We start from the raw sequence: 57,024 nt of genomic DNA on the forward strand, positions 1-57,024 counted from the left end.
GCAGGGGATGCTTACTTTCGCTGCCATGAATTTGAAGAAGATGGCTAACTGGACATGGCGAGGTTCAGAAATGGCATAATAAAGTGAGCTAAGAGAGGTCTATCCTCATTCATTTGAGGTGAATTTCAAAAAAAATCGCAAAAGAGGTTCGGAATGAAACCATTCCGAACCCCTTTTGTCGACAATCTGAGACGAAGAGAATTAATCTCTTCGTCTTATTTTTGTTTAGGAGCTTATAAAATTCTTGTATTGGGGATAAGCGCACGACAACCAATTGCAACGCTTTTGTTCTTATCATCTAAGACTTTACATCGTTTCTTTTTCTTCAAATTGAATCCTCGTCTACCAACTTTCTTTTCCTGAAATAGTTAATAAAAGAGATAAACTGAATAAAAGGGATCCATTTAGTTAAAAATATCATTTACGAGACATATATTATTTGTACGCACATAGGGTTAATCTTCAAAATATTAGTAGCATTAGTCATATTTTGAAAATCGAATTTCATAGGATAATTTATGTAAGTAAAATTTTTTATATGAAATGAAGAAGGGTGGTTCGTAATCATGTATGAGGATCAGCAATTTCAACTAATTTCAAAGGCGTTAATTTCAACACAAAAATCATTAGAAGAACAAATTGGTATAGAATCTCCTGCTGCTCTTCAAATTAGCCATGCAAGGGAAGATTTGAAAAAGGCGTTAGCACACGCAACATCTATTGATCATCAGTTAATCACGGATACATTATTTGACCGATGACAAAATAGAAAACGTTTAACGATCGCAAAGTCCTTGTGGTAACAACTTGATTTTTTCATTTCCTATAGTAAGTAGAATTTATATTAAAATGGAGAAGTCGTTTGCTGACTTACTCTTTTTTTATTACTTCAAAGTAAATGATAAAAATCTGTTTCTCTTGCTATACTCTTTGCACCGGACTTCGAAGCAAATGGTATGATGACATAGTTACACGTGAGGAATATTATGAAAAGCAAACGGGTATACAAGGAGCTTGTGCGTCCGTTCATGGGTACTAATACATTGACAACTAAACTTATTAATAAGATAATATTTTATTGTGGATAAATTTGATTTTGGAAATATTGGAGGAAACGTACATGGTGACGTCCCGTTTGCCTTTTGCTATATCAAAAGATGAAAGCTTTTACCAAGCGTTAAATAATTGGATAGGGGATGTATTTTACGATATCCTTCCGGAAAAAGGCTTTGAGTTAAGAGATGAACAAATTTTTATGGCCTTTCAATTAGAAAGAGCATATCAAGAAAAAAAGGTTATGTTTGCTGAAGCAGGTGTTGGTACAGGGAAAACAATTGTGTATTTGCTATATGCATTATCGTATGCGAGATATACAGGAAAACCAGCAATTGTTGCATGTGCAGATGAAACGTTAATTGAACAGCTTGTTAAACAAGAAGGCGACATTGCAAAGTTGTCCGAATTTCTAGATTTAAAAATGGATGTTCGTTTAAGTAAAACACATAGTCAATATCTGTGTTTAAGTAAACTTGATGAAGTGCTTCAAAAAACGGGTGATGAAATGTACTTAGATGTTTATCAATCATTACCTGATTTTGTCCATGAGAAGGCTGGTATGCAGCAATTTTCAGCCTACGGAGATCGTAAGGAATTTAGCCATCTTTCTGATGAAGAATGGGGCAAGATTGGTTGGGATTCTTTTCAAGATTGCTTTACCTGTACACAGCGGCATCGTTGTGGTTTGACGTTGTCACGCGAGCACTACCGAAAAGCAACTGATATTATTGTCTGTTCACATGATTATTATATGGAGCATGTATGGACATATGAATCTAGAAAACGTGAAGGACAAATGCCACTTCTACCTGAGTATAGTAGTGTTGTATTTGACGAAGGGCATCTATTGGAGTTTGCTGCGCAAAAAGCACTTACCTATCGTGTCAAGCAAGGTTCACTACAAATCTTTTTAGAGAGATTACTGCAAAACGAGATTAGGGAAGAACTAGCGTATTTAGTTGAAGATGGACTTGCCATTAATGATGAATTTTTTGATGATTTACAGGAATTGACGTCATCTGTTGAAGGTTCAGATCGATTGAAAATCAATGACAAAGCAAAGCTTCAAAAGACGGCAACATCACTTCAACGCAAATTATCTGAAATTAGTGAAGCGCTCGTTTTTGAGGGTGAGCTATTTACGATAAATGATTATGAGTTGAAAATTGTTGAAGAATACATTGATCAAATGGAGTATTCACTCTCATTGTTTAATCAAAAAAATAACGCGGTGAGCTGGGTTGAAGTAAAAGATAATGATATTAGCCTTGTTATTATGCCGAGAAAAGTAGAAGAAGTATTAAAAGAGAGCGTATTTTCAAAGCAAATTCCATTTGTTTTCTCTTCTGCGACTCTTTCTGAAAATAGTTCATTTGAGTATATTGCGCAAAGTTTAGGTATAAACGACTATTTATCACTTACCGTTGCTTCACCATTTGATTATGATGAGCAAATGAACCTTCAGCTCGTCCATGAGGAAGCTTTTGAAAAAAAATTCGCCAAAGCACTTGGTGAATTAAAAAAATCTGGAGGCAGAGGACTAATTTTATTTTCATCTCAACATGAATTAAAATCGTTCAAAGAAAGACTGTCGCAAGTGGATTTGGAATATCCTGTCCTTTTTGAAGGCGATAAAGAAATCAGCTCACTTGTTAAGGAATTTCAGCAAAATGAGGAATCGGTGCTTTGTGCTGTTCATTTATGGGAAGGTCTTGACATTCCAGGCCCGTCGTTAACAAATGTGATTATATGGTCTCTGCCATATCCACCAGAGGATCCTGTGTTTGAGGCTAAAAAATCTGATAAGATGGATCCCTTCAAAGAAGTGGATTTACCTTATATGCTCTTGCGTTTAAGACAAGGAATGGGAAGATTGATTAGAACAAGTGAAGATAAGGGCTCTATCACGATTTTCCTTACAGAACACGATCAATCTATCCTTGATGAAGTCCATTCAATTTTACCTGTAAATCCAATTGTTGGATAGGAGGAAGCAATTGCTTCTTTTCCTATCTTTTTTTGTGATACTTCAACCTCAGGATTTAGAGAAAAATGAAAAAGAGAGCTGTAGGATAACTGCCCGTAAAGAGTAAGAGTAGTTTCGCTTTCTCATTACCACTGACCAATGTTCAATTATTCTTCCTTTCATACAGATTGACAAGAAAGATTATGGAAGATACGCTAAAATTGATTTGACAAAGGAGTGAAATAAATGAAACAGATAGAAATTGACTTTTTAGCCTACATAAAGAAAATGCAAGCATATGATGAAGCGATTAATGTTATGTATTGGGATATGCGAACAGGAGCCCCTAAAAAGGGGATTGAACAACGTTCTGAAGTCATTGGTATGCTTTCTACAGAAGCTTTCCAAATGCTTGTATCGAAGCAAATGAACGATTATTTAACTAGCTTATCAAAAGAAGAGATATACAAAAAGCTTAACCCAGTTACACAAAAGGCTGTTGAGCTACTTAAAAAGGAATATCATAAAAACAAGGTAATTCCTCCAAAAGAGTATCAGGAATACGTCATTCTTTGCTCAAAAGCTGAATCAGTTTGGGAAGAAGCAAAAGCAAAATCTGATTTTAATCTTTTCGCTCCATATTTGAAAAAGATTGTTGATTATAATAAAAAACTCATTATATATTGGGGTTACGAAGGAAATAAATATAATACTCTGTTGAACGAATATGAACCTGGGGTTACGGTTGCAGTGTTAGATAAGGTTTTTGCACAAGTTCGTGAAACGATTGTCCCGCTTGTAAAAAAGATTGCCGAGTCATCACATAAGCCCAAAACAGATTTCTTATTTCACCATTTTCCAAAAATAAATCAACGAAGACTTAGTGAATTTTTATTAAATGAAATCGGATACGATTTTGATGCGGGCAGATTAGATGAAACAGTTCATCCATTTGAAATTACACTTAATCGTGGTGATGTAAGGATAACGACCAAATATGATGAGGGAGATTTTAGAACTGCGATATTTGGTACAATTCATGAATGTGGTCATGCAATTTATGAACAAAACATTTCAGAAAAGCTTGAAGGTACACTTTTGTGTAGTGGAACATCGATGGGAATCCATGAATCACAATCCCTATTTTATGAGAATTTTATTGGCAGAAATATAAGATTTTGGAAACGTTACTATGATAAGCTAAAGGAGTTTTCACCAGAACAATTTGTGGGAATTAGTCTTCAAGATTTTTATTCAGCCATCAATGAGTCTAAGCCTTCCTTAATTAGAATTGAAGCGGATGAGTTGACCTATTCATTGCATGTGATGATCCGTTATGAAATTGAGAAGGCACTGTTCAACGATGAAATTAAAGTTGAAGAGCTGCCTCGCATTTGGAATGAAAAGTATGAAGAATACTTCGGGATTATCCCACCAGATGATGCAAAAGGAGTGCTGCAAGATGTGCATTGGGCAGGTGGAAGCTTTGGTTATTTCCCATCCTATGCCTTAGGATATATGTATGCAGCACAATTTAAACATGCAATGTTAAAAGATTTACCAGATTATGATGAGCTTATTGAAACAGGACAATTTGAAAAAATCAAGAATTGGTTAACGGAACATATTCATCAATTTGGTAAAACAAAACAACCATTGGAAATAATGGAAGATGTAACAGGTGAAGGCCTCAATGCAAAATATTTAATCAATTATCTTGATGAAAAATATAGAAGAATCTATCATATTTAAATCTAAGAAGATGGGATACCATCTTCTTTTTCTTGTAATTTTATGAATATTCATAATGGTTTTAATAAATAAAGTTCGTGTTTTTAGTGGAAAATCATAGGAAAATCATTTATTTATTGATATAATTCTTCTTAATTAAATAATCACTCATATAATCATGGAGATATGGTCCATAAGTTTCTACCGAATAACCGTAAAGTATTTGACTATGAGTGAGGTTATATGTGCGCTATTATTTTAATGATTATGTTCATTTTTGGATTTGAGCGGCATTGCTTCACTTATAGATGAAGCAATGCCGTTTTTTGTCGTTTAGGAATTTATTAAATTCTTGTACTGTGGATAAGTGCACGGCATTCAGTTCCAGTGCCGTAGCTTTCAGATCGCACAGGACGTGCAATTGAAGTCATGGTGATTGACGTCGCGTTTTTAACGACCTTTTGGATCTACATCCATTCATAAATTGAAGGTAAAGAACAACCTTCTATTTCATGAGCGTCTTATGCTATGCCTGAGGCTAATCAAGGCGCTTGAGCTTTTGTTTTTTATAATTATTAATCACTACTAGGGGGAAGAAAATGAAGCTGCTAAGAGAAAAAATACAAGATGAAGGTATTGTTCTTACCGATGGTGTATTAAAGGTTGACTCATTTTTAAATCATCAAATTGATCCAAAACTAATGAAGGCGATCGGTTGTGAGTTTGCAAGACGTTTTAAGGAAAATGGTATTACAAAGATAGTCACAATCGAATCATCGGGTATTGCGCCAGCTGTAATGGCGGGTCTTGAGCTTGGTGTGAAAGTTATTTTTGCAAGAAAGAGAAAATCTCTTACATTAACGAACAACTTACTTGTTTCTTCTGTTTATTCATTTACGAAACAAGAAGAAAATACAATTGCTGTTTCCTCACAATTTTTAAACGCTTCTGATAAAGTCCTTATTATTGATGACTTTTTGGCAAATGGAGAGGCTGCTAAAGGGTTAATCGATATTGTGAAAAAATCGGGTGCATCTGTTGAAGGCATTGGGATCGTGATCGAAAAATCATTCCAAAAGGGTGCGAATGAATTAAAAGAGTTAGGGGTTAGAGTAGAATCCTTAGCAAGAATTCAATCGTTAAAAGAAGGACAGGTAAGTTTTGTTGAAGATCATGAGGATGTACAGGTATGAACCAGTCATTAAAAAATGTTTCTTTAGGTATTCAGCATTTATTAGCTATGTATGCAGGGGCTGTTCTTGTGCCATTAATTGTAGGGGGTGCAATTGGATTAACGGGTAAACAACTAACTTATTTAGTAGCAATTGATATATTAATGTCCGGTATTGCAACTTTATTACAAGTTTGGAAAAATAAATTTTTCGGAATTGGATTACCTATCGTGTTAGGTTGTACATTTACAGCAGTTGGTCCAATGATAAGTATTGGACATGAGTATGGAGTTTCATCTATTTATGGATCGATTCTTGCATCAGGCATAATCGTGATTCTTATATCATCTGTTTTTGGTAAGTTAGTTCGATTTTTCCCACCTGTAGTAACAGGTTCTGTTGTAACAATTATTGGTCTAACTTTAATTCCTGTTGCCATGAATAATATGGCAGGAGGACAAGGGAGTCCAGATTTTGGATCACCAGAAAATCTTATCCTTGCATTTGGCGTATTGCTTATCATTATTTTGCTTCATCGATTTTTCACAGGATTTATTCGATCTATTTCGATTTTAATTGGGATTATAGTAGGAACGGTTGTTGCGAGTTATATGGGGATGGTTAATCTTCAACCAGTTTATGAAGCATCTTGGTTTCAAGTTGCACAACCTTTTTATTTTGGTACGCCAACATTTGATTTAGTACCAATCTTAACGATGACGATTGTTGCCATTGTGAGTATGGTTGAATCAACAGGTGTATATTTAGCATTGAGTGATATTACGAATAAAAAAATCACTGCAAAGGATTTAGCTAGAGGGTACCGCGCTGAAGGTCTTGCTTACTCATTAGGAGCAATCTTTAATTCGTTTCCTTATACTGCGTTTTCGCAAAATGTTGGTCTTGTTCAAATGTCAGGTATCAAAACGAATCGTGTTATTTATATTACTGCTAGCCTATTAATTACCTTAGGTTTTATACCTAAAATCGCAGCGTTAGCTACTATTATTCCTTCTTCCGTTTTAGGGGGAGCGATGCTAGCTATGTTCGGAATGGTTGTTGCATATGGAATCAAAATGCTTAGTCAAGTTGATTTCACATCACAGGAAAATTTACTGATTGTTGGATGTTCTGTTGGGTTAGGGCTTGGTGTTACGGTTGTACCAGATATTTTTGCAGGTCTTCCTGAATCAGTTAAAATTTTAACGAATAGTGGAATCGTTGGAGGAAGTGTTACTGCGATATTACTAAACATTATTTTTAATGTAATTCCATCTGGCAAAAAAGTAGGAAGACGTAGTGAGGTTGTTTTTGAAAGGCAAGCATCTTAATGTGATTTAAGCGGTTTAACGTAGATTTATGGGGAATAAAACGCCCAATGAAGGAAATAATTGTTGTTAGTATATGAAAAGTTAACCCCGCTAGAATCATCTAGCGGGGTTTTTTGATTCTAACTAATTCTCTTAGCTCTCTAAAATTCGTTCTTTTTGTTCTAAATATTCTTCTTCAGATAAAATTTCCAAGTCAGCTAACTCTTTTAACTTTTTTAATTTATCAAAGTTGTCAATTGCTGAATCAACTCTTTGTCCTTTTATCTCTTCAATTTTATTTTCAATTGTTTGTTGTAGCTCGAGTGCAAGCTCTTTTTCATTTCTAGAGAATTCAATTGTGTTTTCATGTTTATTTTTTTTGTCAGTGTTTTCGCAGTCCAGCACAAGCTTCCCGTTTGAAGTAACACGAGGATTTTTAACAATTACGTTAGAGATATTTTTAAACGGGATCAGTTTTACTTTATTAAATTTACCTAAAAATCCATGGTGGATAATTTCGATGCTGCTTTGGTACAAGTAGACAGTTGTTTTGCTTCCTTTTGTAAATATATATTCCTTAAATGCTAACTCAGCCATTGTAATCCCCATTTCTAATTATGCAAGTAGATTAAACAATTCCTATTTTACATAAATTTCATTCAAAAGTTAAGATCAAGTTTTAAAAAAAATTAACTACTATGGGACAATATTCATTTTTTCAAAAAGGAACCGAAAAGCCTCGATTTTTCCATATAAAAAAGGAGAGGTAAATTCACTCTCCTGAAACTTTCCAATCATATAACTCTTCAATTGTACAATTCAGTTCTTTTGAAATTGTCATCGCATTATTCAAATTCATGACTTTGCTATCTAAATAGCTGGTGAGTTGTTCTATTGAAATATCAGTGTTAGTAGCCAGGATGTCAAGATCGGTGTTGTTTTTTAATAAAAGTTCTTGAAAATTACTTTTTTTAGCTTTATATGTAGCCATTTTTAACACCTCTCTTCTATAGATAGGATATCATAGTAACTGGTTAAAAGAAAGTAGCTGAAATTAAGATCATATCAATTGAGTTGTGTTGGTATGCTGATATTTGCTTGATCTTTTAGCAGAATGTATCAATACAAAGCTCAGTGCAGTCAGAAGTTAGGATCTGATGGAGATAGTGACGTGAGAAAATTAGAATATGTGAGTGACTAGAAAAGTTGAATTTAGGTGAAGATATTTCAACTATTCAATAACAACTCATTTGTTATGACATATAGTAATGTAAGTGTTTGAAGAGGGTGGTTAAAATTGAAGCCTATTCAAAGCGTATTTAATTTTAACAACATAAAGATTTTAAATATGTCAGGAAATTCATCATTTAACATTGGCGAAATAAGCAACAGTGGTTTTTCTTCAAAAAATAATATTAAAGGGATAAACTCTTCAATTGGTGATCACGCTGAATCTCAATCAATAATAAAAATTTCATCTTTTGATGAGGCAAAAGAAGAACACGCAAAAAGTAATAATGAAATTGTAGGATCGATAAATAAAATTTGAAAGGAGGATTATTTTGTCATCCTCAAATTTATTTAACCTCCAAGGTATTAAAATCGTAAATATTTCTGGGAATGCATCGATAAATCCAGGATCATCTAATATATCAGGCAATGGGATTACAGCTAAAGTCGTAGGACTAAGTTTTGGAATTGGTGATGCTTCTGTTACAAATGCCATGAATTTTAACACATATATTGATCCAGATCTTGTCGATCAAAATGAAGGGGCAAGTCCATCAAACTCTTCGCAACTTTAGTTTTTTAATCACCCTTTACAAAATATTAGAAGTGAAATAACAAAGTTAATTTAGCTAGTGGTACCGTAGAGCCAACCTTTATATACAGAGATCTTAAATGATTTCTTGAAAAAATCGTTCAAGCCCAGACTCAGTTGTGTAATTATGGATATTTTTTCTATTTTCTTTTTAAGCCACGTTTAATATTTCACTTCATGATACATATTAAGGTAAAAAGAGGTGATCATGTTGGGATTTTTAAATGCTATTTCTGAATGGAAACAAGAGAGATATGAAAAGGTAAAAACAGAAATGGAATCCTTAGGAAGATGTCCTGATTGTAGGGGAAGAGGCTTTACATCATCATTAACGAGTGTGTATACACCTACTTATGATGCGTTTTTTGATTGTCCAGGATGTAGTGGTAGCGGGCTTTATTCTGATTGGAATACAAACAATGATCAGAATCTAATATAAAGAAGACTTCCATCAGTAGGGGGGCTTTCATTCCCGACTGATGGTTCGCACTTATCGGACCTTTACTGCCCGTTAAGAGTGGGATAAATGCGATCGCATCCTTAATAGGAGGTAAAACCGCTACAACAAGATTCGTCACGGCTAATCTTTTCATTCCTACATAGAAATGACTGCTAATTCATTGTGGATAAGAAAGTGAAGTTTGCATAAAATAGATTTGCTGCATGCAAAAGTGAGGGGAGTTGTTTCAATGAGATGGCAAAAATTATTGCTGTCAAAGTTGCAAGGACGAGTAGATAAAAAAATTGCCCTAGCTGTGGATACATCGACTAATCAAACGAATACAATACTTATTCAAAATATCGTAAAGTTGTTTGCTGAAGTGTGTCCTGAATCATTTTTAGTGCAAGCTGATTTTAAAATAAGGTCGATAACTTCAATCAATGATGCGCAAATAAAATACTACACACATGGTAAATCGTCTTACACAGAAGTGTTAGAATGGGTAGAAAAGGAAGAAATTGATACCTTGTTTTATATTACAGATGTAACTGGATATTTTTATGAAGAATTAAAAATTAAGAAAGAGGTATTTTGGTTAGTCCCAGATACATTTGTCCCCAAAGTACCTTTTGGCAAAGCGATTCGTATTGCGTAGCCACTGTAGCTGAATGCTGAGAGCTAATCTATAGGATAAAAGGGTTAAAAAGGCTGACGATTTATGTCAGTCTTTTGGCTTTACAGGTTCGACAATATTAGTAATAAGGAAGATATTATCGAAAAGAAGAGGTATTTGATGACGAGTTCATTTGGGGTAATTTCTTCAATTAGTGTCTGAGAAGTTTCGCTAACCATCAGTAGGTGGTAATGAACCCCTCACTGATGGAAATTTGGCTTTATATTATGTTTACCAAAATTTTTTAATGATTATCCGAAGAAATTGAGATATAATAAGAGTGCACAACAACAACTTCTTTAAAACGTCTAGCTTTTCCCCTATTGGGAAAAGCTTTTTTCTTGAAGAAAAACTCCCCTACGAGTTATAACCTCATCCAATTCAAACGAAAACACCTTGAAGAACGCAACATAATAATAATTGTATAACTTCCCTTAACTTCATAAAAATGGATAAATCTGTGTTGAAATGGATATAGTAATCCTAATGATATTGAGGTGAATATACGGTGGCATATATTTTATCAGTTGGAAAATCGCTTCCGCAGAATGAGATGAGCCAGGAAACGACAGTAGAGTTTGCAAAAGAGATATTTCAGGAATCATTCAAAGATATTGAACGATTATTACCCGTTTTTAAGAATGGATATATTCAAAAAAGGCGATTCGTTGAACAGCTTGATTGGTATAAAATTAATCATACGTTTGAAGAAAAAAATCAAAAGTATATCGAAAAAGCCGTTCCATTAAGTGTAGAAGCAATACAGAAGTGCTTAACAAACACAAAACTGTTACATAATATGATTGCTTATGAAGAAATTGACGCAATTTTCTTTGTAAGTAGTACAGGTATTTCAACACCAAGTATTGATGCGAAAATTATGAATCAGTTACCCTTTAATGAAACAACGAAAAGAATCCCTATTTGGGGATTAGGCTGTGCAGGGGGAGCGGCAGGGATGTCACGTGCCTATGAGTATTGTATGGCTTATCCACATTCACTCGTTCTTGTTATTACTGTTGAACTTTGTAGTTTGACCTTCCAACATGACGATTTTTCAAAAAGTAATTTGATTGGAACCTCATTGTTTGCTGATGGCGTTGCTTGTACATGCCTAGTGGGTGAGTCATTTGATTGGCAAAGACGTTCAAAGCTAAATGTACTTCCACGTATTCTTGGTACTAGGTCAACATTTATGAGAGATTCAGAAGATATAATGGGTTGGGAGATTAAAAATAACGGGTTTTATGTTTTGTTTTCACGAGATATTCCAACAATTATTAAAAAATGGCTTTATCCACATGTCATCCATTTTCTTGAAGAATATGGAATTACCTTAGATGAAATTGCACACTTTATTGCACATCCGGGAGGTAAAAAGGTGCTTGATGCATATATGGACGGCCTCGGTTTAACGGACGAACATATACATATATCCAAAGAAGTGTTAAGTCATCATGGAAATATGTCATCTGCAACTGTTTTGTATGTTCTTCAAGAATATCTAGAACAGGAACTTGGTCAGGCAAATGAATACGGATTAATCGCTGCACTCGGTCCCGGGTTTAGTTCTGAAATGCTACTCGTTAAATGGGAAGGTGAATAATCAAATGTTTTATATTTTGTTTTCGCTTCTTATTATCCAACGCATATCTGAGCTGTTTATTGCGAAACGGAATGAAAAATGGATGTTAAAAAGGGGTGGAGTGGAGTATGGAAGTGAACATTATCCATACATCGTTGCACTCCATATTTTGTTTTTACTTTCGCTATTTTTAGAAGTTATCTCCTTTCATAAAGAATTGACAAATTCATGGTATTTGCTTTTTCCCATCCTTGCTTTAACACAGCTACTCCGTTATTGGTCTGTCTTCTCTCTAGGTTATTTCTGGAATACAAAAATTATTATTGTTCCAGATGAAAAAGTCGTGTCTAAAGGTCCTTATCAATATTTAAAGCATCCTAACTATGTGGTGGTAGCTATAGAAATCTTCCTCATACCTTTATTATTTCAAGCATATTTGACAGCGTTGTTGTTTACTATACTTAATCTCGTTATGATGACCATTCGTATACCTATAGAGGAAAAGGCCCTGAAAATGCATACAAATTATCAAAAAGCGTTTCAAGGGAGATCAAGATTTGCTCCAAAAAGGTAAGTCGTTAGAGCTTCCTCATCAAAAGAGTTTTTAATGTATCAAAGTAGTAAAGTTAAGGTGGGGAGAACCGCTCTCAACTGTAATGATAATTCTCGCAAATCATTAGTTGGGGATAAAGAAGATTACCACGAAGACTCGCTTTATAGATGGAGGAATCTTTTTCTGAAAAATGCGAAATATATATATTGAAAATGATTATCATTGATGATACAATGATTTTGTAATGAAAAACATTCTCAATATAAAGGTTGGAGGTCTGCTGCGAATATGACAATGCTATTTGTAGGTTGTACCGTTGTTGCATATAGTGTATTAATTGGTTACATATTAAAAAATATAGATACTGCCAAGAAGGCATAATATTTTGCCCACTTAATGTGAGCTTTTATTTTTGAAAAAATATCCTCAGGATATAATAAATAAGAACAAATAATGTACTTTTGAGGAAACAGGAGCTAGCCAAAGGCGTTAGCTCCTGTTTTCATATGGAAAAAAGTAAAAGAATTCTGTAAAATAAAATTAAATAAATGCGCCATAAAGTCAAAGGGGATAAAAATGATAGCTACGTTAAAAACGGATCAATTCATGCAAAGGTTAATTCAGCTTCATCAGACTATGGAAAACGATGATCATGAACGTGCACAAAAGCTTGTAGAGTTAGTGAATAAACTTTATAATGATAAGCTTTATGTTGCATTTGCAGGACACTTTTCTGCAGGTAAATCATCCATGATTAATAAGCTACTAAATGAACAAGTGTTACCTACTAGTCCAATACCTACTAGTGCAAATCTTGTTTTATTAGAGAATGGGCAAGAACAAGTTACATTATATTCAAAAGCAAAAGAAAAAATTGAACTAACAGGAGATTACTCAATCGAACAAATAAAGGAATATTGTAAACATGGTGATGAGGTTGAGAGAGTATACATTAAACGTCCTTACCGCAATCTTAGTGCAAATGTTGTCATAATGGATACACCAGGGATCGATTCAACGGATGCAGCACATAAACTCTCAACAGAATCGATGCTACACATTGCGGATGTTATATTTTATGTAACAGATTATAATCATGTTCAATCGGAAGAAAATCTTTCATTTGTAAAGGAAATGAAAAATAAAGATAAAAAGATCTTTCTGATTGTTAATCAAATTGATAAGCATAGAGAAAATGAAGTACCATTTTCAGAGTTTAAACAACAAATCGAAACTTCTTTTGCAAAAATAGGACTTCATCAACAGGACGTTTTCTTTACAACGTTAATGAATGATCAACATAAGCATAATCAATTGAATGAGATAAAAGAGATTATTCGTGTGATTGTAGATCAAAAAGTAGAGTTCATGAATAAGAATGTGAGAACCGCTGTCAATCACCTAATAACTGAACATTTGGAAAAATATAAAGATCAATTAAATTTAACAGATGTTGACAAATCACAGACTTTAACTTTAATGAAGGGTTTTCAAGAAAAGAAAATTTCATTAATTGATCAACTAACAGAAGAGAAAAGAAAATTAAAGAACATCGAAACTGAAATGAATGAACAAGTTTCAACGATATTAAAAAGTGCCAATCTTATTCCGTATGAAACGAGAGAAAAAGCAGCTGCATTTATTGAAGCAGTGGATCCTTCTTTTAAAGTAGGTATTATTTTCACAAAATCTAAAACGGAACAAGAACGAAACAAACGAAAAAAAGAATTGTTTGCAGACTTAAAGAAAAACGTTGAAACACAAATCACATGGCACTTTACACCCTTATTTAAAGAGTTTATACAGAAATACAAGCTACATGACGTTAATTTGCATCATCAAATACAAGCGTTTTCAATTGTAATAATGGAAAAAATCATTGTTGATGCCCTAAAGCCTGGCGCATCTTATAACAATCAATATATTTTGACTTATTCTTCAGATGTTAGTGATTTAATTAAGAAGCAAAGTAAACATGAAGTTATGAAAATTGTTGATCAAATGATGAATGAACTTGCGTGTAATCACCAAGATGACATTGATCTATTTACTCAGGAACTTAATAAATGTGAAAGCAGAATCAGTTATTATGAAGGAATCATTTTAAAGTTTGATGAACTTCTTAGCTATGAAAAAGCTTTACTTAAAATAATTGATAGTAAAATTGAAAATGACTTAGATTGCAAACGATGGCTTCTTGAACACCAAGTTTATCAGCATCGAGTGCAGCGCTCATTAAAAATAGAAAAATCATCTAAAAATGAAACAGAGAAAATGGGTTCAGTATTAGAATCAAAGAAATTGACAAAAAATATGGATAATAAAGAACAATTTATTAACGAAACGAAAGAGGCAATCAAGCGTCTGAAAGTAATTCGTGGGTTTAAGCAATTTACTGATTCATTAGAGAATAAAGTAAATAGTTATAACAATCGTGAATTTACAGTAGCACTATTTGGAGCATTTAGTGCTGGAAAATCATCATTTGCGAATGCGATGATCGGTGAGCGACTTCTGCCTTCTTCACCAACTCCGACAACAGCAACAATTAATAAAATTGCGCCAACAACAGCACATAAGAAACATGGGTTGGTGGAAGTAAAATTAAAAACCAAAGAAGTATTAATGAAAGAAGTTTTTGAAAGTGTCCCTTCGATTGTTAATAAGGATATGTCCTTCGCAGATCTTATTGATGAACTTAAAAATGTAGATGGTAAAAATCAAGCTGAAAAAGATAGCATAAAAAAATACAAAAAAGCACTACCAGACTATCTCACTCTTACAAGCAATGGTTTGCATATCATATCAACGAAAGAAACGTTTCAGGATTTTGTTGCGAACGAAGAAAAGGCATGTTTAGTTGAAGAAGTAATTATTTATTATGATTGCCCAATTACAAAAGCGGGGATTACTCTAGTTGATACACCTGGTGCGGATTCATTGCACAAAAGGCATACAGATGTTGCCTTTCAATATATTAAAAATGCAGATGCGATTCTTTATGTAACATATTATAACCATCCTTTCTCAAAAGGTGATAGAGAATTTCTACGTCAATTAGGACGTGTAAAGGATTCGTTTACATTAGACAAAATGTTTTTTATTATTAATGCGATTGATTTAGCAAAGGATGAACAAGAAGTAGAACTTGTAAAAGACTTTATCCGCGATCAACTTTTACAACAACAAATTAGAAACATCCGCTTATATGGCGTATCAAGCATGAATATCCTTTCGAACAAAGATCATAGCGACTCTGATTATCTTCAGTTTAAAGAACGTTTTGATTATTTTATTAAACAAGAATTGACAAATACATCAATTGTTTCAATAAATGAGGATTTGAAACGCACGAATGAACGATTACAGTCACTTATTCAAGCAGCTTTAAAGGATGAAGCTGAAAAGGAAAAAATAAAACAGGTATTAATTGAAGAAAAACAGCAAGTAAATCAGCAATTGAGAGATCTGACAAATACACACCTGCTTAAAAATACTAGTCAGGAAATAGAAGAGCTGATTTTTTATGTGAAACAAAGACTACAATTACGTTTTAATGATTTCTTTAGAGAATCGTTTCATCCAGGGGTTTTTAACCAGACGAATAATAGTCAACAAGCATTGCTGACTTGTTTAAATGAGTTAATTCGTACAATCGAATTTGAATTAGTGCAGGAGCTACAAGCGACAACTTTACGAGTGGAAAGCTTTATCAAAAAGGTATTAGCTGATGAATTCTCGAGAATCTCACAGTTGATAAAGAAACGATCTGAATCAGTGACATTGACAAAGATTGATCCACAGGAAATTCAAACGCCGAATATTGTGGTGGAATTTTCGTTGGAAATGGTAGAAAATTTAAAACCAGCGTTAAAGTTGTTTAAAAATCCAAAGTCCTTCTTTGAAAGAAACGAGAAAAAGATCATGAGTGATGATTTACTTAATCGTTTTGATGGACCAGTTTCGGTCATGTTAGAACATTACACAAAGGAATTTCGCCAATATTATGAAGGTGTGGTTAACAGTATCCATTTAAGCCTAGTGGAAACGATACAAGTTCAATCAGATGAGGGGTTTGAAGCACTTCTTGATATCCAGGCTGATGATACTAAAAACTTAAAGCAGGAACAGGTTAAACTCAATGCAATCATAAATCTTTTAAATGATTGAAACGAAACAGCAATCTTATGGTAAAATGAAAAATATTAATTAATTATTTGCATGTAAGGATGGAACTAGGATGGACTCAAAAACGTATCGGGTTTGTGCTACATGTATTCATTTTCAAGCAGTACGATTAGATGGGAAAATGAGCTATCTATGTAGTCGGCTAAATTATGAAACAAAGCCATCCTATTCGTTTCAATGCTGGGATCCTAAGAAACATGTTAGCAGGCTTATGGAAAAAAGAGGTGACGTAAATGAGTAATGTACATGATGCAATAACAAAGCACAGTAAAAATCAGCATAACCATATCCAATCATTTTTAAAGCTAGAGGCTATGCGAGAGTCCTTAATAGACGAAGCAATCCAATTATGTGTAAGTTCTCTCCCATTTGAGGTAGACAAAATTAATCAAATAACAGGGGAAATGAACCGATTAGCTTCTAAAGGAATCGTTCCTACACGTAAAATGGTAACAAAGCAAATGGTTCAAGATTTTGTCCAAAAAAAATCCGGAAAGTAATTATTCCTTTCTTTGCCAATCGCATTATTCACTTTTTTAGATTTAAATTGAGCTGTTGGTGGTAAGCTAAGCTCGATTAACCTTGAAAGGTGTGGATGATATGGGAAGAACAAAGCCTGGAAATGCGAATGCACAACGAAACAATAATGCAAAGAAAAAGAATGGATTTAACACAGAATTTGCATCATATGCACAAAATGAAGCCCAAAAATTAAGCAGTCAAAATAAAGACTAAGCCATTGGCTTGGTTTTTATTTTTGCCCTTTCTTAACTTTCTGTAAATCCACACATCAAAGCTTTAGTAAATTAAAGTAGAGATGGTTTTGCGATAAATATTTGTAAGAGCTTAGAAAAGGCTTGCAGTGTGAGCACTATATTTTTCGAATACCAAAAAATACTCTTGTGCCTACTCTTGGATTGAAGTTCCAATCCATTGGTAGTCATTATATGTTATGATACTACTAGTATTTAAGGGAGAGGGGAATTAGATGAAGAAAGAAAACCATTTGTTAATCGTTGACGGGATGGCTTTATTATTTCGGTCTTTTTTTGCGACGTCAGTTTACGGACAGTTTATGATTAATAGTAAAGGGATTCCAACAAATGCGGTAACTGGGCTTTTGAAACATCTTATTGCGGCGATTGACTATGCAAAACCATCTCATGTGATCTGTTGTTGGGATATGGGAAGTAAGACGTATCGGAATGAACTATTTGATGGTTATAAAGCAAATCGACCAGAAGCACCTGTTGAATTAATTCCACAATTTGACCTTGCGAAAGAAGTTGTGGCGGCTTTAGATATTCCGAACATTGGGATTGAAGGGTATGAAGCGGACGATTGTATAGGGACACTAACGAAAAAATTCGAAAATGAAATGAAAATCTCTATTTTAACTGGTGATAGAGACATTCTTCAACTGCTAAATGATGATGTAAATGTCCTAATTTTCCAAAAAGGAATTGGTAATTACAAACATTACACGAAACAATTGTTTATTGAAGAATTTGAAATCGAACCACATATGCTTATTGATGTAAAAGCATTAATGGGCGATTCAAGTGATAATTACCCCGGAGTTAAAGGAATCGGGGAAAAAACTGCTTATAAGCTAATCATTCAATATAAATCGATTGATCGAATTCTTGAAAATATAAATGAGTTGACGAAAGGTCAAAAAACGAAAATTGAAAATGATTTGGACATGCTCCATCTTTCAAGAGAACTTGCAGAAATTAACTGTCACGTCCCTTTAGATTGTATATTTGAAGAAACACTATTAAATGTTAACGAAGAAAAAGCATACGCAATGATAAAGAATCATGAGCTTAGAGGTGTTCAAACATTAGTAAAGAACATAACTGAGGTGAGAGAGGCAATGTAGGGCCTCTCTGTTTTACTTTGTGTTTTTCTTCTTAGCGGCATTTTCAAGCTTACTTTGTGGTTCGGATGAGAATTCTACATCTTTTCCATGTCCTTGTGGATTGACACTTGCTGCTTTCTTACCACGGTTATTCCCTCTTTTGGCACTGCCCATGAATTTTGACACCTCCACTGGTATTATGACCATTTATAATGAAAAAAATTAAGCTTTTGATGAAAGAATGAGTAACTTATTCAAATAGTGATAGAATTCATCGACAGATTTCGCTATTATTGAATATATACTAATGGAATAAGGATGGTACATAGTGGGGAAGAAGGTTAATAAGGTATCAGATTATGTGGATTTTCTTACAAGTAAAGGATTTACATTAGGAGATGATGTAACCGGTTTTATTCAGTTTGGTAAACAATATACTGATACACAGGATGAAATGGTCATCATTGCGATAGAGCTTACTTTAAAAATACAAAAAGAATTTGATGGTTCCTTTTTCATATCTTTGTTAGAAATGTTTAAAGAAGAAAAGATAAATAACAGAAAACAGGCCATTAGCTATGTTCAATCGTTAAATTTAATTTAAAAAGCCCGGTTAAACCGAGCCTTTACATACCATGCTTTTGTTTTAGATTAAACCATTTGCTTTGTCTAATGTCTGGCAGTTCAGTAACAATCATTGCGGTAAAGATGAAGAAACAGCCAATTAGTCCATTTCCGCTTAATCGTTCATTAATAAAGATAAAAGCTGTAAGTGCAGCAAATACTGGCTCCATTGCAAAAATCAAAGCCACCCTAGCAGCAGTTGTAAACTGTTGGAATTTTGTCTGGATAAGAAAGGCAAGGGCTGTTGCAAAAACAGATGTAATAGCTAATGCAATCAATACATCTTTATTAATAAAGCTCTCAAATGAAATAGATGATTGTTCGAAGATGATTGAACTAAAAAAGCTTAAAAGAGAAACAGTTAGTAATTGAACGATTGTTAAAGGTAAAGCATCATGATTTTTAGAAAACTTACTAGTAAATATGATATGAAGTGCAAAGGCAATGGCACAGAAAAAAACGAGTAGATCTCCAAGATTTAAACCTGACATATCTCCAACAGTAAGGAAATAAAGGCCGATAGCTCCTATAATCGCACCTGAAAAGATAATAGAACGAGGCTTTTCTTTTAAAATCCAGACGGATAATAATGGAACAATCATTACACTAAGACCAGTAATAAATCCAGCCTTTGATGAAGTTGTATAAAGTAAACCAATTGTTTGAAAAGCATAGCCAAGAAACAAAAAGAAACCTAAAAACATACCCGATTTTACCGATTCAATAGTGAAACTTATTTTTGTTTTTTTCTTTAAAAATAATGATAACAAAAGCGCGGCTAATAAAAATCTAGTACCATTAAATAAGTGCGGTGGGAGAAATTGAATTGCTTTCTGTACAATGACAAATGTAGCTCCCCAAATGAAGGCTACAAATAATAAGCTACCATCAGCTAAAAATGTTTTTTTCATGTTCTTCACAACTTTCTACTTTTTCTTCGTTTATCAAGGATTAACAGGTAGTAACCCCCGATAAATCCCGCTAACCATCAGTGAAGGATAAAGAAAACCCACACTGATGGAAGTCGTGCTTTATTGTTTTAAAATTGCTTGTCTTGCAAGTTGATCTGCTACTTTATTTTCTTTGCTAGGAATCCACTTTATAAAGAAAAGTTCAAATTGATTAGCTAGCTCCAAAACTCGATCTAGCAAAGGGATGAAAGACTGATTTTTCACAAATTTCTTTTCTATAGCGCGGTCGACGAGCTGCGAGTCTGTTCGAAAGGATACAATTTGATAGCCTTTCTCGATGCAAATTTCCATGCCTTTAATGAGTGCATGATATTCAGCTTCATGATTAGTCATCATCCCAAGTGGGAATGAATATTGTTCGGCACTTCCGTGGCCTTTAATAAAAACTCCAGCACCAGACACTCCAGGGTCTCCAGCACTGGCACCATCTACATATATCTCGATCATTACGCTTGATTGCCTCCTAATAATGTAAAATGTTTAACAAAAAACAAAACGATGTTAAAATAAGTAGCATTAGCTAATAAAAAAAGAATAAATTGAAATAATGAAAAGAAGCACTCCGAACTAAGGCTCTCTGGCTGATAATCAATGCAATCATATTATGGGTGATATTAAGGACATATGCATTCATTCAGAGAAGATTTTGAATCATAAAAACTGTAAATCGAATACGATTATAGCATAGTGAAAATATTAGTAAATATAAAGAGTTTTCTTTCATCAAAATTAATCTAAATCCTAATGAGGATTTAATTATTCAGGAGTGAAGCTTTTGAAGTATAGTATTGAATGGACCTATCAAACGAAAAAAAAAATACAAACGATTATTTCGACTGATTTACTTTCTCTTAATGAAACAATTATGCTTGCAGAAGATTTTATGCTTACTGGTAGAGTAAAGCAGCTTAATTTTATATCAGAAGACGGACAAACCTGGACATTAAAGGAATTGAAACGATTAAAAGAAATTGTAAAAGATGAACCGCAGAATGTTGTTGCATACTTTGATGGAGGATATCAAAAAAGTATAAAGCTAGCCGGCTTTGGGGCAGTTATTTATTATACTCAAGGTGGAAACGATTATCGTATTAGAATCAACGAAAAGGTAAATGAGCTAACATCAAACAATGAAGCGGAATATGCGGCATTTTTATATTTGGTTAACGTTCTTGAGGAATATGGAATTAATAAGCAGAAGATAGTATTTAAGGGTGATTCACAGGTTGTGATTAACCAGCTTTCAGGAGAATGGCCTTGCTATGAGGAAGAATTTATCATTTGGTTAGATCGAATTGAAGCTAAATTAAAAAAGCTTCGTATTACACCTGAGTATGAAGCCATTACACGTAAAGAAAATAATGAAGCTGATAAGCTTGCTACACAAGCAATGAACGGAATTGAGATAAGAAGTAAAATGACCTTAAATGAGGAAGTTGAAGATAATGAGTAAAAAACAAACATTACATGAATTGAGCGAAGTTTTAGATACTTATTGTGTTAATTGCTTACTGAAAAAGCATTTTCGGGATGAATTTGGAAAACGATATGCACATGCTTTTTGCATAAATAAATGTACAGTTGGTCAAAAGATTAAAGAAATTGGAGAAAGATTATCGTAGGGGGAATTGCTCGTAAAGATCAAGTAAGTTTCTCTTCATTAAGCATTAAAAAATCCGCATAAAGCGGATTTTTTAATGTCTTGCTTCGTTTAATTGATGCTCGCATTGATCAAGTAGTTGCTGTTGCTTCGCTAAAAAATCTTGATCAACACCTGTTTGAGGTGCACGATTCATCATATCCTTTGCATCCCTTATCGCATTTTCAGCATGCTGAAGGGCCTCTGGGTCTTGCTGCATTGTAGCTGAACCAACCATTTTTTGAGCTGCTTTAACTGACATCTCAATCTGGCCTAATTCATTCAATCCACTTATTAATCCAGTATGGTTTATTTGTTGCAATAAAAACACCTCCAAGCTATAGTCTTTGAATTTAAGTAGAAAAATATTCGCTAAAAAAAACAATTGTTTATATATCGTAAACAGAAATGACATGTTAAAATGAAGAAAGATGATGGCTGTGTAAAAAGCTTACACGATTATATAACCTTTTTACTATTTATTTGTAAAATTATGGACTATTAGGAGTGAGATTAACATGGTGGATGAGTCATTAGATACAACAATTAAAGAAGCGTTTTTAGAAATTTATCGGGATCTTGATAAATTAGTCTTTATAGCGAACAACTCGAATATATTCAACCAATTTGAAGTAAGCAGAATAGAAAAAGGGATAAAGCAAAATGTTAAAGCGATTGAATACCTATTAGTGAGTAAAAACATGAGTACCACTCGTTAAATGGATTTTAATAGAAATCATAGATGTGGATAAAAATATAAAAGTAAACACATTGTTGTCTAATAGTTTGAACATGTAAAAAAGAGGCGGAGAAAACTCAGCCTCTAGTGGTTCTTATTTATTATTGCTTATGAATAGATAGCAAGAATCTTAGTATGTGATTATAACTTTGTAACGTTAGCTGCTTGAGGGCCACGGTTACCTTCAACGATTTCGAAAGAAACTTCTTGACCTTCTTCTAACGATTTGTATCCATCACCTTGGATAGCTGTAAAATGTACGAATACATCGTCTCCGCCTTCAACTTCGATAAAACCGAAACCTTTTTCATTGTTAAACCATTTAACTTTACCATTTTGCATAGTAGTTAATCCTCCTAATACTGTAGCACAGGTGGTGCTAAAAAAATTTTATCACTATCGGAATATGATATGTATGAATTCACAGTGTGTTACCATATATACTCAGCTTAATGATAAATTAACTATACAACAATTTTTCAATACCCGTCAAGATTAAAATGAGTACATTTACAAAACTTTCAGAAATTTCTTAATAAAAAATTAGTAGTATAATTCTTTATTACGTATGATTAGATAATCGTCAAAGTGCATGGAGAATATTTAGATGGAAAAGTTTCAGATTAACAGGGGAGTCAACTATAAGTAGAGCTTTTAGCTAATGAGTGTTTTTAGCTAAAAAACACTCATTAGCAAATTTAAAAAAGTTTGACCGCAACTGTGAGGCTGTGATCAGACTTTTTTAAAAGGAGGTTTTCAACCTATAATTGAATTGCTCGATTTTGCGTTGAAAGTAGCTTCTCATCAAGCCTCTTAGTATTATGTACCCAACCAGTATATGACGCTATGATGTTTTGTGAACGATCAAGTTTGACGATAGCCATATATGGGTAATAATCCTTGTTCCGGAACCGTAAATCAATCCATTGGACGTCAAAACCCGATGGTGTTGGAAAATAAAGGACATGTGTATGTTTTGAATTGGCTAAGAAATGTTGAACATTTTTGTCAGCTAAAGAAACATTAATGATTTCACAACTAAAGTCAGCCTTGTCAAATTGATGGATCCAATTAATATTTTTCCCATGTATAGAACCGACCTGATAGGTTGATTCAGTTTCATGAACAAAATCCCATTTTTGCAACCACATTGTTGGGATAATTGTCATTTCCCCCATTTTATTGGTTGCCTCCGTAATATACCTTCTTTTCTCTAAGGATACGAAAAATCGTATTATTAGATAGACTGTTAGAATAAAGTATCCATAGAAAAAGACAATTCCAGGAGAGAAATTGGTTAACCACAAGATAAAACCAATTACATGAATTAGGATAATAATTGGATCAAATAAGGGAATAAAATTTAAGGAGAGCCATTTTTTTGTAAACGGTCTTCCAGCTTGTGTTCCATAGGTGTTCATTATATCAAATCCAACATGTAAGATAACCGCTAAAAATGTCCAATATAAAAGTGGTAAAAACGTAATATGACTGAAAAATAATGAAATAACACTAGATATAATTAATGTCAAGATAAACAAAGCTGGAATTGAATGAGATGCTCCGCGATGATGCTCGGTATACATGCCATTGCCTTTAAAAAGCTTTATGACATAATCAAAGTCAGGTGCATTGGAACCAGCAACGGTTCCTATTAAAATGGCATGAGCAAGCTCAGGGTTAGCAGCTACCGCAGGATCTATATATGCTAGTCCTGCTAATCCGAATCCCATTGTAATATGAGTACTTGTGTCCATTTTGACCCTCCAGGTAATAGAAATTACCCCTTATTCACCCTTGTCATTTATTTAGAAAAGTAGATTTTATATTATATGAATCATCGCATAATATAAAATTAAGGCAAAAAAATCTGCCGTGGATTTCTAATAATTTACGGAGCCGGCCATCGACTGTTTATCTCTAATATATGATGCTTCCTTGATGATATCTTCAATAATTAATTCAGCAGATCGAGGAACATGAAGCCCTCGAATATTCTTTTTCATTTGTTCCAATCTTTTTTCATCATCTAATAATTTGTGAACCTCGTCAGTAATATCCGCTACTTGATTTACAATTAGTGCTGCGTGATTATCTTCAAAAAAATGTGCATTTTCTTTTTCTTGACCAGGAACTGGTTTATAAAGTATAACTGGCACACCTAATGCTGTTGCTTCTGTTAAGGTTATTCCGCCGGGCTTTGTTATCATACATGATGCAATTCGATAAAGTTCATCGATTCTCTCGACATAGCCTAGCACTTTAAATTGTTCGGGGAAACTGGTTGCTAACGGATCAAGGCTTTCTTTTAAAATTGTATTATTTCCACAAATAACAACAATTTGGGTATCTTCACTTTTAGAGATAAACGATTGGCAAAGCTCTTTTACATTTTTTAAAACCCCGTGAGCTCCTGCCATTATCAAAAGTGTTTTTTTATTAGGATCTAAGTTATATTTCGTATAAATTTCACTACTCATTATTTCTTCTTCAAATTGTGACCGAATTGGAATGCCTGTAACTTTAACAGTACTCGGATGGATTCCTAATTGGACAAGTTTTTCTTTTACATGGCTCGTTGCGACATAATATTTATCAATATCCTCATGAACCCAAATTCTGTGTAAACAAAAATCAGTTAAAACATTAAAGGTTGGGATAACTGTTCCAGTTTTTTTTCGGTATTCAGGAACGACAATCATTGGAAACGTATTAATAATCATATCAGGTTGCTCGCTTGTAACAATTTCGTGTAACCGTTTATGTCCCATTTTAAAATAGAGGTTCATCATTCTTTTGTTATAAATTTTATCTACCCCATAGTAAAATAGACGATAGAACTGTTTACCAAATGAAAAACTTTTTAAATATAAAAACTGGGTAATCTCTGAAAAGACAGGGAAGGATTCAGAATATAGATTACATACAATAACTTTTTGAAAACCGAGCTTATTACATTGATTTTCTAATGTTTTTGCTACTTGGACATGACCATTACCGTATTTGGCTGTTAAGATTAATACTTTTGGTTTGCTTTTCAACATTTTCACCTCAATCTAATCAGAAACGAATCAACTTAACTATTAAGATGTCTTTCTAAATAAATTATATGAGAGAATCATATGATTTTGACTTATAGATTACCATAAAATTATTACTTTTTTATAAAGTAATTATTAAGTGTTTCTTAAGATGTAAAATTATTGTAAAGATAGTAAAAGGAGTTTTACGATAGCCTTTTTGCCCTTCTTTGACAATAATCTTTCAGTGCCGAATAGGATAGAGGAAATGATAATCTCTATCCTATTCAATTTTTGACAGTATTCAGTTCCAAATATAAGGTGTTTCTTGGTAAACATAATAATTTAACCAGTTGACAAACAAAAGGTTTGCATGTGACCGCCAACAATGAATGGGATTCTTTTTGGGGTCATTGTCTTCAAAGTAGTTTTCGGGTATATCAATTGTAATCCCTTTTGCTAGGTCTCTTTCATACTCTTCTTTAAGAGTTGTTCGTTCATATTCTGGATGCCCTGTTAAGAAAATCTGCTTTCCATCCTTTGACATTGCGAGACAAACACCAGCCGTATTTGAATAAGAAAGTATTTGCAGCTCTGAAACTGATTCAATCTCATCTTTTCGTACTTCTGTATGTCTTGAATGTGGTACAAAATAGTAATCATCAAAACCTCTTAATAATTTTACATTGGGATTAATAATTTCATGCTTAAAAATACCAAAGCATTTTTTTTCCAATTTATATTTATTTACGCCATAGTGATGGAAAAGTCCTGCTTGTGCGCCCCAACAAATATGTAAAGTTGATGTAACATTCGTTTTTGTCCAATCCATAATTGTTTTTAACTCTGGCCAATAAGCAACCTCTTCAAATTCTAAATGTTCAATTGGTGCGCCAGTAATAATCATTCCATCATATTTCTTGTGTTGGATATGTTTAAATGTCGTGTAAAATTCTCTTAAGTGTTCATATGCTGTATTCTTTGATTTATGGGTTTCAGGTCTTAAAAACGTTATATTCAATTGAAGTGGTGAATTCCCTAGTAGTCGTAATAATTGTGTTTCTGTTTTTTCTTTTTCCGGCATAATATTTAAGATTAAAATATTTAATGGACGAATATCTTGTGAATATGCCCTTTTTTCGTCCATAATAAATATATTTTCTTGTTCTAAAATTTCCTTTGCTGGTAAATGACTCGGTATGTTAATCGGCAAAAAAAGCACCCCCGTATAATTTCTTAGTACTAGAATTCATTTGTTTTAGACTTAGTTTTTTTGTGTTTATCTGCGCAGCACAATTCGAGTATTTGAACCCAGTGAGACAGATCGTCGCATTATCGGTTATCAGTGCCATTGTTTAAACCGTACAGTACTTGCAAATGTAGTAAGGTAATAAAAGAGCAGCGTCCATTACACCTTCTAGAGCCTGGATATGTGTTTTGGCGTTGGTTAAAGGACAAAACTGAATATTCACACTATTTATTTACTTACTTCCTGCTTGAATGTGACTGACTAAGGTGTTTGTGAATTAACTTAGTAACTAATTTCTTTATTATAGAAAGATTAGAAAATTATTTCAATTCAAACTTTTCGTGAAGGTAGTTCAATTTTTGGAAATTGTAAGGAATTAATTTAAATTGTTTATAAAGGAGAGTAAGCTAATCACCTAGATTTGAAAGTAACGGATTCTCTTTTTGGATAGATAGTTAAGACAAAAAATAAAGGTAATTTAAATAACCTGAATCATAAAAAGGAATTTACATCTGATATCGACATTTTTTATAAAACAATATGTTTAATGAGTTAAGTAAGGCATGGAAGAAGCCGGCTTCAACTGGTTATTTTTTGAGGAGGTATAGTAGTGTTTGATCCAACAGTTTTTGATAACTTAAAAGTAGTTGTTGAGGGTTATCTTTATGATTTAGATTTAGAGAATAACATATCAATAACAAATAGAAACGATATCGTCGATCTAGCTACGATGTCAAGAAAATGCATTATCACTTTTTCAAATGTAAATAGGATAGATCCAGCTGTGAATTTCGAAATAGAGATGAGTCAAAAACAATTAGCGGGAGAATTATTGCAAACAATAAAAAAACCTGGATGTCAACTTACGGTATCATTTCAAGAAGAGTTGAAGAACTCAAAATATGATGAGTTTTTATTAAAAAAACTTCAAAAAATGTGGGAGGAGGATCATTTAATTAAGCTATTTATTACAAAAGAGCTAACATCGAGTTCACCAGTTTTTTATCATCAATATCAAGTGTCTTTTCAGAGAAGATATGGTGAAGACGATCTTGAAGAACTTTTAAATGTTGTCAATCAATCCGTTTCATTGCTTAAGATGATGTCGAAATATTAATATGCTAATCGTTGTACTTAGATTACTTTCTATGTAATTATCATATTACAAGGAGGGATGGTCATGACCATGTATGATTATGAAGTACAGACGATAAAAGGTGAAATGACAATACTAAAACAATTTGAAAATAAAGTTTTACTGATCGTGAATACAGCTAGTAATTGTGGATTTACCCCACAATATAAGGAACTTCAACAATTGTATGAAGAGTTTAAAAATCGTGGGTTTTTCGTGCTTGGTTTTCCGTGCAACCAGTTTAATGAGCAGGAACCGGGAGGGAATAGTGAAATAGAACGTTTTTGTGAAATGAACTATGGCATAAGCTTTCCAATGTTCTCTAAAATTGATGTAAAAGGAAAAAACGCTCATCCACTATTTATTCATTTAGCAACTAATGCTCGGGGCGTATTAGGAAGTAAGGCGATTAAATGGAATTTCACGAAATTTTTGGTTGATTCAAAAGGTCAAGTTGTTAAGCGCTATTCCCCAAGTACGAAGCCAAATCAAATAAAACAAGACATAGAAAAACAATTGATAGGTGTATTGTGAACGGGGTTCAGCTAGCGTGTAGAGAATGAATCTCCCTTCATAGTACTAAGAAATATTGAACTTGATTGGAAGGAAGAGCTGTAATTCCGTAAATACGATAGCCAATACTTAGCAGCTGTGATAATGTTTCAGCACAATTTTGGCGAGCTGGCTCAATCGGTGCATGTTCGCTTTTGTAAAGCATATTCAATTGATTATTTACTGTGCAATGAAGTAAGACAACATGTCTCCCTGTCCAAGCTTGACCTATAATTGGACCCATATTTCTCCTAATTCTCATACAGTTCACCCTTATAAATTGATTTGTTAATAGGATATGATGAACATCTAGTCCTTAGTTCTTTTAAAATAGTTTAATGGGCAGTCCTCCACTGATGCAAACTCAATTTGACTTTATTGAATTTAAGGAAGCCACATCATTTTTAGAGGAGCAAACCGAATGGAAGAAAAATATATTATTCGTAAGATTGAGGAATTTGTGCATCGCAAGCTTCATTTAGAGGGAAGTGGTCATGATTGGTGGCACATAGAACGTGTTAGAAAGAATGCACTTCGAATTGGTGAAGTGGAGCATGCTAACATCTTTGTTGTTGAATTAGCCGCTCTTCTACATGATTTAATTGATGACAAGCTCCCGGTAACCGTGCGACTTGATGTGAATGATGTTGAATGTTATTTAGAAGAGATTGGCATTGAAAAAGCAATTGCTGCAGATGTCATCTCTATTATAAACGTAATAAGTTTTCGGAAAAATACCCCTGTTAGTCAATTAACACTTGAAGCAAAAGTCGTTCAAGATGCAGATAGACTTGATGCGATTGGAGCGATAGGAATTGCGAGAACATTTATATATGCAGGTTCAAAGGGCAACATTCTCTATCATCCTGAAAACCATGAGGGGACCGATGCCATTAGCCATTTCTACGCTAAATTATTGAAGCTAAAAGACTTGATGAATACAGATACAGGGCGGAGCATCGCTGAAGAGCGACATCAATTTTTGTATCAATTTTTAGATCAATTTTATCAAGAATGGAATGGTGAAGAATAAGCTTAATTATAATTGGAGCATCCCAATTTGAATGACCAAAATGCTTCGAATAGGACATGGCAATGCTGCTATGTTACAATAACATCACGAATGAAAAGGAGTGCTCGTAATGAAAATAAAGTCGATTGAACCAACTCCTAGCCCTAATACGATGAAAGTGCTTTTGTCAGAAGAACTACCATCTGGAAAAAGCAATAACTATAAAAAGGAACAGGCGAATGAAGCACCAGGGATTATTGGAGATATCTTACATATTGAAGGAGTTAAAGGTGTTTATCATGTAGCGGATTTTCTCGCTGTTGAACGAAATGCAAAATACGATTGGAAAGACATTTTAGCACAAGTACGTCTAGCTTTTGGTGAAGATGTAGATGAAGGAAATTCAAACAAGCTACTTCAAGAAGAAGCATTTGGAGAAGTAAAGGTATTTGTACAAATGTTTAATAACATACCTATGCAGGTAAAACTAACAGACGGCATGACTGAAGAGCGTTATGGTTTACCTGATCGCTTTAAAGCAGCTGTTTTAAATGCCCAGCAATCTAATGAGAACATCGTATTAGACCGTCAATGGCGAGAACATGGTGTACGATATGGTGATCTAGCGGAGATTGGAAAGGAAGTTGTTGAAGAATTAAGTGCTGCATATTCCAACGATCGTTTACAAAGGCTTATTAAAGCATCAGCAGAGATCGAGCAGAAATCCAATACACTAGTTAGAAAATCATATAAAGTTACACTTGATATGTTAGATGATGAAGATTGGTCAAAGCGCTTTGCTCATTTGGATCAAATGGATCCAAATGAAGATGATCTTCCCGTTTTAGAGAAGGCGCTTGATGATGAAAAGCCATCAATAAGAAGGCTAGCTACCGTTTATTTAGGGATGATTGAAAAACCAATTGTATTACCTTTATTATATAAAGCATTAAAGGATAAATCCGTAACTGTAAGAAGAACAGCTGGTGATTGTTTGTCTGATATTGGTGATTCCGCTGCTATGAAACCAATGATGGATGCATTAAAAGATAAAAATAAACTTGTAAGATGGAGAGCGGCAATGTTCTTATATGAAGTAGGCGATAAAATGGCATTACCGGCATTAAAGCAGGCAGAGGAAGACCAAGAATTCGAGGTAAGTATGCAAGTTAAAATGGCGATTGAACGAATTGAAGGTGGAGAAGAAGCAAAAGGGTCTGTTTGGAAACAAATGACTGAGAGTAGAAAAGGGCAAGCATAGGTAATAAAAGGCAGTCAATAAACGACTTTTATTTAAAGGATAAGAAAGTATCAATTTTTTGACTAAGTTTTCGTGTCCAGCTCCAGCGCCTAGCCCCTCAGGAATTGAAGGCAAAGAACACCTTCTATTCCTGAGCGTCTTATTTGCCCGAGGCTGAACAAGGTGCTTGCGCTTTTCTTAATTATAGCGTATACGGGTCGTCAAACTACTGCAAATAGAAGTTTCACTTTATTTTTGATTGGTAAATTAAGTAGTGATCTCGAAATAACAATATTTGCAATGTCAAATACCCTATAGTATTCTTTAATTAACTGTGATGATTTGGAGGGATTTATTATGTCAATGGCATATGATGAATATATGAGGCAAATTGTAATGCCTATGAGAGCAGAACTAACAAATGCTGGATTTGAAGAATTAACAACAGAGGAAGATGTAGAAAAGTTTATGGAAGATCCAAAAGGTACAACTCTTGTTGTTATTAACTCTGTATGTGGTTGTGCAGCAGGATTAGCAAGACCTGCTGCAACACAAGCTGCATTAAATGCAGAGAAAAAGCCTGAAAAGCTTGTAACAGTTTTTGCAGGGCAGGATAAAGAAGCAACTAGTAAAATGCGTGAATATTTTAAAGGATATGAGCCATCGTCACCATCAATGGCGTTATTGAAAGATGGAGAGGTTGTTCACTTTATCCCTCGTCATGATATTGAAGGGAATTCTATTGAAAATATCATGCACAATTTAGAAACTGCATTTGAGAAAAACTGTTAAAAAGGATGCGAATTTGCATCCTTTTTTTCTTAATAAACTAGAAAGTTGAGACTTAAGATGATTGTTACTACTTCAGGAAGACCAAATAATCACCTAATTCATTCAGCTGAGCAAATCGCTTTAGAGCTAAGTGGTTCATTTATTAAGCGAAACAAAACTTCAGTTGAGGGTATAAAAAGACTATGCAAAGATGATGTTCTAGTTGTCGGGAAAAATCGTATCGAATTACACTACTTTGATCAACAGAGCCCATTGTTTTTTCATCCTAATTCTGCAATGTTTAGAATTAAGAGACTAATAAAAGGTGAAAAAGATCCACTTTGTGAAGCTTGTAACCTTCAGTACGGCGATTCCTTTTTAGATTGTACACTTGGATTAGCATCAGATAGTATTGTTGCGAGCTACGCTGTAGGGGAGCACGGAATCGTTAAGGGGATAGAAGGAAGTAAAAATTTAGCCTTTATCGTAAAGGTGGGATTGCAACAATGGGAAACAGGATTAAATGCTCTAGATGATGCTATGAGACGAATTGATGTTTCAACATATGATCATTTATCCTTCCTCCGCAACTGCCCTGATAAATCTTATGACGTTATTTATTTTGATCCGATGTTCGAGGAAACAATTGAAGAATCAGTTGGACTAGTACCATTAAAGCATATAGCAAATTATTCACCATTGGAAAAAGAAACAATAAATGAAGCGAAGCGAGTTGCTAAACGCAGAATTGTTTTAAAAGACCATTGGAAAAGTAGGCGTTTTGAACAACATGGTTTTCATGTATTAGTTCGTAAATCTGCAAAATTTCATTATGGTGTTATAGAAATAGAGGGATAGCGAATGATAACAATGTGGAGGTGTTATCATTATGACAAAAAGAAAAGTAGATCCTTCAAGGGAAGTATTAGGTTCTGCGGATGTAGAGGGTCAAGGTACGACAATGAATGAAACAAAGGGTAAGCAAATGGATTCTGCACGGAAGAAAAAGAAAAAAGTGTAAAAATCGGCGGGTGCTTTTATGCACCCGCTTTCATTTTTATTAAAGAGCAATATTATTTTACTGTACGGATTAATCTGCAATTTCCACATAAATAAAATATGCGAGCGTAACGAAGCATCCAATGAAGAAGAGAGTATCATAACCCATTTTTTAAAACCTCCCAAGTAATAACTATTATTATTTGTTTGTATAACTTATTTTAAACGCTTTTTCTTTTTATTGAAAGAAGTTTCACCTAATTTGTCATATAATTGTTATGTTTTTACCAAATCAATATGTTAAAATATTGTTATATCGATTAGTATTTTTGGAAGGAAGACCTACTATGAATAAATGGTTAAAAAAATCACTTTTCATACTATTCTCAATTGTGACCTTTGGGCTTGTAACACCTCCTGCATCCTTAGCGATTCAAGCAAAACCTTCTGAAGATGTTACGAAATCTCCTTTTAATGAGGATCGTATAGAACACGTTGTACCTCCAATTATAGTAGAAGACCAGCTTCAGTTATCAAAAGAACAAGTTTTAGCAAATATACTTACAGAGGCAGAACAAAAGTCATTTATTAAATTTGGAGATAAAATTGGCGTTGTGATTGAAGATGAATTTAAAGATATCATTTTTCCTAGAATGGAAGAAATCATTACATACTACTTGGATGTAGAGAATGATGAACAATTTCAGCATTTAATGGTATCAAAACCATCAGGTGGCACAGGAGAGAAAATCTTCCATATATATAATACACAAACAGGTGAAGATGTATTACGTTTTCATGTCAGAAGAGATAATCGTCCGTTAGAAGGGTATTGGTTTAATTTCCATTATCATACGTACCATGACTCATTCCGCTCACATAAAGATTTAGGAAGTATTTACTGGGACAAAAATACGCCACCTAATTGGATGTCCTATCATTGATTCATCGTTATGATAATGTATTATTAACTTGTGTATTTATGAGCACGCAACTATGTTTGCGTGTTTTTTCTATGGGAAAAAAGAAGAACAAAGCGCAAGCTCCTTGATCAGCCTAAGGCAGGCATAAGACGCGTGTGAATAGAAAAGGCGTAATTTTGCCTTCAATTCATGCGTGGCTTATGACCCTGAGGCGCTGGAGCTGGATACCGTGCGCTTATTCACTGTGCAAGAATGTTATAGTTTCCTATAACAGAACAAATATATATAGTGCTTCCTGAAACGAAACAGAAGCAAAGAAGATAGGTAGGGGGAAATTGTCAGTAAAGATTGGATAAGTCACTCTTTTTTTAAAAGATTTGTTGAACTTTATAGAAATCTAGTTTAATAGGACTAATTATGTTATTCTACTAGTAAAAGATTCGAAATATTTCCGTCGATTTCTACTTGTACCACGTTAAAAGGTTGATATTGTACTGTTATGATCATCGAAAAATCCACGAATAAAAAGTCCGTTTTATCATCGAGAGGATGTACACCATGAAAAAGGGTATTTTTTTTCTTCTAATCTCGCTTATTTGTATTCCTTTTTATCATTTGGTTAAAGCATCGCCAGAAGGAATTCGACTTTCTGCCTATTCCTTTAAGTCATCTGAAGTAACTTTATCCGATCCAATACTAGGAGAAATGATTTTATTACCTGAAACAACATTTGTAGAAGACGAAGCTTTGACTATGATAAAAAATGTACAAAAAATTGATCGAAATATCTTAAGCCTCGCAGCAAATCAAAATATTCAAATAAAGTTTTTTAATGGTTCGTTAACTGATCAAAACGGATTAAGTAGTTTAAAAGACAAAAAACCAAGAGGATATTCCACCTCAGGTCCTAACTGGGATCAAGTACCTGGAATGAGCAGTGATCGATTTGTTTATGTAAAGGTTGGGCATAGTGAATATGGGAGAGGCCATAGTTCTGTTTCATTAGAGTTGCATGAAGTTGCTCATGCAATTGATCGCTATGTTTTTAATTACGTTCGTAATGATCCAAGCTTTCTTACGATATGGAAGCGAGAGGCAGAGAAACTTTTTCCGGATAGAGATTATTTTATCAATTTTCCTGAGGAGTATTTTGCAGAATCATTCGCTATGTATTATTACAGTCGTGATTCCAGATTAATACTTAAGGAAAAAGCACCACAGACATTTTTGTTTATCCAATCGTTAGAAGAACAAGCTGCCAAACAGAAAAATAAAAGCTATGTAGTATTGCCTAATTACAGTCTGGTAGGTTCAAACGGGAACGTACTAGAATTTATAATCTAATTGGACACTTAGTAGATAAACCTAACTAAACCCTTGTAGTTTTTCGAATGATAAGAAAGTATAAATTTTTGACTTAGTTTTCGTGTCCAGCCCCTCGAGGTCATAAGCCACTTTTGAATTGAAGCAAAGTACGCCTTCTATTCAAAAGCGTCTTATGCTATGCCTGAGGCTGAACAAGGCACTTGCGCTTTTCTTATAAAATGCTTGGCAGGAAAACATGTCTCTTCTTTCGTAAATTGATTTCAAGCGTTTATTATTTTGCGCTTTATTATGTATTGTATTATAGTATTAGTGCATATTTTTTCGGATATTACTTATGCATTGAATGTAGAGGAGTGGTTTTATGAAACATCCAGAACACGAATATTTAGACACGCTGAAGCACGTACTAGAAGAAGGAACAGAAAAAACCGATCGTACAGGTACCGGTACCATTTCAGTCTTTGGATATCAAACAAGATTTGATTTAAGCAAAGGTTTTCCGTTACTTACAACAAAAAGAATCCCGTTTCGTTTAATAGCTAGTGAATTACTGTGGTTTATTAAAGGGGATACGAATATTAGATACTTGCTTCAACATAATAATAATATCTGGAACGAATGGGCGTTTAAGAAGTGGATTGAAAGTGATGAATACAAAGGTCCAGATATGACTGACTTTGGACATCGCAGTTTACAAGATGAAGAATTTAATAAATTATACATAGAAGAAATGGAAACATTCAAACAAAATATATTGAATGATGACGAATTTGCCAAAAAATACGGAGAATTAGGAAATGTGTACGGGAAACAATGGAGGGCATGGGAAACATCAACTGGAGAAACAATTGATCAGTTAAAAGATGTTATTGATACAATTAAAACGAATCCAGACTCAAGAAGATTAATTGTATCGGCATGGAGCCCTGAGGACGCCAAGCCTAATAGAGCAGTTTTGCCACCCTGTCATACATTATTTCAATTTTATGTTGCCGATGGTAAGTTAAGTTGCCAATTATATCAGCGTTAACAGCTTAGCGCCTTTACAGAGTAATCTGTATTGTAAAACTCCTTTAATTCAGGGGACACCCAAACCGATTAATATGAATGGACGGTGGGCAATCCTGAGCCAAGCCTATAGTTAGGAAGGTGCAACGACCAGAACGTGATTGTTCGTAGGATACAAGCTATTGGTATCCGAAATGGGGAGCATCCTTATATAGAGGATGGAGATATGGTCTGACCTTGTTGGAAACAACAAGCTGCGTATGCGGATTGGGTTTAGCGAGCCTAATTGAACAATGTGAGTGCTGATCTTTTTATTGGAGTACCGTTTAATATTGCGAGTTATGCGCTTTTAACTCATTTAATTGCTCAAGAATGTGGACTTGAAGTAGGTGAGTTTGTCCATACGTTGGGTGATGCTCATATTTATTTAAACCATGTTGACCAGGTGAAAATTCAGTTAGAGCGGGAACCAAAACCATTTCCTACATTAAATTTAAATAAGGATATACATTCAGTATTCGATTTTGAAATGAATGATATTGAACTTGAAGGATATGACCCACATTCCACAATCAAGGCACCTATAGCAGTTTAATTCCTTCATTTTTATGTTATGTTAGGAACGATAAGAATGTATCGTAGATTCACGATGGATAAAGTCTCTAATTTTGGAAAGGATGTATCTTCATTATGATTTCCTTTGTAGTAGCTATGGATAATAACCGGGTAATCGGAAAAGACAATGATTTACCTTGGCATTTACCTGAGGATTTAAAATTTTTTAAACGTGTAACAATGGGCCATCCAATTATTATGGGACGGAAAACACATGAGTCGATTGGAAGGGTTTTACCAGGTAGAGAAAATATCATTGTTACAAGAGATAAGCACTACCTCTCGGATGGATGCACGGTCCTTCATTCTATAAATGAAGTAAAGGATTTAGCGAGAGAAAATGGTGAAGAGATTTTTGTCATTGGTGGGGCAGAAATATTTAAAGAACTATTTACGATGGCAGACAGATTATATATTACTCACATTGACGAGGAATTTGAGGGAGATACTTATTTCCCGTTATTTAGTGAAAATGACTGGGAACTCGTATCAAATGAACGAGGGATAAAGGATGAAAAAAACCCATACATCTATAGTTTTAAAGTGTATGATAAAAAAGATAAATAAATATGTTTGATAAAACAGGCAGATCCTTTACTATAAGGATCTGCCTGTTTTGATCAAAAGGAATATTTCAATTTAGCGGCAAAGATTTATTTGTTATCGCTACTTAAAAAAAGAATGTAATTATGGTAATAAATAGAATAATACGGAAAAGTAATGTAAAATAGTTCCTGCTAGCACGAAAAGATGCCAAACCGCATGGTGATATTTAAATCCCCTCCACACGTAAAAAACAGCCCCAATTGTATAGAAAACACCACCGATGACTAACAAAATGACACCATTCAATGCGACGTTTTCGATAATATGACTCCAAGCAAAAACGATTAACCAGCCCATAATGACATACATGATGGTTGAAAAAAATAAGTATTTCTTTACAAAAAATGATTTGAAAACAGTTCCTGCAATTGCAAGTCCCCAAACGATTCCAAATAATGTCCAACCAACCCAGCCTTTTACGGCAATAAATAAGAAAGGGGTATAAGTACCCGCGATAAAAAAGTAGATCGCTGAATGGTCAAGTATTTCAAATAGATCCTTTACTTTTCCAGCTGGGAAGCTATGAACAAGCGTGGAGGCAGTATAAAGGAGTACCATTGTTGCTCCAAATAAAGTAAAACTTACGATGTGCCAAGCTGTACCATATAATGATGAGCAAACGATTAGAACAACAAGTCCCGCTATACTTAATAATCCACCGATTCCATGTGTAATGGAATTCGCAATTTCTTCACCTTTTGAGAATGTGTGAGTGTTTGTCATTTGATTGCTCCTTTCAAGACGTACAACTGTAATAAATGGGCCGTTATTTCGGAATGATTGACTATGTATAGCGCGAACGAACACATTCTTTCCGATTCCAGTTGCCCAGTGTATTAAAATAGGAAAATCAGATAAAGATCGTTTAAGCAATTTGTATGCTCTCTGTTTAGGATAGATGCTTTTTTATGATATCTTTAAAGGTGTATAATGGTTGATAACCGAAAGTAATCATATTACAGTACCTATTATGATTGTGTTTTTGTGTAACATAAAGCATATCATCCTCGAGAGATATCTATGTTTAATTATAACACTCAATTAGAACTAAATACTCCCAATTTAGCTTGTTTATAAACTAAATTAAGAATAATCATCTATTACTTTTTCCATTTGTTAGTGCAAATTCTTTTTAAAAATGTAAAATTATAAGGCATTTCCTTTAAATTTCGAATATTCATGATATAATTTGTTAATTAACAAGCTCTTGAAAGGACCGTGAAGATGGAACAAACTATCGATGATTTAGACAACGTATTCGTAGAAGATATTTTAAAGGCACATCACTTATTGAAGGATGTTGTGACGCATACACCACTACAAAAAAACGAACAACTTTCTGAAAAATACCAATGTAACGTATACTTAAAACGAGAAGATTTACAGGTTGTGCGATCGTTTAAAATTCGTGGGGCGTATAACAAAATTAAGCAACTGAGTGAAGAAGAAACTGCTAAAGGCATTGTTTGTGCAAGTGCCGGTAACCATGCTCAAGGTGTAGCCTATTCCTGTAAACAATTAAAAATTTACGGGAAAATTTTTATGCCAACTACAACACCACGCCAAAAGGTATCATCAGTTGAAAGATTCGGCAAAGAGTATGTCGAAATTGTTTTAATTGGAGATACATTTGACGATGCCAAAGATAAGGCTCTTGAATGTTGTGAAGAAGAAGGTCAAACATTTATTAATCCATTTGATGATGTGGACGTAATTGCTGGACAAGGAACAGTTGCAGTTGAAATATTAAATGATGCAGAAGTGGAATTTGACTATGTATTCGCGGCTGTAGGAGGCGGGGGCCTTATGTCTGGCGTAGGTTCTTATTTTAAGAGTATTTCTCCATCTACAAAAATGATTGCAGTAGAGCCAGAAGGTGCACCATCTCTATTTAATTCGCGTTTAGCAAATAAAGTTGTTTCTCTTGAGACAGTAGATAAATTTGTTGATGGCGCAGCAGTTAAAAAGATGGGAGCTCATAATTTCTCTATTTGTAAAGATGTTGTTGATGAAGTTCTGCTTGTACCTGAAGGTAAGGTTTGTACAACTATATTGGAACTTTATAATGAAAATGCGATTGTTGTTGAACCTGCAGGAGCATTGTCGGTCGCCGCACTTGATTTTATCAAGGATGAGTTAAAAGGGAAAAATGTGGTTTGTGTTATCAGTGGCGGCAATAATGATATTAGCAGAATGCAGGAAATGAAAGAGCGTTCAATGATCTATGAAGGCCTTCAGCATTATTTTATTGTCAACTTTCCTCAACGAGCAGGTGCATTAAGAGAATTCTTAGATGAAGTGCTCGGAATAAATGATGACATTAACCGTTTTGAGTATACTAAAAAAAATAATAAAGACAATGGCCCTGCCCTTGTTGGAATTGAATTAAAACATAAAGAGGATTACGAACCATTAGTACAAAGAATGAAGAAAAAAGGATTCCTTTATACGGAAGTAAACAAGGATAGCAAGCTATTTCATTTACTTATTTAGAGCAATAGCAGTAGTACCTTAGTAAACGAAATAGAGGTGTTTGGATTCATAGGACCAAAGAGTAGATGCACGTTTTTCGATGCTCTCAATTGTGTATTTTCTAAAAAGTAAAATTTTTAACGACATAATGTGACAGACATCAGTTGGAAAAAGGGTTATAATATAGAAAACGGGTAAAAAAGAGGATTGATAACTTGTTATTCAAAAGCCTGGAGTTCAAGTTAATGAGTGGACAGAAGGTAAAGATTACTGATATTCCAGTATTGGAGGAAGATAACAAATACTGTTTCATGCTTAACATCCGTTTGCAAATATTATTAACATCTATTTACGCCCAAAAACGACCTAAAAATATTTACTCATTTAAAGATTATTTAAAAAGAGTGATAAAATGGCCAGATTATGAGGCGATCTTTGGAATCAACATCTTAAAAAGTAATGCATGATTTTCTAGTGAACCAGAGTTATTCTGGTTCTTTTTTGTTGTTTCGGAATTTATAAAAATTCTTGTACTGTGGATAAGCGCACGACATCCAGCGTAAGCGTCCCAGCGACTAGTGAACTTCACCCTCCTCCTTACGATAAGTTAACATTCACATTCGCTCTTCGTGTTTTCTTTATCTCATATACGAAAAGCGCTGGGATAGGAGCCGCAGCTAGATTCGGAGTGCTCCAGTTCATACATCGCTGAACGGTTGCTTGCGCTTTTGTTCTTTTATCAGAATTTAGAAGTTTTACCTTGGGAAATTGTCTAGCGCAAGGCGTCAGCGGCTTCAGGTCATAAGCCAATCTGATCAAAAGGTAAATAGAAAATGTTTAAGCTGTGGTTGAGAAAACAAATGGGTAATAAAAGTATTTCATAAAATTTTCATTTGATTCCTTTAATTGTACTAGTTAATTTGATAAACTTTTATTGTAAAAGAATAGTGGAGGGTGAAGATTAATTGATGAAAAGTAAACATGGACTATTATTTTTATTAGTGGCTAGCCTGCTGTTATTTGTTTCAGCTTGCGGCAATTCATCTCCAATTAAAGATCCACTAAATTATGAGGTACAATCCTTTCAATATACAAATCAGGATGGAAAAAGTGTATCTTTAGAGGATTTACAAGGTGATGTTTGGGTCGCTAATTTTATCTTCACTAGTTGTACAACCGTTTGTCCGCCAATGACGGCGCACATGAGTGAATTACAGGATAAAATAGCAGCAGAAGGACTTGATGCTAAAATTATTTCGTTTAGTGTTGATCCGGAAATTGATACACCTGAAAAATTAAAGAAGTTTACTGAACCTTATTCACTCTCATTTGAAAACTGGAGCTTTTTAACTGGATATTCACAAAAAGAAATAGAGAATTTTGCGATGAAAAGCTTTAAAACCTTTGTTAAAAAACCAGATAATGATGATCAAGTTATTCATCAAACAAGATTTTATTTAGTTGATCAAAATGGAGTAGTCATGAAGGATTATAGTGGGGTTGAAAATCCTCCACTAGATCAAATGATAGCTGATATTAAAGCGCTAGTAAATTAATTATTAAAATAATAAGGTTTTTTATTCTAAATCCTTTTTCTAAGCTCTTATCATATTAAGATGGTATAATTTGTCCCTAAACTAAATAATAGGATGGTTATATGTTTTGTAAAAGTTTTTTAATTTGCAGTTTATTTTTCTTGTTGACAGGATGTTCGTCCGAACAAAGCGCTAAACATGCTTCAAAAACAGTTTCTTTGATGGGAAAAGCTGAGCCATCTGAAGCGTTTGTTCCCGCGACTATTAATTTAGTAGGGATTGGGGATTCATTAACTCGAGGGCTAGGTGATGAATCAGATCATGGCGGATATTTCGGTATGGTGAAGGAAATGTTGGAACAACAAGATGAAATCAAGGAAGTATTGATAGACAATTATGGTGTAATTGGATATAAAACAAGTAATCTTCAAAATAAACTTAGTGAAGAAGACGTCATGGCGAGTATAAAAGAGGCAGACATAATTCTCATGACGATTGGTGGTAATGATTTAATGGGGGTTGTTCGCAATCATTTATTTTCGCTTGATTTTGAGCCGTTTCGTAAAGAACAAAAACATTTTGAAAATAGAATGAGAGATATTTTCACTGAAATTCGTGAGCTTAATTCCTCAGCATATATTGTATATGTTGGTCTTTATAATCCATTTACATATATGTTATCTGAATTACCTGAACTTGATACAATTATTGATGAGTGGAATAGAGCTTCACAACAAATCGTCTCAAAAGACGGAAATGCTGTTTTTGTAAAAGTCGATCACCTTTTCTCTTCTGTTGATGACGATACCCTTCTATATAAAGATAAGTTTCATCCCAATGAGAACGGATATTCTATTATTGCAGACCAAGTTTTTGAGGCAATAATAGAATCTCCACTTGATCGCTTCGCAAACCAACAGTGAGAAATGAGTGGGTGTCAGATGAATAAATGGAAAGTTTCATTTTTGGTATTAGCAATAATAAACCTATTGTTTATCGTTTCAGTGGTAACTTTTTTGCTACTACCAAGTGAAAAGACATTGAAAGATATAAGAACTGAACTGAATGGTGAGGAAGCAAAAGTACCTTTTCTTATTCGTTCACAAAAGGATACGTTAAGTGATTTAATTAATCATTACTTGGAAGAAGAAACTGTCCAGGGAAATTTACAGTACCGTGTTGAATTGGAGGAATTTGTTTACGTTTATGGAGCGATAAAAGCTTTTAATAAAGATATTGATATGACATTAATTCTTGAACCCAAAGTGGAATTAGACGGTAATATGCAATTGCTTGTAAAGGAATTATCAATAGGTCAATTAAAACTACCAGTTTCGTATGTCTTAAAGTATATGAAAACATATTATGAGCTTCCAAGTTATGTGAATATTGACCCTAGTAAAAAGGTAATTGATGTCCACCTTGATGAGCTTACATTTAAAAATGGTTTAAGTGCTAAAGCTGAAAGTTTTAATCTGAAAAATGATGATATTACATTTACATTGTATGTACCATTACCTTAAAATTATATAAATGTTTAATCGTAGATGGTGAGAATAATGACCGTAATAATTTGTAGTACGGACAGAAAATGGGATGGCAAATCGTATATATTTGAAAAGTTAGAAATTAACGCTCTGGATTCCTCGTTATGGTAGGTTGTGGACGAATAGTTGACCATAAATCAGGGGTAGTTGGTGCCAGGATTGAACAAGGAAAAAGATAAAGGTAGCGTCTCGATCAAGCGATAATCATATGTGCTGGTTGATTTTCTGAATACTAAATATAAAGAAAAAAGGCAGATATAACTTTGAGGGGGTGGGGGATGTAATATGAAAAACAAATTGGTTATTTTTGGAGTAGTTGCAATATTCCTTGCGCTGATTTTTGGTGGAATTGCATATCAACAATTTGCAGCGGAAAAAATGGATGAGGTATATAAGAACATCGGTTACTGTACTTTGTTTTTAAGTATAGCAGTATATATATGGCACGTTAAAGACGAAAAGAAAAAGAACAGTTTGAAAAGAGAGAGGTAACTCTCTCTTTTTGTATGAAGTTTTTAAATTTTATTCAGCAGTTTCTTCCGTTTCAGTGCTTTCTTCTGTCTCAGTTTCTTCCGTCTCAGCTTCTTCTGTTTCAGTGCTTTCTTCCGTCTCTTCTGTATTCGTATCCTCTTGTTCAGTATCATCTGGGTTGTTACATGCTGTCATTAAAAATACAGCAAGCAATGAAGCTCCTACTTTTAATAATAGAGTTTTGTTCATTGTTTTTTCCTCCCATGTAACGATTGAATGATTAATTATGAACCAGCTGGCTCATCCTAATAATAATAGAAAATTCGGACTTGTATGCACTATTTACAATAAATGTACATTTTTTTAAAAATATTTAGAGTTATGAAAAATGCGGTAATAATATTTACAAAAAATTATTATGAAAATAGGGAAATGGAAGGTATTAAAATCCATTTGTAATTCATGTGTCCTATAAAGAGAGAATGCCGTCAGTGGAACTTCTTCATCACGCAGTAACGGCTAGCAAGACTAATCTATATCTTGACGTGCAGTTATCCCAACTTCTATTCTTTGTTTCTCCCTGGAGCATATGAAGGGGAGAAAAATTCAAAGAGTAAGTTTCCTTTCTATTCAAAATTTAAACCATCCTAAAATCATTTTTATCTTACCAATTTTGAAAAAACAAATTTAAAAGAGTTTGTAACTTAAATAATTTGAGTTCAAATGAAATGTTTGATACGATTACCGTTGGAATGATAATTTTTTACAATTGAACTCGGAGGGTGAATGATGGAGCGATTTACTCATAATGTGGGAGAGAATATGATATCGTATATGGATCAAGGTGTCGGCCATTGTGTAGTATTAATTCATGGCTTTTGTGGTAATCATAATTATTGGAAATACATCGTTCCACATTTAGTGAAAAAAAATAGAGTTCTTACGATCGATTTAAGAGGGCATGGAGATTCAAGTACCCCTAAAAATGATTATGAAATAACAGATATGGCAGAAGACATTGCTATGGTTTTAAACTCGCTACAAATTGAGCGTGCAACATTAATCGGTCATTCTTTAGGTGGTTATGTTAGTCTTGCTTTTGCGGAAAACTATCCTGAAAAACTTTCTGGTTTATCATTAGTGCATTCAACGGCCTACCCTGATTCAGAAGAAGGGAAAGTTGGTCGCGATAAGGGAATTAAAAGGATAAATGAGGAAGGAATTTTTCCTTTTGTAAATGAGTTAATACCTAAGCTTTTTTCAGAAAAGAATGCTAAAGAATTAACGAACCAAGTCGATTTTGTGAAAGGAATTGGTTATAAAACGTCGGATTTCGGTGCGATTGGCGCACTTGAAGCAATGAAAAATAGACCAGATCGAAATGATATTTTGAAAAACCTCAATATCCCAGTGCTTTTAGTTGCAGGAAGGGAGGATCAACTAATTCCATTAGACCGTGCCTTCTCTGTAGAAAAGTCCAATATAACCCATAGTGTGATAGAAGATTGTGGGCATATGTCAATGCTAGAACAACCAGATAAATTAACTGAGGTATTAATAACATTCTTGGAGAATATTGTAGATAGTAAAAGGGAATAATCATATAGGCCCCTCTGCAATGAGTTTGTTTCGATTTTGGATACTTGAGGGGCCATTTGTTGATTCACTAACTAAGTTGTGCTCTTTTAATGAATGAAAGTTCGTCCTCGATTGAACCGCATATACCGCATTGTACCTTATAATAAGGTCCTTTATATGAAATGTGAAATGGGTCTAATGAAGATTGTTCAAGTTCCTCAATAATGTCTCCTGTTTGAGGATCTAATTTAACTGACTTTACATGTTGTTCTATGATGTTAAAACGCGTGCGATTGGATTTGCAATTCGGACATAAATAAGGCGTTGACATATGACGTAAGCCTCCTATTATTCGTATCATATTACACAGGGTGAAAATTCCTTTGTTATATTGACGTTCACTTGTTCATTGTTAACGTGCTATAAAAACTCTTACCGTTAGAAGCAACGCTTTATATCCTATTTTGTGCGGTATTGTAGAAAATATGTACAAAAAAAGCAATCGTACATTACTGCATAGAAGAAGTGCAATCTATGCGTTAGTAAGTTCAATCGCCTTTTTTAAAATCATTCTATCATTGCTTTATACACGTAGTAACTTATTAAATAAATAGATGAAATATTCGATATCTTGTTCACTAAAGCTGTTGAATTTTTCCAAAAGGAAATCCGTTTTCTTCTTTTCAAATAATTCTAATGTTACTTTACCTTGATCTGTAATATGGATATCCACAATCCTTCTGTCTTGTACAGATCGCACTCGCTGAATCCAGTGTTTTTCGATAAGAGAATCTGTAATTGCTGTTATATGTGAAGCAGATACATTTAACATTTTCGATAAATCTGTGGATTTTTTCGATCCATGTTCATAAAGAATCTTAAGGACGAAAAACTCATTTCTTGATAGTTCATTATCATACACATTGTTCATTTCTAATCGTATTTTTTTATAAACATTGCGCATTAATGCTTCCATTTCATACATCTTTTCCTGACGACTTTTCAACCAAATTCCTCCGAACCTACTAGTTATTCTTATTTTAGACTAAGGAATGTTTGTCCATGTGTCAAGTGTACATCTATTAATTAGATCGCTATGTTCAGAAATAATAAGTGAGACTTACCTTAAACTTTACATGCGGTGGATCCGCAATTATCTACTTTGTTGTTTTTAATCTTGCAGTAGAGTTTTTTTCTGCTATTAAGAATCGGGTAAAATAGAGTTTAACGACAAATGAAAGGCTGGTAGAAAATAGCATATATACCTTCTTGCAAAAGTTTAAATAATCAGTTTGCTTTCATTGTTTTATTCCTATGCTATATAATAAGGAGCATAATACATGTAGGGGGCGTTACATAATGAATCAGAATAAATTAGAACTTGCTACTTTTGCAGGCGGATGTTTTTGGTGTATGGTGCAGCCTTTCGATGAACTCCCAGGGATTGAGCGTGTTATATCAGGGTATACTGGCGGTGAAAAGGAGAATCCAACCTATGAGGAAGTGTGTTCAAATATAACTGGACATCTTGAAGCAGTTCAAATTTCATTTCAGCCTGAAATCTTTCCATATGAAAGACTTTTAGAATTGTTCTGGCAGCAAATAGACCCTACAGATGATGGTGGCCAATTTCATGATCGAGGCGAATCATATAAAACAGCGATTTTTTATCATTCAGAAGATCAGAAAAAGCTTGCAGAAAAATCAAAGCGACAACTGGAGGAAAGCGGAACGTTCTCAAAACCGATTGTGACAATGATTTTGGAGGCAAAACCATTCTATCCAGCTGAAGAATATCATCAGGATTTTTATAAAAAGAGCACAACTAGATATAAGCAATACCGAGTTGGATCTGGTCGGGACCGATTTATTGAACAAAATTGGAAGGGGAATAATCGTGCCTCTTTAATAGAGACTTTAAGCCCTATACAATTTGAGGTTACACAAAATAACGGAACTGAGCCACCTTTCCGGAATGAATTTTGGAACCATGAAGAAGAGGGAATTTATGTTGATATCGTTTCTGGAAAGCCACTTTTTAGTTCAAAGGATAAATATGATGCAGGATGTGGGTGGCCTAGTTTTACAAAACCGATACAGGAATTTGAAGTCATTGAAAAAATGGATACTACACATGGGATGATTAGAACAGAAGTAAGAAGTAAAACGGCTAATTCTCATCTTGGCCATGTTTTTGATGATGGCCCAGGACCAAGTGGACTTAGGTATTGTATCAATTCAGCCGCACTCAAGTTTATTCCAAAAAATGAACTTGAAAAAGAAGGGTATGCGAAATACACTCAATTATTCGAATGAGCTTTATCCTGTATGATCGGGTGATTGCGTAGGTAGACCTATAGCCGTCAAAAACGTTGCCACTTATTTCTAGATAAAATAAGTTTTTGATTTATGGGCGAATACACATACAATACAACCCACCCATGACATAAAGTAAAGAGAAAAATAATTTATGTTTAAATGAGGAGTGGGTTAATATGCATTGCTACTATGATCATGGATATCCTTATGCACACGCTGGTTACGGTACTGGAAATAGTTTCGTTTTAATCGTTGTACTTTTCATCTTATTAATAATTGTTGGTTCAGCTTACGTACGATAAACAACGAAAAGTATTAGAGCTCCGTTATGGGGCTCTTTTTTAGTTGTATTTTAGCAGTGCGTATGAAAATATTGATTTTTTATGTTATAGGAAACTATAAAATTCTTGTACTGTGGATAAGCGTACGACATCCAGCTTTAGCGCTTTTGTTCTTGATGAAATAGATCTTTAATACGAAGAAGCATCACTGAAACGTCAGTTATTGCATATTAACAGTTGATGAAAAATCGTAATTGTTGAATCAAACTAGATGGTTTCTTTCTATTCAATTACAAGCTATAATAATAAAATCTTTTCACAGGGGGAATGAGACTTGAAATCCTTTTATCACTTTTTAATGAAATACCGCCATCCTAAACCGAAGGATGATATTGCTAAATTTGCTAATGATGCCTATCAAGATCATGGTTTTCCTAAAGCTTCTGATAACTATGATGAGTTGAGCACGTATTTAGAATTGAATGGGCACTATTTAAATAGTATGACTGTATTTGATGAGGCGTGGGATTATTATCAACATGAAATCCTAAAACGGTTGTAATGCAAGGATAAAAAGACATTTTAGAATCTTTTAAAAAGGTTTTCTATATGTCTTTTTGTTTAATTTAATAAGGTACCATATTTGTAATAAATTGGACAAGGCGCTTGTGCATTTATATATGTGCCTATGACGATTTATGAAAAACAGCATATACTATTGTATCCTTCATAGTCACGACAAGGGAGAGACGGACGATGAATAACAAAAATAAACCAAAATTTAAAATAGGAGATATCGTCGTGATTAGTATTTATGGAACAATTGGTACAATTACGAAGCTTCATCAAATTGAAAAACATTTTGTATATGAAGTTAATCATGGAGAAGTTTTATTCTTTGAAAACGCTCTACAATTATATTCCGATTATGAGGGTACAATTATAGAGATGGAAAATATAAGCATCGAGGTGCTCTATCAAATTGGTGATATTGTTTTAGTTAAAGGGTATGGGAATTCATTATTCCGAATTGTTGGTATACGAACAGAGGTATGGAGGTATGCTGACGATGGATGGGAAGAATTAACATATGAATTAACAAGGATGGCTGATGGAGCATGGCTTGAAGCTATCGAAGAAGAAATAAGTCTAATGATAAGTAATGAAGAGGCAGAAATAATCATGCAGCAATTCCAACTTAATAACCAGCTTTTAGAAGATGGTCAAGATCTCGGATCATATTTTATCGATCAAACTAGTAGTTCTGAGACGACGTATGAATCTAATGAGATAACGGATCAAGAAAAAATGATTGATGAATTACTTGATATCTATAATGACTATCTTGCATTGTATCAAATGTTTCAAGATCCTGAATACAAAGATATGATGAATTTTATCTTAACAAGCTTAAAGAGATATCGTGATCCAAATGTTAATGATTAAAAAATAAAGGTAATCAGCATGAAACAAAAATAAGGTAAGCAAAACAAAATTATCCCCCAAAATAATCCTTTAATTAAGTAGTGTAAAAGCTGATCAAAACCTGAGCCATCAATATATTTGAGGATATTGGATTTTTCTTTTTCTTCTTTTATAATCATTCGATTAAGATTACCCTCGTTTAACATGTTATTCACTCCTTATTATTAAATGCTTGTCCACTTAAATCTATCTATATGAGTTATCTCAGCCATTATTCCATAATGGAAAATTATTTTATTTAGTGACATATGTCCATTTGAGAGGACATAAACAATTAAAGGGGGGGCGATATTGTGAAAGAAATTGAAGTAATAATTGATACTGAGGAGATTGCGGAGTTCTTTTACAATGAGCTCACAAAAAGAGGGTTTGTCCCAGGTGAAAATGAGCTAGAAGAGCTAGCCGATATTACATTTGAATACCTTCTAAACAAATGTATTATCGACGAGGATTTTGATTTTGAAAATGAAGATTAAAAAGAAATGACAATGAGGCTGACTTAATAGTTAAATGTTAATTCTCGATAACCATTAAAGCTTAGGTTAGAGATTGCATATGACTTATAGGTCAGCCCTATTTATGTGATCAAAAGGTTGTGAATTTGAAATACATTTGATTTTTTTCTATGATTATTAAATAAGAAAGTGAAACTTTTCATTCTTATATTCGTATAAATTATTATAAAAACGAAAAGAGGAATGCGATATGCTACGAAAAATTCTAAAATCATTATTATCAGAAAAAAAATCCCATCATCGCCATTACAGTTCAAGTGATTATAAAAAGAGAAAGTATGGATATCAACATCCGTCGAAATATGGCCATCATCACTATAAGAGAAAACATCGATCAAGCGGTTTCTTTAGTTCCTACAGCAGTTAATGAAGGGGCTTTATTCTAAACTGATTGAAATTGGTGAAAGGCCTTTAAAATCTACTGATATTGTTGGCGGAAAGTACTTTGTTGAAGGATTGTTAGGGAAGGGAAGCTATGGATTTACCTATTTAGTGAAAGACCAAAGTAATCAAATTTTCGTATTGAAACAATTACGAAAGTATAAAATGCTAATGGAATCAGGTAGGCAAGCTTTTAAACGTGAGGCAAACATTTTAAAATCATTAAGCCATCGAGCTTTTCCATCCTTCATTGAACAATTTGAGGAGAATGAAAAACAGTTCATTGTGATGGAATACAAGTGTGGAAAAACATTTGAAGATCTGATTTTTCAAGATAATATTTCTTTTTCTGAAACTGAAGCATTCAAGGAGCTTTATCATATTTTACTTTTGGTCAAACATATTCACGAAAATGGATATGTTCATAGAGATTTGCGAATTCCTAATATCTTAAAGGATGTAGATGATTACTACATTATTGATTTTGGACTTACGAGAAAATTAAACGATCAAAATAGTATAGAAGAAGAAACCGTGATGCATATGGAAAAAAGGTTGTTTAGAGAAGTCGCTACGAAAAGCGACTTTTATGCTTTGGGACATTTTTTGTTATTTTTACTTTATTCTAGATATGAACCAGTTTCAAAGAAAAAAAGAAGTTGGGAAGAAGAGCTATCAATTTCAATCCATGCAAAAAAGGTAATAAGAAAAATGCTGCAAATTGATGAACCATACAAAGAAGTACAATTATTACTAGATGATGTGAAAAAATGGCTATAATTGAACTATAACTGTATGTCGCTTTTTCCTATAGTTTTAGCAAGTATTGGTGTTAGATCTGCTAGAGTGGATACAAACAGAGGTGGATATAAATAGTTCGGTTGATTGAAAAGACTATGTGATTTCCAATTTTGTTCCTTAGAACAAATAACTGAAAAAGCTCTGTTTGCTTAGATGGCGACAGAGCTTTTTCAGTTATTTAGACTACTCCAAATGAAAAGGGATCTGCCGAAAATGACCTAGATAAAAAAATAGTTTTTTAATAAATACCCATTTACATTGACGTAACGTAAAGGTGTATAGTGATGGTGTCAGGAGGTGAACAGATGGAATACACAGTGCAGAAGCTTGGGGAATTAGCGGGAGTTAGTACGAGGACACTTCGATATTATGATGAAATTGGTATTCTTAAGCCGGCAAGAATCAACTCATCAGGGTACCGAATTTATGGTGAGGCAGAAGTCAATCAGTTACAGCAGATACTTTTTTATAGAGAGCTAGATGTGAGCTTGGAAAGTATAAAGAAAATTATTGCTGCTCCGTCCTTTGATAGTACGAATGCATTGAAAGAACATCGTGAAAAGCTTCTGGCAAAAAGAGCACAATTAGATAAGCTAATAGCTAATGTGGATAAAACTTTAGCGGTAGCAGATGGGAAAATGATAATGTCTAACAACGAAAAATTTGAAGGCTTTAAACAAAAAATGATAGATGATAATGAAGCGAAATACGGAAAAGAAATTCGCGAAAAATATGGGGATGAACAAGTAGACAGGTCGAACAAGAAAATAAAAGGGATGTCTGAAGAACAATATGCTGAAATTGAAAAATTAGGTAGAGAGGTAGTAACGACACTAGCTGAAGCCTTTGCAACTGGTGATCCAGCAGGTGAATTAGCTCAAAAATCTGCAGATTTACATCGTAAGTGGTTAAGTTTCTATTGGGATAGCTACTCCAAGGAAGCTCATGCAGGCCTTGCACAAATGTATGTAGATGATGAAAGATTTACAGCGTATTATGACAGTAAACAACCCGGAACTGCTGAATTTTTAAGAGATGCGGTCCATATTTATACAGGAATGAAAAAATAATTCACAAATGATGGAAGCGACTGGTAAATCACCAGTCGTTTTTTCGTTAAAGAAATTTCAATATGCGTGGTAAGTGGGTTCAATCAACCATGAAAAGGAGATGAGTCTTGATTCAGTGTCATCCTTTTCTATACCTTCAAATTTCAAGGGAAGTTCAATAATCATCGATAAATACTAGGTAACGTTATTATAAATACTGGTTTATAAGTGAATAATGTTTCTATTGAAAACATGATTAAAATGAAAAAGATGAATCCATCTATCTTTCTCAGAAATACAACATATTGGGAGTTTTGTCGCAAATGAATGGATTGAAAGAAATTGCAAGAGAACAAAGTGGAGTAAGGGCATTATTGATATTATCCTCTATTTTAATTGGTGCTACTGTGATTGCTCAGGCATTTTACTTTGTTACAATTGTTGATATGGTTTTTTTAAAAGAGAAGTCATTTCAGGAAATTATCCCATTTTTGATAGGCTTGCTTCTTGTTCTTATCGGTCGAGCAGTGTTGACGTATGTCAACGGTAAAGCTGGTGTAAAGATGGCAGCAAAGGTTATGAATGAGATTAGAAAGGAACTTGTATCTAAATATATTAGCAATCCTGTTCAGGCCTCCTTAAAAGGACAATCAGGTAAAAAGGTAAGTGTCATGATGGATGCAGTGGATGAGATTGACGGCTATTTTAGTAAGTATGTTCCACAAGTTATTCAAACCTCAATTGTTCCTCTTATGATTCTTGTTGTTGTTTTCTCGCAGCATATTTATTCTGGGCTGATAATGGTTGTTACAGCGCCTTTTATCCCGCTTTTCATGGCAATCGTCGGAAGTAAGACGAAGAAGAAATCAGAAGAGCAAATGGAAAAGTTGTCTGCATTTTCAGGACGATTTCTTGATGTTTTACAAGGTTTGACGACAATTAAATTATTCGGAAGAACCGAGCAACAAAAAATCTTGATACAAAAAAGTAGTTTAGGATTTCGTGATATAACGATGGAGGTATTAAAGGTTGCCTTTGTCTCAACTTTAATGTTGGAATTTATTTCGATGCTTAGTATTGGCTTAATTGCACTTGAAGTTGGGCTACGTTTAGTGGTGTTTAAGGGGATTACATTCTATAAAGCATTCTTAATTCTTGTATTGGCACCTGAATTTTATTTGTCTTTAAAAGAGCTTGGTAGTGCGTTCCATACTGGACGAGGTAGTATGGGTGCTGCGAATAAGATTTTCGAGGAATTAGCGGTGCAAGAACAAATGATGAAATGGGGTGAAGGGAGTCTCAGGCAACAGAATAAGCCTCCTGCAATCGAATTGAGAGGAGTAGGTTTTTGCTATGGAGCAGAAGGCTTTGCGATACATGATATTGATGCAACCATACCGCCATTTAGTCAAGTTGCGATTGTTGGTCGCAGTGGTTCTGGTAAAACGACGCTTTTGCACTTAATTGCTGGTTTGGTTGGCCAAAATGAAGGAGAGATTTTAATCGCTGGAAAAGCAATGAAAAGCTACAAGGAGAGTAATTGGTTTAATTGTTTAAGCTACATTTCACAGCATCCGTATCTTTTTTCAGGAACGATAGCTGACAATATATCGATTGGTGGAAATGAAATGACTAGTCGAGCGGAAGTGGAAAAGGCTGCAGAAAAAGCGGGAATTGCCGAGATGATCACGCAGCTCGAAAACGGCTACGACACTCATGTTGGTGAAGGTGGAAGGGGTCTTTCTGGTGGAGAAAAGCAACGAATCGCAATTGCACGAGCATTTTTAAAAAAGCCTTCAATCATTTTATTTGATGAACCTACGACAGGTCTTGATCTTCAAACAGAACGAATTTTACAAGCTTCTATGAAAGAATTGGCATTAAATTCAACTGTCATTACCGTTGCACATCGCCTCTATACAATCAAAAATGCCGATAACATTCTTTTTTTAGATAATGGTAAACTTGTCGCATCAGGTACACATAATGAATTGCTAGATTTAGTGCCAGATTATCGCGAAATGGTTACGATTCAGACAGGAGGTGGAAAATGATGAGAGATTTGTCGTCCGCTCTTAAGCTGATGCTCATTGAAAAGAAGGATATTTTTTATTCGATCATTTTTGGCTTCTGTGCAGGAATAGCTGCTGTAGGTATATTTTCTGCTAGTGGGTATATGATTTCAAAATCGGCTCTTGAATCACCTGTGTATGCGCTTGCTGTGATGATTGCACTTGTGAAATTGTTTGGATTTGCACGAGCATTGGGGAGGTATGCGGAACGATATTTTTCCCATCGAGCAACATTTACAATGTTAAGTCATTTGCGTGTTTCTTTTTATGAAAAAATAGAGCCACTCGCACCGCGTATTTTTCAAAACTACCGAAGTGGTGATCTTCTCGCGCGAATTGTAGGTGATGTTGAAAGTCTGCAACATTTCTTTCTACGTGTGTATTATCCACCGATTGTACTTCTGCTAGTTTTTTTATGTACAATCTTATTCACATCGTTTTATTCACCCTATGTTGCAATTGTCTTATTTTTAGGGTTATTGATCACTGGGTTTGTTGTGCCAGCTTTCTTTGCAGTAAAACAGAAAAAAATTGACAAAAACATAAGAGAGAAAAGAGCGTTGTTATCAACGGATGTTATAGAACTAATGTACGGTTTTCGTGATTTGAAAATTTATCAGAAACTCGAAGAAATGGAACAACAGCTGACGAAAACCTCTGATGATTATATTTGTGAGCAGGAGAAAGATGGAATTCAAGCGATATATAACCATTCTTTGAATACAATGGTTTCTCTCATCATCTCTTGGTTTGTTTTGCTACTTAGTTCGTATATGGTCACTGCAGATCAGTTAGACGGACTATTTTTAGCAATGTTAGTCATGGCATCACTTACCGTTTTTGAAAATGCGACACCAATGGCCGTATTGCCTAGTCATTTGGAAAATAGTCGACATGCTGCTGCTCGGCTTTTTTCTCTTGTACAAGATGAGCCTATAAAAGATCAAGAAATAGAAACAACAGTGCAATTCGATCATCAGAAGGCAATTGCTTTAAGAATGAATAATGTGACATTTGCATTCCCCGGCGATTCGCGGAATGCACTTAATCATATCAGCCTTTCTTTCCCTTCAGGTTCAAAAACAGCAATCGTCGGTCCAAGCGGTTCAGGGAAATCAACCTTGCTTCAACTAATATTAAAGTTTCATACAATAAATCAAGGAGAAATTTTCCTTGACGACCATCCAATTGATTTAGTATCTCAAGAAGAATTATGGAAAAGAGCGAATGTCGTATTGCAAGAAAACCACTTTTTCTTTGGAACAATTCGTGATAACCTTATGATTGCAAAAGAAGGGTTGATAGATGACGAAATGGAGAAAACTCTTGCGAAGGTAAAACTCGAACATTTTTCATTATCAGATCCCGTGTTTGAAAAAGGGGAAAATCTATCTGGCGGCGAGAAACAGCGTTTGGCTATTGCCCGCGCGATGTTGAAAGACGAGCGTTTATGGTTATTAGATGAACCGACATCTTCAGTTGATGCATTGACTGAGCGATACATATACAATCATATATTGCTGCAAGCGAAGAACGACACGCTTGTCTTAATAAGTCATCGCTTAACAGGATTAGAAAAAATGGACCAAATCATTGTCTTGGAAAATGGAAAGCTAATTGAAGTAGGAACCTTTGATGAGTTGATGGAAAAGAAAGGGTATTTCTATCAGTTGAAGCAAATTGAAAAAAGTGTATTTATGTAGCTGAATTGTGAAGATGAACGAATAATGTTTGGCTTCATTTATAATTTTGAAAGGATTGATTTAGTAATATGTGCCGGAAATGATATACTTTCATTGTACAATTTACATATAAGGAGGATGTTCCTTGATTAAATGGTTAGTTTCTGCAATGCTGCTTTTTGTCGTTTGTGTGGTTCTATATCCCATTGATATGATCTATACAATAGATGTAAATGTTACACTGTTTTTTGAAAGAATCCGTTCATCTTTCTTAACGGAGATGTTTTTATTTATATCAGATATAGGTTCGATAAAATATACATTACCACTTTGTATTGTAGTCGCTCTTATTCTTCTCATTAAACGGAAAATGATTGATGTAGTCTTTTTATTCGGTATGTACTTTGGTGTAAGACAAATAAATTATCAATTGAAAGAATTTTTTGTTAGAGAGCGTCCACCCTTTGATGCAGTATATGAAGCGGCACATTATAGTTTTCCAAGTGGACATTCAATGAACTCAGCAGCTGTATTTAGCTTTATTTGTTATTTAGTCATTACTCATTTCGTTAAAAGTTATAACAAAAAGAATTACTTAATACTATTTACACTCTTAGTCATTATATTCATTGGACTAAGTAGAATTTACTTAGGGGTTCATTATTTAACAGATGTTCTTGCAGGTTTTAGTGCTGGTTTTGTATGGTTTATTTTAATCAAAATTATGCTTGAAAAAGTCAATCAATTAGTAGCTAAAAAGAGTGATTTTTAGCTGGAAGTAGCTTAAGGATAGATCCTGTAAATGCTCGATACGTTTTGTTTTATATATGGGGGATAAAAGGCTGATGATAAACCGTCAGCCTTTTTGTCGTATAGCATAAAATTTCTTGTACTGTGGCTAAGCGTATGACGTCTAGCTCCTAGCCCCTCGAAGGTCTAGCTACGCATGAATTTGAAGTAAAGTAGCTTCTATTCATGCGCGTCTTATGCCCGTCTTAGGCTGATCAAGGTTACAAATTATGACCAGGTCCATTTTTTCGTTTTTTAGATGTTGCTTCTTTGGCATGAGCCGTTTCCTCTGCAGCAAGTGCTTCAGGTGAAATATGATTGTTTTTTTTAGGTGTATTACGATTTCGATGTTTTTTACCCATTTATTTTACCCCATTCCAATTGTGGATTTATTGTTGAAAGTGTTGTGCACTAGTTTTTCCTTCCGTTTACCATTTTAGTTTTCGCGATTTCTTCTAAGTTAAAGCTGTTAAAAACTGTTTAGAATGAATGATGGAAGATGGAAAACTAAGATAGCTGTTGCATTAAAATAAAGTTTGATAATTTATAACAAAGTCTGATCGAAAATCCTTTATACCATAGGATTTTTTTCTTGTTCAATAATCGGACCAGATTGTTGAGGAGACAGGAAGAAGAATACTCATAAAAGATTGTATGTGAAGTATTATACTTGAACGAAGTAGGTTAGTTGAACAAGTTATAAATTGAATAGTTTAAAGTGATAAGCATTTCTTTGTAATGAGGAATGCTTTTTATCTTCGTCTAAAATTTAAAACATTATCAATAAAAAACATGGCGAAAAAAGATAATAATTTATTTAAAAACGATAAATAACATGTTGATATCAAATTGAAAATAAATAGGAGAGGTGCTTTTTATGAAACGGAAACAAGGTTCAACAATTTTCTTGAAAGTAGTCATTTTTCTTATTGGTATTGCGGTATTTGCTGTGTGTATATTTGGGTTGCCTGGGGTAGCAAGTAGAGATGCAGCAGCGCATCCCCAGACTGCTTACTTGCAATATCCCTTTTTAGTATATGCGTACGTACTGTGTATTCCATTTTATGTTGCGTTGTATCAAGCATTTAAACTTTTAACCTACATTGATAAGAACAAGGCTTTCTCGGAATTATCTGTTAGAGCTTTGAGGTATATAAAGTACTGTGCAATCACAATTAGTATCTTAATTGTAGTAGGAATAATACTATCCATAGCTATATTTTATGGCAGTGAAGATATAACAGGTATTATAATGC

67 protein-coding genes, 1 pseudogene and 1 riboswitch (1 of these 69 only partly in view) are annotated in these 57,024 nt (G+C 34.0%); of the genes and pseudogenes, 51 read left to right on the plus strand and 17 right to left on the minus strand.

Annotated elements, in window-relative coordinates; translation table 11 throughout:
- Positions 1-566: 566 nt before the first annotated feature.
- The 5 genes from K9V48_RS02650 to K9V48_RS02670 all read left to right on the plus strand — a co-directional run bounded on the left by K9V48_RS02650 (position 567) and on the right by K9V48_RS02670 (position 7,256).
- A complete protein-coding gene (locus K9V48_RS02650) occupies positions 567-761 on the plus strand; it encodes a hypothetical protein (RefSeq protein WP_224136674.1) in 195 nt (64 codons plus the stop codon).
- Positions 762-1,120: 359 nt separating this feature from the next.
- Positions 1,121-3,043, plus strand: coding sequence for an ATP-dependent DNA helicase (locus K9V48_RS02655; protein WP_224136676.1), 1,923 nt, complete (start codon positions 1,121-1,123; stop codon positions 3,041-3,043).
- A gap of 225 nt (positions 3,044-3,268) precedes the next feature.
- The gene (locus K9V48_RS02660) at positions 3,269-4,774 is read left to right on the plus strand and encodes a carboxypeptidase M32 (RefSeq protein WP_224136678.1); all 1,506 of its coding nucleotides are present in this window, start codon (positions 3,269-3,271) and stop codon (positions 4,772-4,774) included.
- 127 nt (positions 4,775-4,901) lie between these two features.
- Positions 4,902-5,003, plus strand: a riboswitch (purine riboswitch).
- 349 nt (positions 5,004-5,352) lie between these two features.
- Positions 5,353-5,946, plus strand: a complete 594-nt coding sequence (locus tag K9V48_RS02665) for a xanthine phosphoribosyltransferase (protein WP_224136680.1) — start codon at positions 5,353-5,355, stop codon at positions 5,944-5,946.
- A complete protein-coding gene (locus tag K9V48_RS02670) occupies positions 5,943-7,256 on the plus strand; it encodes a nucleobase:cation symporter-2 family protein (RefSeq protein WP_224136682.1) in 1,314 nt (437 codons plus the stop codon). Before K9V48_RS02665 ends, K9V48_RS02670 begins: the two co-directional genes overlap by 4 nt.
- A 132-nt stretch (positions 7,257-7,388) precedes the next feature.
- Here the strand turns inward: K9V48_RS02670 and K9V48_RS02675 are convergent, their stop codons facing one another.
- Both K9V48_RS02675 and K9V48_RS02680 read right to left on the minus strand, forming a co-directional pair.
- The gene (locus K9V48_RS02675; protein WP_224136684.1) at positions 7,389-7,832 is read right to left on the minus strand and encodes a hypothetical protein; all 444 of its coding nucleotides are present in this window, start codon (positions 7,830-7,832) and stop codon (positions 7,389-7,391) included.
- Between the two features lie 175 nt (positions 7,833-8,007).
- A complete protein-coding gene (locus K9V48_RS02680) occupies positions 8,008-8,226 on the minus strand; it encodes a helix-turn-helix domain-containing protein (protein WP_224136685.1) in 219 nt (72 codons plus the stop codon).
- A gap of 306 nt (positions 8,227-8,532) precedes the next feature.
- Here K9V48_RS02680 and K9V48_RS02685 point away from each other — a divergent pair, with 306 nt between their 5' ends.
- The 11 genes from K9V48_RS02685 to K9V48_RS02730 all read left to right on the plus strand — a co-directional run bounded on the left by K9V48_RS02685 (position 8,533) and on the right by K9V48_RS02730 (position 18,383).
- A complete protein-coding gene (locus K9V48_RS02685) occupies positions 8,533-8,784 on the plus strand; it encodes a hypothetical protein (RefSeq protein ID WP_224136687.1) in 252 nt (83 codons plus the stop codon).
- Between the two features lie 13 nt (positions 8,785-8,797).
- On the plus strand, positions 8,798-9,040 hold the full coding sequence (locus K9V48_RS02690; RefSeq protein ID WP_224136689.1) for a spore germination protein: 243 nt from the start codon (positions 8,798-8,800) through the stop codon (positions 9,038-9,040).
- A gap of 228 nt (positions 9,041-9,268) precedes the next feature.
- A complete protein-coding gene (locus tag K9V48_RS02695; RefSeq protein ID WP_224136691.1) occupies positions 9,269-9,496 on the plus strand; it encodes a methionine aminopeptidase in 228 nt (75 codons plus the stop codon).
- A gap of 250 nt (positions 9,497-9,746) precedes the next feature.
- Positions 9,747-10,154, plus strand: coding sequence for a VWA-like domain-containing protein (locus tag K9V48_RS02700; RefSeq protein ID WP_224136693.1), 408 nt, complete (start codon positions 9,747-9,749; stop codon positions 10,152-10,154).
- 526 nt (positions 10,155-10,680) lie between these two features.
- On the plus strand, positions 10,681-11,778 hold the full coding sequence (locus K9V48_RS02705; RefSeq protein WP_224136695.1) for a type III polyketide synthase: 1,098 nt from the start codon (positions 10,681-10,683) through the stop codon (positions 11,776-11,778).
- Positions 11,779-11,782: 4 nt separating this feature from the next.
- Positions 11,783-12,331, plus strand: a complete 549-nt coding sequence (locus K9V48_RS02710; RefSeq protein WP_224136697.1) for an isoprenylcysteine carboxyl methyltransferase family protein — start codon at positions 11,783-11,785, stop codon at positions 12,329-12,331.
- A gap of 555 nt (positions 12,332-12,886) precedes the next feature.
- On the plus strand, positions 12,887-16,480 hold the full coding sequence (locus K9V48_RS02715) for a dynamin family protein (RefSeq protein WP_224136699.1): 3,594 nt from the start codon (positions 12,887-12,889) through the stop codon (positions 16,478-16,480).
- Positions 16,481-16,550: 70 nt separating this feature from the next.
- Positions 16,551-16,739 (plus strand): hypothetical protein, encoded by a 189-nt coding sequence (locus K9V48_RS02720; protein ID WP_224136701.1) that lies wholly within the window; start codon positions 16,551-16,553, stop codon positions 16,737-16,739.
- Positions 16,732-16,998 (plus strand): DUF2533 family protein, encoded by a 267-nt coding sequence (locus K9V48_RS02725; RefSeq protein ID WP_224136702.1) that lies wholly within the window; start codon positions 16,732-16,734, stop codon positions 16,996-16,998. Before K9V48_RS02720 ends, K9V48_RS02725 begins: the two co-directional genes overlap by 8 nt.
- Positions 16,999-17,098: 100 nt before the next feature.
- Positions 17,099-17,233: a protein YpzF gene (gene ypzF / locus K9V48_RS28965; RefSeq protein WP_263432704.1), complete on the plus strand. Its 135-nt coding sequence runs from the start codon at positions 17,099-17,101 to the stop codon at positions 17,231-17,233.
- A 253-nt stretch (positions 17,234-17,486) separates the two neighbouring features.
- Positions 17,487-18,383, plus strand: coding sequence for a 5'-3' exonuclease (locus K9V48_RS02730; protein WP_224136703.1), 897 nt, complete (start codon positions 17,487-17,489; stop codon positions 18,381-18,383).
- Between the two features lie 12 nt (positions 18,384-18,395).
- On the opposite strand, the gene sspL is transcribed toward K9V48_RS02730, so the two are convergent.
- Positions 18,396-18,536: a small, acid-soluble spore protein L gene (gene sspL, locus K9V48_RS02735; protein WP_224136705.1), complete on the minus strand. Its 141-nt coding sequence runs from the start codon at positions 18,534-18,536 to the stop codon at positions 18,396-18,398.
- A gap of 154 nt (positions 18,537-18,690) precedes the next feature.
- Between sspL and K9V48_RS02740 the strand changes: the two genes are divergently transcribed.
- Positions 18,691-18,966, plus strand: coding sequence for a DUF6123 family protein (locus tag K9V48_RS02740; RefSeq protein WP_111614323.1), 276 nt, complete (start codon positions 18,691-18,693; stop codon positions 18,964-18,966).
- 22 nt (positions 18,967-18,988) lie between these two features.
- Here K9V48_RS02740 and K9V48_RS02745 read toward each other — a convergent pair whose 3' ends face one another.
- The gene (locus K9V48_RS02745) at positions 18,989-19,897 is read right to left on the minus strand and encodes a DMT family transporter (RefSeq protein WP_224136707.1); all 909 of its coding nucleotides are present in this window, start codon (positions 19,895-19,897) and stop codon (positions 18,989-18,991) included.
- A 120-nt stretch (positions 19,898-20,017) separates the two neighbouring features.
- Entirely contained in the window at positions 20,018-20,404 is a 387-nt protein-coding gene (locus K9V48_RS02750; RefSeq protein ID WP_224136709.1) for a reverse transcriptase-like protein, read from the minus strand.
- Positions 20,405-20,723: 319 nt separating this feature from the next.
- Between K9V48_RS02750 and K9V48_RS02755 the strand changes: the two genes are divergently transcribed.
- Positions 20,724-21,410, plus strand: coding sequence for a reverse transcriptase-like protein (locus tag K9V48_RS02755; RefSeq protein ID WP_308012492.1), 687 nt, complete (start codon positions 20,724-20,726; stop codon positions 21,408-21,410).
- On the plus strand, positions 21,403-21,579 hold the full coding sequence (locus tag K9V48_RS02760; protein ID WP_224136713.1) for a zinc-finger domain-containing protein: 177 nt from the start codon (positions 21,403-21,405) through the stop codon (positions 21,577-21,579). The genes K9V48_RS02755 and K9V48_RS02760 overlap by 8 nt, the downstream gene beginning before the upstream one ends.
- 72 nt (positions 21,580-21,651) lie before the next feature.
- Here K9V48_RS02760 and K9V48_RS02765 read toward each other — a convergent pair whose 3' ends face one another.
- Positions 21,652-21,918: a DUF2564 family protein gene (locus tag K9V48_RS02765; protein WP_224136715.1), complete on the minus strand. Its 267-nt coding sequence runs from the start codon at positions 21,916-21,918 to the stop codon at positions 21,652-21,654.
- A gap of 196 nt (positions 21,919-22,114) precedes the next feature.
- On the opposite strand from K9V48_RS02765, the gene K9V48_RS02770 reads away from it, so the two are divergent.
- Positions 22,115-22,315, plus strand: a complete 201-nt coding sequence (locus K9V48_RS02770) for a hypothetical protein (protein WP_224136716.1) — start codon at positions 22,115-22,117, stop codon at positions 22,313-22,315.
- Positions 22,316-22,476: 161 nt separating this feature from the next.
- On the opposite strand, the gene cspD is transcribed toward K9V48_RS02770, so the two are convergent.
- The 4 genes from cspD to metA all read right to left on the minus strand — a co-directional run bounded on the left by cspD (position 22,477) and on the right by metA (position 26,568).
- Positions 22,477-22,677: a cold-shock protein CspD gene (cspD, locus tag K9V48_RS02775; RefSeq protein ID WP_046590248.1), complete on the minus strand. Its 201-nt coding sequence runs from the start codon at positions 22,675-22,677 to the stop codon at positions 22,477-22,479.
- 419 nt (positions 22,678-23,096) lie between these two features.
- Positions 23,097-24,092, minus strand: coding sequence for a metal-dependent hydrolase (locus K9V48_RS02780; protein ID WP_224136718.1), 996 nt, complete (start codon positions 24,090-24,092; stop codon positions 23,097-23,099).
- Positions 24,093-24,218: 126 nt separating this feature from the next.
- Positions 24,219-25,376 (minus strand): diglucosyl diacylglycerol synthase, encoded by a 1,158-nt coding sequence (locus K9V48_RS02785; RefSeq protein WP_224136720.1) that lies wholly within the window; start codon positions 25,374-25,376, stop codon positions 24,219-24,221.
- 283 nt (positions 25,377-25,659) lie between these two features.
- The gene (gene metA, locus K9V48_RS02790) at positions 25,660-26,568 is read right to left on the minus strand and encodes a homoserine O-acetyltransferase MetA (protein ID WP_224136722.1); all 909 of its coding nucleotides are present in this window, start codon (positions 26,566-26,568) and stop codon (positions 25,660-25,662) included.
- A 646-nt stretch (positions 26,569-27,214) separates the two neighbouring features.
- On the opposite strand from metA, the gene K9V48_RS02795 reads away from it, so the two are divergent.
- On the plus strand, positions 27,215-27,721 hold the full coding sequence (locus tag K9V48_RS02795) for a hypothetical protein (protein WP_224136724.1): 507 nt from the start codon (positions 27,215-27,217) through the stop codon (positions 27,719-27,721).
- A 63-nt stretch (positions 27,722-27,784) separates the two neighbouring features.
- A complete protein-coding gene (locus tag K9V48_RS02800) occupies positions 27,785-28,273 on the plus strand; it encodes a glutathione peroxidase (protein ID WP_224136726.1) in 489 nt (162 codons plus the stop codon).
- 37 nt (positions 28,274-28,310) lie between these two features.
- Here the strand turns inward: K9V48_RS02800 and K9V48_RS02805 are convergent, their stop codons facing one another.
- On the minus strand, positions 28,311-28,553 hold the full coding sequence (locus K9V48_RS02805; RefSeq protein WP_224136728.1) for a hypothetical protein: 243 nt from the start codon (positions 28,551-28,553) through the stop codon (positions 28,311-28,313).
- 159 nt (positions 28,554-28,712) lie between these two features.
- Here K9V48_RS02805 and K9V48_RS02810 point away from each other — a divergent pair, with 159 nt between their 5' ends.
- From K9V48_RS02810 to K9V48_RS02855, 10 genes and pseudogenes are all read left to right on the plus strand, one after another.
- Positions 28,713-29,324 carry an HD domain-containing protein gene (locus tag K9V48_RS02810; RefSeq protein WP_224136730.1) on the plus strand — a complete coding sequence of 204 codons (612 nt, stop codon included), beginning with the start codon at positions 28,713-28,715 and terminating at the stop codon, positions 29,322-29,324.
- 109 nt (positions 29,325-29,433) lie between these two features.
- On the plus strand, positions 29,434-30,564 hold the full coding sequence (locus tag K9V48_RS02815) for a conserved virulence factor C family protein (protein WP_224136732.1): 1,131 nt from the start codon (positions 29,434-29,436) through the stop codon (positions 30,562-30,564).
- Between the two features lie 336 nt (positions 30,565-30,900).
- Positions 30,901-31,335, plus strand: coding sequence for a BrxA/BrxB family bacilliredoxin (locus K9V48_RS02820; protein WP_224136733.1), 435 nt, complete (start codon positions 30,901-30,903; stop codon positions 31,333-31,335).
- A 57-nt stretch (positions 31,336-31,392) separates the two neighbouring features.
- Positions 31,393-32,172 (plus strand): class I SAM-dependent methyltransferase, encoded by a 780-nt coding sequence (locus tag K9V48_RS02825; RefSeq protein WP_224136734.1) that lies wholly within the window; start codon positions 31,393-31,395, stop codon positions 32,170-32,172.
- A 31-nt stretch (positions 32,173-32,203) separates the two neighbouring features.
- A complete protein-coding gene (locus K9V48_RS02830; RefSeq protein ID WP_224136735.1) occupies positions 32,204-32,335 on the plus strand; it encodes a YuzL family protein in 132 nt (43 codons plus the stop codon).
- Positions 32,336-32,660: 325 nt separating this feature from the next.
- Positions 32,661-33,257 carry a YpjP family protein gene (locus tag K9V48_RS02835; protein WP_224136736.1) on the plus strand — a complete coding sequence of 199 codons (597 nt, stop codon included), beginning with the start codon at positions 32,661-32,663 and terminating at the stop codon, positions 33,255-33,257.
- A 537-nt stretch (positions 33,258-33,794) separates the two neighbouring features.
- Positions 33,795-34,580, plus strand: coding sequence for an anthrax toxin lethal factor-related metalloendopeptidase (locus tag K9V48_RS02840; protein ID WP_224136737.1), 786 nt, complete (start codon positions 33,795-33,797; stop codon positions 34,578-34,580).
- Positions 34,581-34,923: 343 nt separating this feature from the next.
- A pseudogene (locus K9V48_RS02845) lies at positions 34,924-35,589 on the plus strand (thymidylate synthase); the annotation flags it as partial.
- Between the two features lie 276 nt (positions 35,590-35,865).
- The gene (gene thyA / locus K9V48_RS02850) at positions 35,866-36,165 is read left to right on the plus strand and encodes a thymidylate synthase (RefSeq protein WP_410429608.1); all 300 of its coding nucleotides are present in this window, start codon (positions 35,866-35,868) and stop codon (positions 36,163-36,165) included.
- A gap of 95 nt (positions 36,166-36,260) precedes the next feature.
- A complete protein-coding gene (locus K9V48_RS02855) occupies positions 36,261-36,752 on the plus strand; it encodes a dihydrofolate reductase (RefSeq protein WP_224136738.1) in 492 nt (163 codons plus the stop codon).
- A 120-nt stretch (positions 36,753-36,872) separates the two neighbouring features.
- Here the strand turns inward: K9V48_RS02855 and trhA are convergent, their stop codons facing one another.
- Positions 36,873-37,664, minus strand: coding sequence for a PAQR family membrane homeostasis protein TrhA (trhA, locus tag K9V48_RS02860; RefSeq protein WP_224136739.1), 792 nt, complete (start codon positions 37,662-37,664; stop codon positions 36,873-36,875).
- Positions 37,665-38,015: 351 nt separating this feature from the next.
- On the opposite strand from trhA, the gene ilvA reads away from it, so the two are divergent.
- The 6 genes from ilvA to ypmT all read left to right on the plus strand — a co-directional run bounded on the left by ilvA (position 38,016) and on the right by ypmT (position 42,837).
- Positions 38,016-39,284, plus strand: a complete 1,269-nt coding sequence (ilvA, locus tag K9V48_RS02865) for a threonine ammonia-lyase IlvA (RefSeq protein ID WP_224136740.1) — start codon at positions 38,016-38,018, stop codon at positions 39,282-39,284.
- 194 nt (positions 39,285-39,478) lie between these two features.
- On the plus strand, positions 39,479-39,730 hold the full coding sequence (locus tag K9V48_RS02870) for a DUF2535 family protein (RefSeq protein WP_224136742.1): 252 nt from the start codon (positions 39,479-39,481) through the stop codon (positions 39,728-39,730).
- A gap of 501 nt (positions 39,731-40,231) precedes the next feature.
- Entirely contained in the window at positions 40,232-40,819 is a 588-nt protein-coding gene (locus K9V48_RS02875) for an SCO family protein (RefSeq protein WP_224136930.1), read from the plus strand.
- 101 nt (positions 40,820-40,920) lie between these two features.
- Complete coding sequence (locus K9V48_RS02880) at positions 40,921-41,721, plus strand: SGNH/GDSL hydrolase family protein (RefSeq protein WP_224136744.1); 801 nt, start codon at positions 40,921-40,923, stop codon at positions 41,719-41,721.
- Positions 41,722-41,739: 18 nt separating this feature from the next.
- Positions 41,740-42,321 carry a YpmS family protein gene (locus tag K9V48_RS02885; RefSeq protein WP_224136746.1) on the plus strand — a complete coding sequence of 194 codons (582 nt, stop codon included), beginning with the start codon at positions 41,740-41,742 and terminating at the stop codon, positions 42,319-42,321.
- A gap of 309 nt (positions 42,322-42,630) precedes the next feature.
- On the plus strand, positions 42,631-42,837 hold the full coding sequence (gene ypmT, locus K9V48_RS02890; RefSeq protein WP_224136757.1) for a protein YpmT: 207 nt from the start codon (positions 42,631-42,633) through the stop codon (positions 42,835-42,837).
- Between the two features lie 30 nt (positions 42,838-42,867).
- Here ypmT and K9V48_RS02895 read toward each other — a convergent pair whose 3' ends face one another.
- Positions 42,868-43,065: a hypothetical protein gene (locus K9V48_RS02895; protein ID WP_224136759.1), complete on the minus strand. Its 198-nt coding sequence runs from the start codon at positions 43,063-43,065 to the stop codon at positions 42,868-42,870.
- A 540-nt stretch (positions 43,066-43,605) separates the two neighbouring features.
- On the opposite strand from K9V48_RS02895, the gene K9V48_RS02900 reads away from it, so the two are divergent.
- The gene (locus K9V48_RS02900) at positions 43,606-44,415 is read left to right on the plus strand and encodes an alpha/beta fold hydrolase (protein ID WP_224136761.1); all 810 of its coding nucleotides are present in this window, start codon (positions 43,606-43,608) and stop codon (positions 44,413-44,415) included.
- Between the two features lie 67 nt (positions 44,416-44,482).
- Here K9V48_RS02900 and K9V48_RS02905 read toward each other — a convergent pair whose 3' ends face one another.
- Positions 44,483-44,725, minus strand: a complete 243-nt coding sequence (locus K9V48_RS02905) for a DNA alkylation repair protein (RefSeq protein ID WP_224136762.1) — start codon at positions 44,723-44,725, stop codon at positions 44,483-44,485.
- 252 nt (positions 44,726-44,977) lie between these two features.
- Complete coding sequence (locus K9V48_RS02910) at positions 44,978-45,400, minus strand: MarR family transcriptional regulator (protein WP_224136764.1); 423 nt, start codon at positions 45,398-45,400, stop codon at positions 44,978-44,980.
- Positions 45,401-45,753: 353 nt separating this feature from the next.
- On the opposite strand from K9V48_RS02910, the gene msrB reads away from it, so the two are divergent.
- The 4 genes from msrB (at position 45,754) to yodN (ending at position 48,440) form a co-directional block, all read left to right on the plus strand.
- A complete protein-coding gene (gene msrB, locus K9V48_RS02915; protein WP_224136766.1) occupies positions 45,754-46,710 on the plus strand; it encodes a peptide-methionine (R)-S-oxide reductase MsrB in 957 nt (318 codons plus the stop codon).
- Between the two features lie 179 nt (positions 46,711-46,889).
- A complete protein-coding gene (locus tag K9V48_RS02920) occupies positions 46,890-47,015 on the plus strand; it encodes a YjcZ family sporulation protein (RefSeq protein WP_111614361.1) in 126 nt (41 codons plus the stop codon).
- 313 nt (positions 47,016-47,328) lie between these two features.
- Complete coding sequence (locus K9V48_RS02925) at positions 47,329-47,556, plus strand: YozE family protein (RefSeq protein WP_224136768.1); 228 nt, start codon at positions 47,329-47,331, stop codon at positions 47,554-47,556.
- A gap of 194 nt (positions 47,557-47,750) precedes the next feature.
- Complete coding sequence (gene yodN / locus K9V48_RS02930) at positions 47,751-48,440, plus strand: germination protein YodN (RefSeq protein ID WP_224136769.1); 690 nt, start codon at positions 47,751-47,753, stop codon at positions 48,438-48,440.
- Here the strand turns inward: yodN and K9V48_RS02935 are convergent.
- Positions 48,437-48,625 carry a hypothetical protein gene (locus K9V48_RS02935; protein WP_224136771.1) on the minus strand — a complete coding sequence of 63 codons (189 nt, stop codon included), beginning with the start codon at positions 48,623-48,625 and terminating at the stop codon, positions 48,437-48,439. The genes yodN and K9V48_RS02935 overlap by 4 nt on opposite strands.
- Before the next feature lie 147 nt (positions 48,626-48,772).
- Here K9V48_RS02935 and K9V48_RS02940 point away from each other — a divergent pair, with 147 nt between their 5' ends.
- The 7 genes from K9V48_RS02940 to K9V48_RS02970 all read left to right on the plus strand — a co-directional run bounded on the left by K9V48_RS02940 (position 48,773) and on the right by K9V48_RS02970 (position 55,751).
- Entirely contained in the window at positions 48,773-48,955 is a 183-nt protein-coding gene (locus K9V48_RS02940; protein ID WP_111614365.1) for a YozD family protein, read from the plus strand.
- Positions 48,956-49,184: 229 nt separating this feature from the next.
- Positions 49,185-49,361 (plus strand): hypothetical protein, encoded by a 177-nt coding sequence (locus K9V48_RS02945; protein ID WP_224136773.1) that lies wholly within the window; start codon positions 49,185-49,187, stop codon positions 49,359-49,361.
- On the plus strand, positions 49,361-50,155 hold the full coding sequence (locus tag K9V48_RS02950; RefSeq protein ID WP_224136775.1) for a serine/threonine protein kinase: 795 nt from the start codon (positions 49,361-49,363) through the stop codon (positions 50,153-50,155). The genes K9V48_RS02945 and K9V48_RS02950 overlap by 1 nt, the downstream gene beginning before the upstream one ends.
- Positions 50,156-50,481: 326 nt before the next feature.
- The gene (locus K9V48_RS02955) at positions 50,482-51,246 is read left to right on the plus strand and encodes a MerR family transcriptional regulator (protein WP_224136777.1); all 765 of its coding nucleotides are present in this window, start codon (positions 50,482-50,484) and stop codon (positions 51,244-51,246) included.
- 302 nt (positions 51,247-51,548) lie between these two features.
- Positions 51,549-53,279: a thiol reductant ABC exporter subunit CydD gene (cydD, locus tag K9V48_RS02960; protein WP_224136785.1), complete on the plus strand. Its 1,731-nt coding sequence runs from the start codon at positions 51,549-51,551 to the stop codon at positions 53,277-53,279.
- Positions 53,279-55,000, plus strand: a complete 1,722-nt coding sequence (gene cydC / locus K9V48_RS02965; protein WP_224136931.1) for a thiol reductant ABC exporter subunit CydC — start codon at positions 53,279-53,281, stop codon at positions 54,998-55,000. The genes cydD and cydC overlap by 1 nt, the downstream gene beginning before the upstream one ends.
- Before the next feature lie 124 nt (positions 55,001-55,124).
- Positions 55,125-55,751 (plus strand): phosphatase PAP2 family protein, encoded by a 627-nt coding sequence (locus K9V48_RS02970; RefSeq protein ID WP_224136787.1) that lies wholly within the window; start codon positions 55,125-55,127, stop codon positions 55,749-55,751.
- Positions 55,752-55,989: 238 nt separating this feature from the next.
- On the opposite strand, the gene yoyE is transcribed toward K9V48_RS02970, so the two are convergent.
- Positions 55,990-56,130 carry a protein YoyE gene (gene yoyE / locus K9V48_RS02975; protein WP_181455714.1) on the minus strand — a complete coding sequence of 47 codons (141 nt, stop codon included), beginning with the start codon at positions 56,128-56,130 and terminating at the stop codon, positions 55,990-55,992.
- 515 nt (positions 56,131-56,645) lie between these two features.
- On the opposite strand from yoyE, the gene K9V48_RS02980 reads away from it, so the two are divergent.
- Positions 56,646-57,024: the 5' portion of a DUF2975 domain-containing protein gene (locus K9V48_RS02980; protein ID WP_224136789.1), read on the plus strand. 113 nt of this gene lie beyond the right edge of the window; 379 of the gene's 492 nt are visible here — the first part of the coding sequence; it begins with the start codon at positions 56,646-56,648; its stop codon lies beyond the right edge, outside the window.

The sequence above is a fragment of the Metabacillus rhizolycopersici genome, from assembly GCF_020075705.1.

Excerpts from the sequence above, each read along its gene's own strand:
- K9V48_RS02895 (WP_224136759.1), bottom strand. The coding sequence starts at position 43,065 with ATGAACAAAACTCTATTATTAAAAGTAGGAGCTTCATTGCTTGCTGTA.
- msrB (WP_224136766.1), top strand. The coding sequence starts at position 45,754 with ATGAATCAGAATAAATTAGAACTTGCTACTTTTGCAGGCGGATGTTTT.
- K9V48_RS02720 (WP_224136701.1), top strand. The coding sequence starts at position 16,551 with ATGGACTCAAAAACGTATCGGGTTTGTGCTACATGTATTCATTTTCAA.
- K9V48_RS02880 (WP_224136744.1), top strand. The coding sequence starts at position 40,921 with ATGTTTTGTAAAAGTTTTTTAATTTGCAGTTTATTTTTCTTGTTGACA.
- yoyE (WP_181455714.1), bottom strand. The coding sequence starts at position 56,130 with ATGGGTAAAAAACATCGAAATCGTAATACACCTAAAAAAAACAATCAT.
- K9V48_RS02670 (WP_224136682.1), top strand. The coding sequence starts at position 5,943 with ATGAACCAGTCATTAAAAAATGTTTCTTTAGGTATTCAGCATTTATTA.
- K9V48_RS02745 (WP_224136707.1), bottom strand. The coding sequence starts at position 19,897 with ATGAAAAAAACATTTTTAGCTGATGGTAGCTTATTATTTGTAGCCTTC.
- K9V48_RS02820 (WP_224136733.1), top strand. The coding sequence starts at position 30,901 with ATGTCAATGGCATATGATGAATATATGAGGCAAATTGTAATGCCTATG.
- K9V48_RS02780 (WP_224136718.1), bottom strand. The coding sequence starts at position 24,092 with ATGGACACAAGTACTCATATTACAATGGGATTCGGATTAGCAGGACTA.
- K9V48_RS02660 (WP_224136678.1), top strand. The coding sequence starts at position 3,269 with ATGAAACAGATAGAAATTGACTTTTTAGCCTACATAAAGAAAATGCAA.
- K9V48_RS02655 (WP_224136676.1), top strand. The coding sequence starts at position 1,121 with ATGGTGACGTCCCGTTTGCCTTTTGCTATATCAAAAGATGAAAGCTTT.
- K9V48_RS02830 (WP_224136735.1), top strand. The coding sequence starts at position 32,204 with ATGACAAAAAGAAAAGTAGATCCTTCAAGGGAAGTATTAGGTTCTGCG.
- K9V48_RS02770 (WP_224136716.1), top strand. The coding sequence starts at position 22,115 with ATGGTGGATGAGTCATTAGATACAACAATTAAAGAAGCGTTTTTAGAA.
- K9V48_RS02945 (WP_224136773.1), top strand. The coding sequence starts at position 49,185 with ATGCTACGAAAAATTCTAAAATCATTATTATCAGAAAAAAAATCCCAT.
- K9V48_RS02805 (WP_224136728.1), bottom strand. The coding sequence starts at position 28,553 with ATGAGAATTAGGAGAAATATGGGTCCAATTATAGGTCAAGCTTGGACA.
- K9V48_RS02840 (WP_224136737.1), top strand. The coding sequence starts at position 33,795 with ATGAAAAAGGGTATTTTTTTTCTTCTAATCTCGCTTATTTGTATTCCT.
- ypmT (WP_224136757.1), top strand. The coding sequence starts at position 42,631 with ATGAAAAACAAATTGGTTATTTTTGGAGTAGTTGCAATATTCCTTGCG.
- K9V48_RS02825 (WP_224136734.1), top strand. The coding sequence starts at position 31,393 with ATGATTGTTACTACTTCAGGAAGACCAAATAATCACCTAATTCATTCA.
- K9V48_RS02935 (WP_224136771.1), bottom strand. The coding sequence starts at position 48,625 with ATGTTAAACGAGGGTAATCTTAATCGAATGATTATAAAAGAAGAAAAA.
- cydC (WP_224136931.1), top strand. The coding sequence starts at position 53,279 with ATGAGAGATTTGTCGTCCGCTCTTAAGCTGATGCTCATTGAAAAGAAG.
- K9V48_RS02715 (WP_224136699.1), top strand. The coding sequence starts at position 12,887 with ATGATAGCTACGTTAAAAACGGATCAATTCATGCAAAGGTTAATTCAG.
- K9V48_RS02680 (WP_224136685.1), bottom strand. The coding sequence starts at position 8,226 with ATGGCTACATATAAAGCTAAAAAAAGTAATTTTCAAGAACTTTTATTA.
- K9V48_RS02900 (WP_224136761.1), top strand. The coding sequence starts at position 43,606 with ATGGAGCGATTTACTCATAATGTGGGAGAGAATATGATATCGTATATG.
- K9V48_RS02760 (WP_224136713.1), top strand. The coding sequence starts at position 21,403 with ATGAGTAAAAAACAAACATTACATGAATTGAGCGAAGTTTTAGATACT.
- K9V48_RS02855 (WP_224136738.1), top strand. The coding sequence starts at position 36,261 with ATGATTTCCTTTGTAGTAGCTATGGATAATAACCGGGTAATCGGAAAA.
- K9V48_RS02750 (WP_224136709.1), bottom strand. The coding sequence starts at position 20,404 with ATGATCGAGATATATGTAGATGGTGCCAGTGCTGGAGACCCTGGAGTG.
- K9V48_RS02905 (WP_224136762.1), bottom strand. The coding sequence starts at position 44,725 with ATGTCAACGCCTTATTTATGTCCGAATTGCAAATCCAATCGCACGCGT.
- K9V48_RS02950 (WP_224136775.1), top strand. The coding sequence starts at position 49,361 with ATGAAGGGGCTTTATTCTAAACTGATTGAAATTGGTGAAAGGCCTTTA.
- K9V48_RS02700 (WP_224136693.1), top strand. The coding sequence starts at position 9,747 with ATGAGATGGCAAAAATTATTGCTGTCAAAGTTGCAAGGACGAGTAGAT.
- K9V48_RS02810 (WP_224136730.1), top strand. The coding sequence starts at position 28,713 with ATGGAAGAAAAATATATTATTCGTAAGATTGAGGAATTTGTGCATCGC.
- sspL (WP_224136705.1), bottom strand. The coding sequence starts at position 18,536 with ATGGGCAGTGCCAAAAGAGGGAATAACCGTGGTAAGAAAGCAGCAAGT.
- K9V48_RS02665 (WP_224136680.1), top strand. The coding sequence starts at position 5,353 with ATGAAGCTGCTAAGAGAAAAAATACAAGATGAAGGTATTGTTCTTACC.
- K9V48_RS02885 (WP_224136746.1), top strand. The coding sequence starts at position 41,740 with ATGAATAAATGGAAAGTTTCATTTTTGGTATTAGCAATAATAAACCTA.
- ypzF (WP_263432704.1), top strand. The coding sequence starts at position 17,099 with ATGGGAAGAACAAAGCCTGGAAATGCGAATGCACAACGAAACAATAAT.
- K9V48_RS02835 (WP_224136736.1), top strand. The coding sequence starts at position 32,661 with ATGAATAAATGGTTAAAAAAATCACTTTTCATACTATTCTCAATTGTG.
- K9V48_RS02815 (WP_224136732.1), top strand. The coding sequence starts at position 29,434 with ATGAAAATAAAGTCGATTGAACCAACTCCTAGCCCTAATACGATGAAA.
- cspD (WP_046590248.1), bottom strand. The coding sequence starts at position 22,677 with ATGCAAAATGGTAAAGTTAAATGGTTTAACAATGAAAAAGGTTTCGGT.
- K9V48_RS02875 (WP_224136930.1), top strand. The coding sequence starts at position 40,232 with ATGAAAAGTAAACATGGACTATTATTTTTATTAGTGGCTAGCCTGCTG.
- ilvA (WP_224136740.1), top strand. The coding sequence starts at position 38,016 with ATGGAACAAACTATCGATGATTTAGACAACGTATTCGTAGAAGATATT.
- K9V48_RS02725 (WP_224136702.1), top strand. The coding sequence starts at position 16,732 with ATGAGTAATGTACATGATGCAATAACAAAGCACAGTAAAAATCAGCAT.
- K9V48_RS02675 (WP_224136684.1), bottom strand. The coding sequence starts at position 7,832 with ATGGCTGAGTTAGCATTTAAGGAATATATATTTACAAAAGGAAGCAAA.
- K9V48_RS02920 (WP_111614361.1), top strand. The coding sequence starts at position 46,890 with ATGCATTGCTACTATGATCATGGATATCCTTATGCACACGCTGGTTAC.
- yodN (WP_224136769.1), top strand. The coding sequence starts at position 47,751 with ATGAATAACAAAAATAAACCAAAATTTAAAATAGGAGATATCGTCGTG.
- K9V48_RS02710 (WP_224136697.1), top strand. The coding sequence starts at position 11,783 with ATGTTTTATATTTTGTTTTCGCTTCTTATTATCCAACGCATATCTGAG.
- K9V48_RS02650 (WP_224136674.1), top strand. The coding sequence starts at position 567 with ATGTATGAGGATCAGCAATTTCAACTAATTTCAAAGGCGTTAATTTCA.
- K9V48_RS02955 (WP_224136777.1), top strand. The coding sequence starts at position 50,482 with ATGGAATACACAGTGCAGAAGCTTGGGGAATTAGCGGGAGTTAGTACG.
- K9V48_RS02730 (WP_224136703.1), top strand. The coding sequence starts at position 17,487 with ATGAAGAAAGAAAACCATTTGTTAATCGTTGACGGGATGGCTTTATTA.
- cydD (WP_224136785.1), top strand. The coding sequence starts at position 51,549 with ATGAATGGATTGAAAGAAATTGCAAGAGAACAAAGTGGAGTAAGGGCA.
- K9V48_RS02800 (WP_224136726.1), top strand. The coding sequence starts at position 27,785 with ATGACCATGTATGATTATGAAGTACAGACGATAAAAGGTGAAATGACA.